The 57,671-nt window shown below is 34.7% G+C and carries 58 protein-coding genes and 1 tRNA gene (1 of these 59 running past the window's edge); 39 read left to right on the top strand and 20 right to left on the bottom strand.

Features of this window, described 5'->3' with window-relative positions; translation table 11 throughout:
- The 3 genes from E0F91_RS14790 to E0F91_RS14780 all read right to left on the bottom strand — a co-directional run.
- Positions 1-888: the 5' portion of a porin gene (locus E0F91_RS14790; RefSeq protein ID WP_132067221.1), read on the bottom strand. The gene continues 405 nt to the left of window position 1, outside the view; the window shows 888 of its 1,293 coding nt (coding positions 1-888); the start codon lies at positions 886-888; its stop codon lies beyond the left edge, outside the window.
- 623 nt (positions 889-1,511) lie between these two features.
- Positions 1,512-2,564: a sensor histidine kinase gene (locus E0F91_RS14785; RefSeq protein WP_132067220.1), complete on the bottom strand. Its 1,053-nt coding sequence runs from the start codon at positions 2,562-2,564 to the stop codon at positions 1,512-1,514.
- The gene (locus E0F91_RS14780; RefSeq protein ID WP_132067219.1) at positions 2,565-3,248 is read right to left on the bottom strand and encodes a response regulator transcription factor; all 684 of its coding nucleotides are present in this window, start codon (positions 3,246-3,248) and stop codon (positions 2,565-2,567) included.
- A 176-nt stretch (positions 3,249-3,424) separates the two neighbouring features.
- Between E0F91_RS14780 and E0F91_RS14775 the strand changes: the two genes are divergently transcribed.
- From E0F91_RS14775 to E0F91_RS14755, 5 genes are all read left to right on the top strand, one after another.
- On the top strand, positions 3,425-6,229 hold the full coding sequence (locus E0F91_RS14775) for a TonB-dependent receptor (protein WP_132067218.1): 2,805 nt from the start codon (positions 3,425-3,427) through the stop codon (positions 6,227-6,229).
- A gap of 32 nt (positions 6,230-6,261) precedes the next feature.
- Positions 6,262-7,662 (top strand): hypothetical protein, encoded by a 1,401-nt coding sequence (locus tag E0F91_RS14770; protein ID WP_132067217.1) that lies wholly within the window; start codon positions 6,262-6,264, stop codon positions 7,660-7,662.
- 80 nt (positions 7,663-7,742) lie between these two features.
- Positions 7,743-8,297 carry a hypothetical protein gene (locus E0F91_RS14765; protein WP_132067216.1) on the top strand — a complete coding sequence of 185 codons (555 nt, stop codon included), beginning with the start codon at positions 7,743-7,745 and terminating at the stop codon, positions 8,295-8,297.
- A 214-nt stretch (positions 8,298-8,511) separates the two neighbouring features.
- Positions 8,512-8,850, top strand: coding sequence for a T9SS type A sorting domain-containing protein (locus E0F91_RS14760; RefSeq protein WP_132067215.1), 339 nt, complete (start codon positions 8,512-8,514; stop codon positions 8,848-8,850).
- Positions 8,851-8,997: 147 nt separating this feature from the next.
- The gene (locus tag E0F91_RS14755; protein ID WP_132067214.1) at positions 8,998-9,999 is read left to right on the top strand and encodes a LuxE/PaaK family acyltransferase; all 1,002 of its coding nucleotides are present in this window, start codon (positions 8,998-9,000) and stop codon (positions 9,997-9,999) included.
- Here the strand turns inward: E0F91_RS14755 and tyrS are convergent.
- Positions 9,996-11,288, bottom strand: a complete 1,293-nt coding sequence (gene tyrS, locus E0F91_RS14750) for a tyrosine--tRNA ligase (protein ID WP_132067213.1) — start codon at positions 11,286-11,288, stop codon at positions 9,996-9,998. The genes E0F91_RS14755 and tyrS overlap by 4 nt on opposite strands.
- A gap of 94 nt (positions 11,289-11,382) precedes the next feature.
- On the opposite strand from tyrS, the gene E0F91_RS14745 reads away from it, so the two are divergent.
- Entirely contained in the window at positions 11,383-12,372 is a 990-nt protein-coding gene (locus tag E0F91_RS14745; protein WP_132067212.1) for an NAD-dependent epimerase/dehydratase family protein, read from the top strand.
- Positions 12,373-12,384: 12 nt separating this feature from the next.
- On the opposite strand, the gene E0F91_RS14740 is transcribed toward E0F91_RS14745, so the two are convergent.
- The 3 genes from E0F91_RS14740 to E0F91_RS14730 are packed head-to-tail and all read right to left on the bottom strand — an operon-like array spanning position 12,385 to position 14,899.
- On the bottom strand, positions 12,385-12,810 hold the full coding sequence (locus E0F91_RS14740; protein WP_132067211.1) for a DUF4296 domain-containing protein: 426 nt from the start codon (positions 12,808-12,810) through the stop codon (positions 12,385-12,387).
- Between the two features lie 10 nt (positions 12,811-12,820).
- Positions 12,821-14,161 (bottom strand): dihydroorotase, encoded by a 1,341-nt coding sequence (locus E0F91_RS14735; RefSeq protein ID WP_132067210.1) that lies wholly within the window; start codon positions 14,159-14,161, stop codon positions 12,821-12,823.
- A gap of 12 nt (positions 14,162-14,173) precedes the next feature.
- Complete coding sequence (locus tag E0F91_RS14730) at positions 14,174-14,899, bottom strand: polyprenol monophosphomannose synthase (RefSeq protein WP_132067209.1); 726 nt, start codon at positions 14,897-14,899, stop codon at positions 14,174-14,176.
- A gap of 103 nt (positions 14,900-15,002) precedes the next feature.
- Here E0F91_RS14730 and E0F91_RS14725 point away from each other — a divergent pair, with 103 nt between their 5' ends.
- From E0F91_RS14725 to E0F91_RS14715, 3 genes are all read left to right on the top strand, one after another.
- Positions 15,003-15,674: a DUF4271 domain-containing protein gene (locus E0F91_RS14725; protein ID WP_132067208.1), complete on the top strand. Its 672-nt coding sequence runs from the start codon at positions 15,003-15,005 to the stop codon at positions 15,672-15,674.
- 12 nt (positions 15,675-15,686) lie between these two features.
- Positions 15,687-16,436, top strand: coding sequence for a uroporphyrinogen-III synthase (locus E0F91_RS14720; RefSeq protein WP_132067207.1), 750 nt, complete (start codon positions 15,687-15,689; stop codon positions 16,434-16,436).
- A 274-nt stretch (positions 16,437-16,710) separates the two neighbouring features.
- The gene (locus E0F91_RS14715) at positions 16,711-17,181 is read left to right on the top strand and encodes an Lrp/AsnC ligand binding domain-containing protein (RefSeq protein WP_132067206.1); all 471 of its coding nucleotides are present in this window, start codon (positions 16,711-16,713) and stop codon (positions 17,179-17,181) included.
- An 80-nt stretch (positions 17,182-17,261) separates the two neighbouring features.
- Here the strand turns inward: E0F91_RS14715 and E0F91_RS14710 are convergent, their stop codons facing one another.
- Together E0F91_RS14710 and E0F91_RS14705 are read right to left on the bottom strand one after the other, a co-directional pair.
- Complete coding sequence (locus E0F91_RS14710; RefSeq protein WP_207919049.1) at positions 17,262-17,951, bottom strand: zinc metallopeptidase; 690 nt, start codon at positions 17,949-17,951, stop codon at positions 17,262-17,264.
- A gap of 209 nt (positions 17,952-18,160) precedes the next feature.
- The gene (locus E0F91_RS14705; protein ID WP_132067205.1) at positions 18,161-21,205 is read right to left on the bottom strand and encodes a leucine--tRNA ligase; all 3,045 of its coding nucleotides are present in this window, start codon (positions 21,203-21,205) and stop codon (positions 18,161-18,163) included.
- A gap of 214 nt (positions 21,206-21,419) precedes the next feature.
- Between E0F91_RS14705 and E0F91_RS14700 the strand changes: the two genes are divergently transcribed.
- From E0F91_RS14700 to E0F91_RS14680, 5 genes are all read left to right on the top strand, one after another.
- Positions 21,420-22,295 (top strand): cell division protein FtsX, encoded by an 876-nt coding sequence (locus tag E0F91_RS14700; RefSeq protein ID WP_132067204.1) that lies wholly within the window; start codon positions 21,420-21,422, stop codon positions 22,293-22,295.
- Between the two features lie 71 nt (positions 22,296-22,366).
- Positions 22,367-22,624: a DUF3098 domain-containing protein gene (locus E0F91_RS14695; RefSeq protein WP_132067203.1), complete on the top strand. Its 258-nt coding sequence runs from the start codon at positions 22,367-22,369 to the stop codon at positions 22,622-22,624.
- Positions 22,625-22,689: 65 nt separating this feature from the next.
- Positions 22,690-23,511, top strand: a complete 822-nt coding sequence (locus tag E0F91_RS14690; RefSeq protein WP_132067202.1) for an undecaprenyl-diphosphate phosphatase — start codon at positions 22,690-22,692, stop codon at positions 23,509-23,511.
- A gap of 6 nt (positions 23,512-23,517) precedes the next feature.
- Complete coding sequence (truB, locus tag E0F91_RS14685) at positions 23,518-24,219, top strand: tRNA pseudouridine(55) synthase TruB (RefSeq protein WP_132067201.1); 702 nt, start codon at positions 23,518-23,520, stop codon at positions 24,217-24,219.
- A 4-nt stretch (positions 24,220-24,223) separates the two neighbouring features.
- Positions 24,224-24,748 carry a hypothetical protein gene (locus E0F91_RS14680; protein ID WP_243698914.1) on the top strand — a complete coding sequence of 175 codons (525 nt, stop codon included), beginning with the start codon at positions 24,224-24,226 and terminating at the stop codon, positions 24,746-24,748.
- Positions 24,749-25,164: 416 nt separating this feature from the next.
- Here E0F91_RS14680 and E0F91_RS14675 read toward each other — a convergent pair whose 3' ends face one another.
- A complete protein-coding gene (locus tag E0F91_RS14675) occupies positions 25,165-25,782 on the bottom strand; it encodes a thioredoxin family protein (protein ID WP_132067200.1) in 618 nt (205 codons plus the stop codon).
- A 106-nt stretch (positions 25,783-25,888) separates the two neighbouring features.
- Between E0F91_RS14675 and E0F91_RS14670 the strand changes: the two genes are divergently transcribed.
- The 10 genes from E0F91_RS14670 to E0F91_RS14625 all read left to right on the top strand — a co-directional run bounded on the left by E0F91_RS14670 (position 25,889) and on the right by E0F91_RS14625 (position 32,393).
- Positions 25,889-26,668, top strand: coding sequence for a patatin-like phospholipase family protein (locus E0F91_RS14670; protein ID WP_073352592.1), 780 nt, complete (start codon positions 25,889-25,891; stop codon positions 26,666-26,668).
- A gap of 67 nt (positions 26,669-26,735) precedes the next feature.
- Positions 26,736-27,443: a UMP kinase gene (pyrH, locus tag E0F91_RS14665; RefSeq protein WP_066075277.1), complete on the top strand. Its 708-nt coding sequence runs from the start codon at positions 26,736-26,738 to the stop codon at positions 27,441-27,443.
- A 70-nt stretch (positions 27,444-27,513) separates the two neighbouring features.
- Entirely contained in the window at positions 27,514-28,077 is a 564-nt protein-coding gene (gene frr, locus E0F91_RS14660) for a ribosome recycling factor (RefSeq protein WP_066075279.1), read from the top strand.
- A gap of 282 nt (positions 28,078-28,359) precedes the next feature.
- On the top strand, positions 28,360-28,857 hold the full coding sequence (locus E0F91_RS14655) for a hypothetical protein (RefSeq protein ID WP_132067199.1): 498 nt from the start codon (positions 28,360-28,362) through the stop codon (positions 28,855-28,857).
- The gene (locus tag E0F91_RS14650; protein WP_132067198.1) at positions 28,829-29,980 is read left to right on the top strand and encodes a hypothetical protein; all 1,152 of its coding nucleotides are present in this window, start codon (positions 28,829-28,831) and stop codon (positions 29,978-29,980) included. The genes E0F91_RS14655 and E0F91_RS14650 overlap by 29 nt, the downstream gene beginning before the upstream one ends.
- Positions 29,971-30,408, top strand: a complete 438-nt coding sequence (locus E0F91_RS14645) for a hypothetical protein (RefSeq protein WP_132067197.1) — start codon at positions 29,971-29,973, stop codon at positions 30,406-30,408. The genes E0F91_RS14650 and E0F91_RS14645 overlap by 10 nt, the downstream gene beginning before the upstream one ends.
- 183 nt (positions 30,409-30,591) lie before the next feature.
- Positions 30,592-30,951: a hypothetical protein gene (locus E0F91_RS14640; RefSeq protein WP_132067196.1), complete on the top strand. Its 360-nt coding sequence runs from the start codon at positions 30,592-30,594 to the stop codon at positions 30,949-30,951.
- Positions 30,952-31,147: 196 nt separating this feature from the next.
- Positions 31,148-31,420 carry a hypothetical protein gene (locus E0F91_RS14635; RefSeq protein WP_132067195.1) on the top strand — a complete coding sequence of 91 codons (273 nt, stop codon included), beginning with the start codon at positions 31,148-31,150 and terminating at the stop codon, positions 31,418-31,420.
- Positions 31,411-31,878 carry a hypothetical protein gene (locus E0F91_RS14630; protein ID WP_132067194.1) on the top strand — a complete coding sequence of 156 codons (468 nt, stop codon included), beginning with the start codon at positions 31,411-31,413 and terminating at the stop codon, positions 31,876-31,878. Before E0F91_RS14635 ends, E0F91_RS14630 begins: the two co-directional genes overlap by 10 nt.
- Before the next feature lie 125 nt (positions 31,879-32,003).
- Positions 32,004-32,393, top strand: a complete 390-nt coding sequence (locus E0F91_RS14625; protein ID WP_132067193.1) for a hypothetical protein — start codon at positions 32,004-32,006, stop codon at positions 32,391-32,393.
- Positions 32,394-32,688: 295 nt separating this feature from the next.
- Here E0F91_RS14625 and E0F91_RS14620 read toward each other — a convergent pair whose 3' ends face one another.
- From E0F91_RS14620 to E0F91_RS14610, 3 genes are all read right to left on the bottom strand, one after another.
- Positions 32,689-32,994, bottom strand: a complete 306-nt coding sequence (locus E0F91_RS14620; RefSeq protein WP_073352602.1) for a heavy metal-binding domain-containing protein — start codon at positions 32,992-32,994, stop codon at positions 32,689-32,691.
- 167 nt (positions 32,995-33,161) lie between these two features.
- Entirely contained in the window at positions 33,162-33,491 is a 330-nt protein-coding gene (locus E0F91_RS14615) for a DMT family transporter (RefSeq protein WP_132067192.1), read from the bottom strand.
- A 1-nt stretch (position 33,492) separates the two neighbouring features.
- Entirely contained in the window at positions 33,493-35,763 is a 2,271-nt protein-coding gene (locus tag E0F91_RS14610) for a cation:proton antiporter (protein ID WP_132067191.1), read from the bottom strand.
- A 198-nt stretch (positions 35,764-35,961) separates the two neighbouring features.
- Between E0F91_RS14610 and E0F91_RS14605 the strand changes: the two genes are divergently transcribed.
- The 3 genes from E0F91_RS14605 to E0F91_RS14595 all read left to right on the top strand — a co-directional run bounded on the left by E0F91_RS14605 (position 35,962) and on the right by E0F91_RS14595 (position 42,450).
- Positions 35,962-38,358 carry an efflux RND transporter permease subunit gene (locus tag E0F91_RS14605; protein ID WP_132067190.1) on the top strand — a complete coding sequence of 799 codons (2,397 nt, stop codon included), beginning with the start codon at positions 35,962-35,964 and terminating at the stop codon, positions 38,356-38,358.
- Between the two features lie 382 nt (positions 38,359-38,740).
- Complete coding sequence (locus E0F91_RS14600; RefSeq protein WP_132067189.1) at positions 38,741-39,577, top strand: mechanosensitive ion channel family protein; 837 nt, start codon at positions 38,741-38,743, stop codon at positions 39,575-39,577.
- Between the two features lie 254 nt (positions 39,578-39,831).
- Positions 39,832-42,450: an MGH1-like glycoside hydrolase domain-containing protein gene (locus E0F91_RS14595; protein WP_132067188.1), complete on the top strand. Its 2,619-nt coding sequence runs from the start codon at positions 39,832-39,834 to the stop codon at positions 42,448-42,450.
- Positions 42,451-42,500: 50 nt separating this feature from the next.
- Here the strand turns inward: E0F91_RS14595 and E0F91_RS14590 are convergent, their stop codons facing one another.
- Entirely contained in the window at positions 42,501-42,959 is a 459-nt protein-coding gene (locus E0F91_RS14590) for an RNA methyltransferase (protein WP_132067187.1), read from the bottom strand.
- Between the two features lie 515 nt (positions 42,960-43,474).
- Here E0F91_RS14590 and asnS point away from each other — a divergent pair.
- From asnS to E0F91_RS14575, 3 genes are all read left to right on the top strand, one after another.
- Entirely contained in the window at positions 43,475-44,911 is a 1,437-nt protein-coding gene (gene asnS, locus E0F91_RS14585) for an asparagine--tRNA ligase (RefSeq protein WP_132067186.1), read from the top strand.
- Positions 44,912-45,045: 134 nt separating this feature from the next.
- Positions 45,046-46,512, top strand: a complete 1,467-nt coding sequence (gene rpoN / locus E0F91_RS14580) for an RNA polymerase factor sigma-54 (RefSeq protein ID WP_132067185.1) — start codon at positions 45,046-45,048, stop codon at positions 46,510-46,512.
- A gap of 155 nt (positions 46,513-46,667) precedes the next feature.
- Positions 46,668-47,255, top strand: coding sequence for a Uma2 family endonuclease (locus E0F91_RS14575; RefSeq protein ID WP_132067184.1), 588 nt, complete (start codon positions 46,668-46,670; stop codon positions 47,253-47,255).
- A gap of 93 nt (positions 47,256-47,348) precedes the next feature.
- Here E0F91_RS14575 and E0F91_RS14570 read toward each other — a convergent pair whose 3' ends face one another.
- Positions 47,349-47,939 (bottom strand): thymidine kinase, encoded by a 591-nt coding sequence (locus E0F91_RS14570; protein WP_073352621.1) that lies wholly within the window; start codon positions 47,937-47,939, stop codon positions 47,349-47,351.
- A 248-nt stretch (positions 47,940-48,187) separates the two neighbouring features.
- Between E0F91_RS14570 and E0F91_RS14565 the strand changes: the two genes are divergently transcribed.
- The 6 genes from E0F91_RS14565 (at position 48,188) to E0F91_RS14540 (ending at position 54,080) form a co-directional block, all read left to right on the top strand.
- The gene (locus tag E0F91_RS14565) at positions 48,188-49,267 is read left to right on the top strand and encodes a hypothetical protein (RefSeq protein WP_132067183.1); all 1,080 of its coding nucleotides are present in this window, start codon (positions 48,188-48,190) and stop codon (positions 49,265-49,267) included.
- Between the two features lie 75 nt (positions 49,268-49,342).
- Entirely contained in the window at positions 49,343-50,062 is a 720-nt protein-coding gene (gene rsmI, locus E0F91_RS14560) for a 16S rRNA (cytidine(1402)-2'-O)-methyltransferase (protein WP_132067182.1), read from the top strand.
- Entirely contained in the window at positions 50,059-51,111 is a 1,053-nt protein-coding gene (locus tag E0F91_RS14555) for a flavin monoamine oxidase family protein (protein ID WP_132067181.1), read from the top strand. The genes rsmI and E0F91_RS14555 overlap by 4 nt, the downstream gene beginning before the upstream one ends.
- A 14-nt stretch (positions 51,112-51,125) precedes the next feature.
- The gene (locus tag E0F91_RS14550) at positions 51,126-51,473 is read left to right on the top strand and encodes a HopJ type III effector protein (RefSeq protein WP_132067180.1); all 348 of its coding nucleotides are present in this window, start codon (positions 51,126-51,128) and stop codon (positions 51,471-51,473) included.
- 99 nt (positions 51,474-51,572) lie between these two features.
- Positions 51,573-53,261, top strand: a complete 1,689-nt coding sequence (gene recJ, locus E0F91_RS14545; RefSeq protein ID WP_132067179.1) for a single-stranded-DNA-specific exonuclease RecJ — start codon at positions 51,573-51,575, stop codon at positions 53,259-53,261.
- 462 nt (positions 53,262-53,723) lie between these two features.
- Positions 53,724-54,080, top strand: a complete 357-nt coding sequence (locus tag E0F91_RS14540; RefSeq protein ID WP_132067178.1) for a hypothetical protein — start codon at positions 53,724-53,726, stop codon at positions 54,078-54,080.
- A gap of 63 nt (positions 54,081-54,143) precedes the next feature.
- Here E0F91_RS14540 and E0F91_RS14535 read toward each other — a convergent pair whose 3' ends face one another.
- The 5 genes from E0F91_RS14535 to E0F91_RS14520 all read right to left on the bottom strand — a co-directional run bounded on the left by E0F91_RS14535 (position 54,144) and on the right by E0F91_RS14520 (position 56,691).
- Positions 54,144-54,350, bottom strand: coding sequence for a hypothetical protein (locus E0F91_RS14535; protein ID WP_132067177.1), 207 nt, complete (start codon positions 54,348-54,350; stop codon positions 54,144-54,146).
- Between the two features lie 137 nt (positions 54,351-54,487).
- Positions 54,488-55,240, bottom strand: a complete 753-nt coding sequence (locus E0F91_RS14530) for a UDP-2,3-diacylglucosamine diphosphatase (protein ID WP_132067176.1) — start codon at positions 55,238-55,240, stop codon at positions 54,488-54,490.
- 4 nt (positions 55,241-55,244) lie between these two features.
- Positions 55,245-55,709 (bottom strand): 6-pyruvoyl trahydropterin synthase family protein, encoded by a 465-nt coding sequence (locus E0F91_RS14525; protein WP_132067175.1) that lies wholly within the window; start codon positions 55,707-55,709, stop codon positions 55,245-55,247.
- 34 nt (positions 55,710-55,743) lie between these two features.
- The gene (locus E0F91_RS17790; protein WP_165930144.1) at positions 55,744-55,917 is read right to left on the bottom strand and encodes a hypothetical protein; all 174 of its coding nucleotides are present in this window, start codon (positions 55,915-55,917) and stop codon (positions 55,744-55,746) included.
- Between the two features lie 6 nt (positions 55,918-55,923).
- A complete protein-coding gene (locus tag E0F91_RS14520; RefSeq protein ID WP_132067174.1) occupies positions 55,924-56,691 on the bottom strand; it encodes an enoyl-CoA hydratase/isomerase family protein in 768 nt (255 codons plus the stop codon).
- A gap of 126 nt (positions 56,692-56,817) precedes the next feature.
- Between E0F91_RS14520 and E0F91_RS14515 the strand changes: the two genes are divergently transcribed.
- From E0F91_RS14515 to E0F91_RS14505, 3 genes are all read left to right on the top strand, one after another.
- A tRNA-Ala gene (locus E0F91_RS14515) sits at positions 56,818-56,891 on the top strand.
- Between the two features lie 51 nt (positions 56,892-56,942).
- Positions 56,943-57,197 carry a GIY-YIG nuclease family protein gene (locus E0F91_RS14510; protein ID WP_132067173.1) on the top strand — a complete coding sequence of 85 codons (255 nt, stop codon included), beginning with the start codon at positions 56,943-56,945 and terminating at the stop codon, positions 57,195-57,197.
- A gap of 101 nt (positions 57,198-57,298) precedes the next feature.
- Positions 57,299-57,553 (top strand): GIY-YIG nuclease family protein, encoded by a 255-nt coding sequence (locus E0F91_RS14505; RefSeq protein WP_132067172.1) that lies wholly within the window; start codon positions 57,299-57,301, stop codon positions 57,551-57,553.
- Positions 57,554-57,671: the final 118 nt, after the last annotated feature.

Genomic DNA, 57,671 nt, shown 5'->3' with positions numbered 1-57,671 from the left:
ATCTAGGGTGTTTTGCTTATTTGGAGTAGTTACTCCACTAGACAACTCGTTTCCAAAAGCCCACTTTCCAGTGTATGCCTGAATACCAGGTTCTATTATTTGAGATCCAATTACAAAAGGATAACTCACCCTTGTAACTACGTGCAGGTTTCTATTGCCTTCCGATCTATTAGCCGTTTGCCCATTGTATGCTCCAAAAGCAAATACACCATAGTCACCCGAACCCTTGAAACCCTCTGTAATAAGCATCGCAAAACGCTCTCTTATTTCTGCAGGTGCCCAATAAAAGAAAACTCCTAAATCCCTTTCATTAGCCGCAGCACTGTTCATAGCATCATTACGATCCAATGTCAAACGATTTTGACTCGATTGCATATTTTCAAAACCAAATGGAACTTTACTTTGTCCTATTCGCAGTCTGTACTCTCTTTTTTTATCAAAAGATAGGTCAAAATAAGCATCTCTTATTTGAGCAAAATTATTAACCCCAGAAGAAGGAGAGCTGGCAAAATCAGGCTGAATATAAAAATAAACGTTTGGATGAACTTGTCCTGAAAAAACAATACGAGCTCGACGTATGAAAAAACCGTTATTTGATTTTGCATCTGGATCGGTTGAGGTGGTTCCCCATGATCTATCGCATTGCTCACAAGATACTTTATCGTTAGTAGAAAGCAAACCATTGTAACGTACTTGAACATATCCCCTTATTGTGATGGCGTCATACCAGGTCTCCTTTTTAGGTTTTAATTTTTCTTCAGCTGCATTTACTTTATTTATCGAATCTAAAATACGTATAACCTCCCTTGAAATAGCATCTTTATTCCCTTCTTGTGCATTTAAAAATGAAGCACTTAGCACCAAAACCGCAATTAAAATTTTTCTCATGTTATTAAGCAATCAATATTGTGTTATGAATTTGCAAAACTAATGTTAAGCATTCAACTCAATATTAAGCAAGAGTTAACATAATGAAAAGTTATTGTATTTTACAAGTAAAAAGGCATCTTATTTAATTATCTATTAAAAAAACCAAACTGAGCAGTTCATATTTTGGATTTAAACAATTATTCTCAACCAGATCGTAAACTTAGATTCCTTAATCTGCGTCCTAAAATGCGACAACAACAGTATATTACCATTAATTCTGAAAAAATACGTCTTCTTAAGTTGAGTTGTTAGCTAGCTTTAATTCCTCTTACCAAGAGTCAACTATTTTATAACCGGAATTAAAGTTATCAAGAAAATTAGACCTAACATACTTGATATTAAATTTAAAAAAAATGAAAACATCGATTTTGGCTGTGTGTGGGAGGAGCTAATTATAAAGTAGTTTGTAAAGATACTTTTGTTAGTAGCGATAGAAATGAAAGATTCCCTAAAGGTCTAAGGAAACTTTTATGCTTAATTAAAAAGACTAAACCAGATGATCCTAAAATCAAGTTTACAAGATTAATCCTGTAAAAAAGATGATACCGTTAAAAAATGAAGTGAAATTAAAATCGTTTGACTTATTTATTCTTATTTGCTTTTTCAAGTGTAAAAGAAAATTCAGAACCTACGCCAAAGCTGCTATCAATATAAATTTTTTCATCATGCGCCTCAATAATGTGCTTCACGATGGACAAGCCTAAACCAGAACCACCCTCGGTTCTTGCACCACTTTTATCAACGCGATAAAAACGTTCAAAAAGTCTGGAAATATTTTTTTTCTCTATTCCTTCTCCATTGTCCGTGATTCGAACGATTACTTTTTCATCCGTTAAATCTTCGATGCTTACTTCAGTTGAACCTTTGAATTTTCCATATTTAATAGAGTTTACAATTAAGTTCATCACGACTTGTTGAATTTTTTCCTGATCGCCAACCACCATCACCGGCTTATTGTATTTCATATCAAACATCAGTAGGATATCTTTTTTGGAAGCTTTCATTTCGAGCAAATCAAAAACATTCTGAACGAGCTTCACAATGTCGAATTCGGCAATCTCTAAATTCAGCTCTCCAATTTCGAGTTTAGAAATCATGTCTAAATCCTGTACAATATAGATGAGTCTTTCCACCCCTTTTTCAGCGCGCTCTAGGTATTTCTTCCGAATCGTTTTATCGTTCATTGCCCCATCCAGTAAGGTTGACAAATAACCTTGAACCATAAAAAGAGGTGTTTTGAGTTCATGAGAAACGTTTCCAAGAAACTCTCTTCTATATTCTTCCCTTACTTTTAAGGTTTCTATTTCTAATTTTTTATCGGTGGCAAACTTCTTTACTTCACGAGTAAGAGTTGCCATATCCGTTGTTATCGGTTGGTTTCTAAATGTGCTTGATTCTAATAAGGAAACGTCATCGTATATTTTTTTTACCTTTTTATAAATGAAACGTTCCACCCTATATTGAATCACAATGAAGGAGAAAGCTGCAATTGATAAGGCAAAAATTAAGCTAAATTGGTAGGAAAAGCTAAAAAATAAATGCGTGAGAAAACCAACTAATCCAGTAGAAAAAAGGGTGATATAAAGCGCCGACTTTACGGCAAAGCGATATGTTTTTTTAAAATTTATTGTCATTTATACTTCAAACTTATACCCAACGCCTTTTATTGTTTTAAAAAAATCTTCTCCAATTTTTTCGCGTAATTTTCGGATGTGAACGTCAATCGTTCTTCCGCCCACAACGACTTCATTGCCCCAAACTTTATCCAGAATTTCATCGCGTTTGAATACTTTACCGGGTTTTGAAGCTAACAAATAAAACAGTTCAAATTCTTTTCTTGGCAATGCAATTTCAATATTGTCTTTTACAATCTTGTATTCTTCGCGATTGATTTCGATTCCACCTACATTTAATGTCTCGCTGTTTTGCTCTTTTTCTTTTAATCGGCGCAACAGGGCTTTTACTTTACTAACTAATAATTTAGGTTTGATGGGCTTCGTAATATAATCATCGGCACCGGCATCAAAACCAGCAACTTGGGAGTAATCTTCACTTCTGGCAGTCAAGAACGTAATTAGGACATTACTGAGTTCGGGGATTTTACGAATGTTTTCACAAGCTTCCATGCCGTCCATCTCTGGCATCATAACATCCATTATAATCAGGTCTGGAATTTCTTTTTTAGCTAGTGCAACGGCCTCTTTCCCATTGGATGCTGTAAAAATTTGATATCCTTCCTGAGAGAGGTTGTACCCTACAATTTCTAAAATATCCGGTTCGTCGTCAACTAATAGAATCTTGGTGTGTTTTTTCTTCATAAAGCGCCAAAAATTGTTTTTGAATTGTAAATGTAACAATAAATGGGGTATTGAAAAGCTGTTAACCATAATTTAATATTAGGTTCATTTTAAGACCAAAAACAAAACATAACCGTAACAAGCCAGTAACTTACGTTTTACAATTCGGGTGTTACTTTGCAAAAAAATTAAACCAAATGAAATTCAAATTACTGTTTTTAACGTTATTTATAACTGCTGTTTCTTTCTCACAGAGCAAAGGAACGATAGCTGGAATCTTGACAGATAAAAATGCTAACAATCAATCTTTGCCATTTGCAAACATACTTATTAAAGGAACAAGCATAGGAACTAATACAGATATTGATGGAAAATATGCTATAACTGCAGCGCCTGGAAACTACACCATTCAATTTAGTTTTGTGGGTTACGAATCCGTAGAGGTTCCCGTAACGGTAATCGCCAATGAAACGGTAACCATAAATCAAGCATTAGGTTCAGCTGGATTTACGCTGGAAGATGTTGTGATAAAAACGACTAGGAAAAAAAACACAGAAACAGCAGTAATGTTAGAGATCAAAGAAGCCAAACAAGTTGTTAGTGCTATTTCTGCTGAACAAATCTCGAAAGGAACTGACAGTAATGCGGCTCAAGCAATACAAAGAGTACCAGGGGTTACCATTGTAGACGGAAAATTTATAATGATTCGTGGTTTGAGCGAACGATACAATAATGTACTTATCAACAATTCAGTTGCTCCTAGTACAGAGGTTGATAAAAGAACATTTGCTTTTGATTTAATCCCATCGAATGCCATTGACAAAATGGTGATTTACAAAACCGGATCTGCTGATAAGCCTGGAGATTTCTCAGGTGGAATCATAAACATCACCACATCCGATAATATTAGCGAGTTTAACAGAGCATCTGTAGGAGTCGGATACCGTGTTGACACCTCACTAAAAGATCAATTTCAAAGTGAAGGTTCAAAAACAGACTTTTTAGGTTTTGATTATGAATTCAGAACTTTACCAAGTACTTTTCCTTCAGCAGCATTGATTAATACTTATCCTCAAGTGGGAGTGGTTGCATCCAACACTAAATTGCAAAATAATTTTAATCCAACACAAAATACTGCATTCTTGGATAATAGTATTGGATTTGCTTTTGGAAGAAATAAGAAATTTAAAAATGGCATGAGTTTACAATCCGTAAACGCTCTAAATTATTCTAATAGTTTTCAAACCTACCAAAGACAATTTACACGCTACACAACACTTAACGAAGGAGAAAGCAGACCACCGCTGTGGTTGAACTATTTAGACGACACCTACCAGAATGAATCGAGAATAACGTTTCTTTCTAACTGGATTATGAAATTGAACAATAACAATACTTTAAAATTTAAAAATTTACTAAACCAAATTGGTGAAAATGAAACAATTATCAGAAATGGTAATAATTTCCTTCAAAGAGGTGATGATTTGTTTAGAAATTATTTATTAGGCTACAAATCACGTTCTATTTACATTGGACAACTAGAGGGAATTCATAAATTGAATGATAAAAATCAAATTGACTGGGTTACAGGTTACAATTACATGTACGAATCAGAACCCGATTTAAGAAGATTTAGAACGATCAAAGATGCTTCTAATCCAGATGCTCCTTATGAAATGATAGATCCTTCGTCTACTAACTTATTTGATACCGGAAGATATTTTGGAACGCTTAGTGAATATTCCGTTAATAATGGTGCTAATTATACGCATACCATTGATAGAGTCAAAAACGATGAGGAGTTAGGTACCATTAAACTAAAAACAGGGTATTACGTAGATTATAGAAAAAGAGAATTTGATTCTAGATATGTTTCGTATTACTTACCTGATTTAGGTATTGACCGTGTTAATGAGTTGAAACAACTTCCGCTAACCACTATCTTCAATTCAGATAATGTGAATGCAAACAATGGTTGGATTATGCGAGAAGGTACGCGAACTATTGATTCCTACAGTGCTGATAATCTATTGACTGCCGGTTATGTTTATGGCGAATTACCTTTGAAAAAGTTTGATATTAGTGGTGGTGTTCGTGTTGAACACAACATTCTATCCTTACAAAGTGTTACTGATTTTGGACCAGAAAATATTAAAAATCCAGTTACATCAGTTTTACCCTCTCTTAATATAGGATACAACATTAGCGAAAGAGCTTTGCTTAGACTAGCATATAGCAAAACGGTGAATCGTCCTGAATTTAGAGAAATTGCTCCCTTCTTATTTTATGATTATGAAAATGAAGCGGCAAGAGTTGGAAATTCACAATTGAAAACAGCAAAAATTGATAATCTTGATTTACGTTATGAGTTCTATCCTACTAAAGGAGAAACAGTAAGCCTAGGTGCTTTTTACAAAAGATTCGATCAACCCATCGAAAACGTAACCCAAATTACAACGGAACAACCTCAGTTCAACTATGCAAATGCTGACAATGCATACAACTACGGATTAGAATTAGAAATTAGAAAATCATTCAAAGAAATGACAGATAATTTATACTTGGGTAGAATTTCAGCAAACGTTAATGCATCGTACATTGTATCAAAAGTAGATTTAGGAGCAAATGTTACGTCTCAAGCGCAAGTACGTGCGTTGCAAGGACAATCCCCATATATTGTAAACGTAGCTCTAGGTTATACTGATGAAACCGGTTTCTCAACTAATTTAACATTCAACCGCTTTGGTAACCGAATCTTCTCTGTAGGGGACAGAAACTTTCCAACAATCTATGAACTTTCCAGAAACAACTTAGATTTAACGATTGCAAAAACATACAAAAAAACTACTGTTAAACTTGGAATCCAAGATTTGTTAAATGCAAAATATCAATTTTTTGAAGATTCTAACAGAGACGAAAAAATCAATAAAAACATTGATAACGCAACATCTATATTCAAAAGAGGAGCGCTAATTTCTCTTAACATATCCCATAACTTCTAAACAACTATAAATTAATTATTAAAACAAACACAATGAAAAAAAACCTTATTTTAATGGCTAGTCTACTAACAGCTATTTTGACAATGAATTCATGTAGCAATGATGACAACCCAATTGTTGTAGATGTTACTCCACCTACAACTACACCAAGTGGACCAGTGGAATTGACTGGTGACCTTACAACTAGAACGCTTACAAAAGACAAAAAATACCTTATCAAAGGTCAAGTATTTGTAAGAACTGGTGCGGTTTTAACAATCGAACCAGGGACTACAATTTATGGTGATAAAGCTACAAAGGGAACCTTAGTAATTGATAGAGGTGGAAAAATAATAGCCGAAGGTACTGCTGCTGCACCTATTGTATTTACATCCGCACTTGCTGCTGGAACAAGAGACAGAGGTGATTGGGGAGGTCTTGTGATTTTAGGAAACGCTCCAGTTAATCAACCTGATCCAGCAATTGAAGGAATAACACCTGCTGTGATTTTTGGAGGAACAAATAATGCAGACAATTCAGGTATACTAAAATATGTGAGAGTAGAATTTGCAGGTATTGAATTAACACCCAATAATGAAACCAACTCTATCACTCTTGGCGGGGTAGGTAGTGGAACTCAAATGGATTACTGCCAAGTGTCTTTTGGTGGTGATGATGGTTTTGAGTGGTTTGGAGGATCTATGAATTCAAAATATCTCGTGGCATTTGCGATGTGGGATGATTGTTTTGATGTTGATTATGGATTCACAGGAAAAGTTCAATTTGGTGTATCTGTTCGTTACGGTAGCTACGCAGATCAATCTGGATCTAACATTTTTGAAACTGACAATGGACCTAATGACAACCTAACGACATTGATTACAACTGGAGTTTTCTCAAACATAACCGGTGTTGGACCTAGAATTACCAATACTCAATCTATAAATGGAAACTACCAACATGCATTAGATTTAAGACGTAGAACTGCATTAACAATTGCAAACTCTGCCTTTGTAGGTATGCCAAGGGGATTACGTATGAATCAACAATCAGTAGTTGATAACTACACTACTGGAACAGGTGCTTTACTAAACAACATCATGGTTGCTCCTACTACTACATTCTCTGTTGGTACAGGAATGGTTGCTACCGCTGCAACCGTTGAAACATTTTGGAATACAACCAATGAAACTATCGTTAACACTGATTTAGCTGCCGTATATTTAACTTTAGGATTGAATACTAATATCTTCTTTGGTACAAATACTAGTACTGGTTATGCTTCAAATCCTGATTTTAGAGTTACAACAGGAACATTGACTGCAGGAGCTTCATTCACTAACCCAAAACTGACTGATGCATTCTTTACTAAAGTTGCTTACAGAGGTGCTTTTGGTACTACGGATTGGACTGATGGTTGGGCTGAATTTAACCCTGTAACAAAAGTGTATTAAATAAACACTATTTAAAAAATACCTAAAGGGCTTAATCTTTGTTTAGATTAAGCTCTTTAATTATTCTAAACAATTTCAAAATGAAAAATTTCTTATTCTTAGGTTTGTTTTTTATTCTTTACGGATGTGTCACGGAGCAAAAAAAAACCAATCCGAACGATTTCTTAACGAAAGAGGAGCAAGCAAAGTTCAAATTTTCTATTGTTCGTTATTATGACGATTTAGCCCCAAAAGCAACGCATGAAACAAAATTCGATACTATTTTTGATTCCTACTACAAGAAAAAAAGTAACGCAAGCGATTTACTGTTTTATTATTTTGACAATGAAAAGAAAACAGCTTATTTCGCCATAACAAAAATTGCTCCAAGCCTTCAGGTGAAAAAAGTAGCCACCGTAGGATCTGTTACATACAATGATACAAAGGCAATTGAAACTTATGAAGAAAAGTTCAGAACATGGAAAATGCCGGTAGCAGAACTTCAGCAAAAAACAGCAATGTTATTTTCCAAATTTATCGAAGGAGAAGACTTGAGTGAATATTACACCATAAATTCAAAAGGAGCATTTATTATTGAATTTCCCGACGAAGTAACTCAATATGATGTAAAATCAAGAAAATGGGTTACCAAATGATGAAATCAAATTTTTATAGAATATTAATTGATTCATCTGATTATAGTACCATCTGAACGAAATAAAAGGTGACACGGTCAAATCTTCCTTGTCTCAAAGGAAAATGTAGCAAAGTACTATTTCTGATACCCATTTCATTATTATGCTGAGCAAAATTATTAGTGGTATGCTTTTTGAAATAAATTTTGTATATTTACTTTACAAAATTAAGCTAATGGCAAAAAATTACTTTTATATTATTACTGTATTGGTTCTTTTATTTTCTCTGAACGTAAGTGCTCAGGAAACTAAACCGCAACCAAGAACACAAGAAACCGCTACTATAGAAGGTTTAAGCTTGTACCCAAACCCTGTGAGTAATGGAAAAGTTTACATTTCAACGAAAAACGACTTAGATAAAGAAATAATTATCTTTGATGTTTTAGGAAAAAAAGTACTTCAAACTACGCTAAGCTCAAGAGAATTAAATGTTGCTAATCTATCTTCTGGTGTTTACATCATAAAAATTAATGAAAAAGAAGCATCAGCGACCAGAAAATTAATCATCCGATAATTTCAAAAATACATCACAAAAGTTCCAATTGCAATTGGGGCTTTTTTTGTGTCTTGTTGTAACGGAAACCAATCGAGAGTTTCCTATTAATCCAATTCCGTTATTGGTTTGCCTTTAAATTTTTGATTACTTTTGCAAAAAAAATTCTTGATCACATCTTCCGATATATTTGCTATTTCCAGTCAAAAACAGTTTGAAAAAATTGCTTTGAAAGTGTTTCGTTTTCAATACGAAAACAACTTGGTCTATCAGGAATTTTGCAATTTTTTAAAAACAGATCCTCAAAAAGTAAAATCGCTACAACAGATTCCGTTTTTACCCATTCAGTTTTTCAAAAGTCATGAGGTAGTTTCTAATACCAATCCCATTCAGGAAACTTTTACTAGCAGCGGAACAACCGGAATGATTACCAGCAAACATTTAGTTACGGATGTTACCTTATATGAGGAAAGCTACCGCAAAGGATTTTCAGAATTTTATGGAAACATTGAAGATTATGTAATTCTAGCCTTGCTTCCATCCTATCTGGAACGAGAAGGTTCCTCATTAATTTACATGGTAAAGGATTTAATTGAACTCTCCAATCATCCTGAAAGCGGTTTTTATCTCCACAATCATGACGAATTGATTGCTAAACTCAAAGCGTTAGATCAAGCCGGTCAAAATGTCATTTTGATTGGTGTTACTTTTGCACTATTAGATTTGATAGAATATTCAAATTCTATATCATTCCCCCTTTGGGGATTAGGGGGCTCTACCATTATCATGGAAACGGGCGGCATGAAAGGCAAGCGCAAAGAAATGATTCGGGAGGAATTGCACGAACAATTGTGTAAAGGATTTGGCGTTTCAGCAATACATTCTGAATATGGAATGACCGAATTGCTTTCGCAAGCGTATTCTTTAGGAAACGGCGTATTTGAATGCCCTTCTTGGATACAAATCCTAGTTCGTGACACCGAAGATGCTTTGACTTATATTCCAGACGGAAAAACGGGCGCTATCAACGTGATTGATTTGGCTAATATCAATTCTTGTTCGTTTATAGCCACACAAGATTTAGGCAAAAAAAATCCCAACAACTCTTTCGAGGTATTGGGACGTTTTGATAATTCTGATATTCGGGGTTGTAACTTGATGGTTCTTTAAACCACTCTTACCACAAAATAATTTTTCTTACCGCTTTGTAACAGTACAAACTGATTGTTGATTAAATCTTTGCTCGAAAGCACAAAATCTTCGGTAACTTTTTCTTTATTAACTGAAATAGAATTTGCCGTTAAAGCGCGTCTTGCTTCGCCATTCGATTTTAGAAAGCCTGTTTTTTCGTTTAAAACGTCAACTATATTGATTCCCGCTTCGATTTCATTTCTTGAGATTTCCGCTTGAGGAACACCATCAAAAACATCTAAGAAAGTCGCTTCATCCAATTGTTTCAAATCATCCGAAGTAGAATTCCCGAACAAAATATTCGATGCTTTTATTGCATTTTCTAAATCTTCTGCTGAATGCACCATTACCGTAGTTTCTTCGGCCAAACGTTTTTGTAACAAACGTAAATGTGGCGCTTCTCTATGTTTTTCAGTCAAAATTTCGATTTCCTCTTTAGATAAAAAAGTGAAAATTTTAATGTATTTTTCCGCATCAACATCAGATGTATTCAACCAATATTGGTAAAATTTATATGGAGAAGTTCTGGCAGAATCCAACCAGATATTTCCGCCTTCAGATTTTCCAAATTTAGTTCCATCCGCTTTTGTAATCAACGGACAAGTCAATGCATATGCTTTTCCGCTAGCAATTCTTCGGACTAATTCGGTTCCAGTAGTAATATTTCCCCATTGGTCGCTTCCGCCCATTTGCAGCGTACAATTTTTTTCTCTGTACAAATGCAAAAAGTCATATCCTTGAACCAATTGGTACGTGAACTCTGTAAATGACATTCCTTCGGCAGCTTCAGAAGACAACCGTTTCTTCACAGAATCTTTTGCCATCATATAATTCACGGTAATGTGCTTCCCTACATCACGAATGAAATCCAGAAAAGAAAAGTTCTTCATCCAGTCGTAATTATTCACGAGTTCTGCTGCATTAGCCGCATTAGAGGTAAAATCCAAGAAACGAGCCAATTGTCCTTTTATTGCTTCTTGATTGTGACGTAAGGTTGGTTCGTCCAATAAATTTCTTTCATTCGATTTTCCGGATGGATCACCAATCATTCCTGTTGCACCACCTACTAACGCTAGTGGTTTGTGTCCCGCTAGTTGAAAATGTTTCAACAGCATCACACCCACTAAATGTCCTATATGCAATGAATCGGCAGTTGGGTCAATTCCCACATACGCCACACGCATTTGTTCCATCAAATGTTCTTCTGTGCCGGGCATAACATCGTGGAGCATTCCTCTCCAAGTTACTTCTTCAATAAAATTCTTCATTTTTTTAATCAATTTGCACAAAGATAAAATTTATTGCGGATTAGGTTATTTGTTTAATAGGTTATTCGAAAAAAATTATTCGTATTTTCGTAGCATGATTTTAGTCACAGGAGGAACTGGTTTAGTAGGCGCACATTTATTGCTTCATTTAATTGATAATGGAGAAAAAGTACGCGCTATTTATCGAAATGTAAATTCAATAGAGAAAACCAAATCCCTATTTGCTATCTATAAAAAGGAATCGTTATTCGATCAAATCCAATGGATTCAAGCAGATATTACCGAAGTTCCTTCGTTAGAAATCGCCTTTCAAAATATTGACATAGTTTACCATTGTGCCGCTTTGATTTCTTTTGATCCAAAAGATGAAGATGTGTTGCGAAAAACGAACATTGAAGGCACAGCAAATATTGTGAATTTTTGCATCGATTATCAAATCCAAAAACTTTGTTTTGTTAGTTCTATTGCCACATTAGGTGATTTACTACCGCATGAAAAACTCATCACTGAGGAAACCGAGTGGAATCCGGAAAAGTACCATAATGATTATGCCATTTCTAAATATGGTGCCGAAATGGAAATCTGGCGCGGACAACAAGAAGGTTTGGATGTAATCATTTTAAATCCAGGAGTTATCCTCGGGCCTAGTTTTAAAGAGCAAGGCAGTGGGCAACTTTTTACGAAAGTAAAAAACGGATTGAAATTTTATACGCTAGGTTCAACGGGATTTGTTGCCGTTAGTGATGTAGTGAGAATCGCTTATCAATTAATGCAAGCCGAAATCAAGAACGAACGCTTTACCTTGATTGCCGAAAATAGTGTTTTTCGTGATATTTTGAATACGATGGCCGATGCATTGGGTGTGCAAAGACCTACAACTGAAGCGAAGCCTTTTTTTATGGAAATAATTTGGAGATTGGATTGGTTTGTTTCGAATATTTTGCAACAAAAAAGAAAATTATCTCGAGCTACCGCAGCAGCCTCCTACGCGGATAACACCTATTCCAACCATAAGATAAAGAATACTTTAAAAATAGAATTCACAGATATTCACCAGTACATAAAAGAGATTTCAATGCTTTAACAGCACAATTCCTTAATCTAATTTCGTGGTATCTCTAGTAGGTAAGGTTGACTTTTTCTTTTTTGATAGAATAGGGTTCTTTTTCTTTTTTTCCAAATTCACTAACGAATCAGCGCTTTTTTTCTTGGCATCCAACCGCTTTACAATTTGTTCAAACATCAACTTATAATCCTCATAATCTGATGCATAATACACATTACTTTTTGCAAACTGAAGGCTGTCAATTTTATATTTTTTATAAATAAAGTCTCTTGGATTTATTTTAAAGGTATCTAAAGAAGCTGGATTTTGATATTTTATGGCTTCTAAAATAGATAAATCAACCATAACATTGACCATAACATCCTTCTCTACAAGCCGATCCGGCTTTTGGACTAGTTCCTCCTTACAACTTATGAAAAGAGTCAGTATCAATATAAATGTTATTGTTTTTCCCATCTAAAAAAATTTATCTTTCAAATAATAATCGTTTCCCTACACGAATGTCTTTCACTTTAAAAGCAGTGTAAACCAATTGTCCATTGACAAAAGTATGGGTAATTCTGGATTTAAACGTGAATCCTTCAAAGGGAGACCAACCACATTTAGCCAAAATATTTTCTTTTTTTACGCTCCAAGGCAAACCTGAATTAACGATAACCAAATCCGCATAGTAGCCTTCTTTGATAAAACCACGTTTTTCTATTTTGAAAATTTTAGCTGGATTGTGACACATCTTCTCCACAATTTTCTCAATACTTATTTTTCCTTGATGATGCGCTTCAAACATGGCTACAACAGCATGTTGAACTAGTGGCCCACCAGAAGGCGCATTCAAATAGGACTGTTTTTTTTCTTCTAAAGTGTGTGGTGCATGATCCGTAGCTATCACATCGATTCGGTCATCCAACAAGGCTTCCCAAAGTACTTTTCTATCATTAGCGGTTTTTACAGCCGGATTCCATTTAATCAAATTGCCTTTAGTGGCATAATCATCATTGGTAAACCAAAGGTGATGCACACAAACTTCGGCAGTGATCTTCTTGTCTTCCAAAGGAATTTTATTGGTAAACAAATCCATTTCTTTGGCCGTTGAAAGATGAAAAATATGCAAGCGGGCTCCCGTTTTTTTGGCCAATGCAACCGCTTTGGAAGATGAAATATAACACGCTTCCTCGCTTCGAATAAGGTGATGCACCGTAACAGGAACATCCTCTCCAAACTCTGCTTTGTATTTCTCTAAATTATTTTTAATGGTAGTTTCATCTTCACAATGCACCGCAATAAGCATGGGTGTACTGGAAAATATTTTCTCTAAAGTAGCTTCATTATCCACCAACATGTTTCCGGTTGAAGATCCTAAGAATATTTTGATTCCGGCAACATTTTTCGGGTTTGTCTTTAAAACTTCCTCTAAATTATCATTGGTTGCACCCATCATAAACGAATAATTCGCATACGATTTTTGGGCAGCCAATTCATATTTTTGCTCTAATATCTCTTGGGTAACCGCATTTGGAACCGTATTAGGCTGCTCGATATACGAAGTGATTCCGCCTGCAACTGCCGCTCTGGATTCGGATTCAATGTCTCCTTTGTGCGTGAGTCCTGGTTCTCTAAAATGCACTTGATCATCAATAGCTCCTGGAATCAAATAATTTCCTTCGGCATCAATAATTTTACATTGAGAGGATTTTGCACTAATACTATGTGAAATTTCAACAATTAAGTCATTTTCAATTAATACATCGCCCTCAAAAATTACTCCTTCATTTACTATTTTGGCATTCTTAATTAAAACCCTGTTCATCGTATCTTTTTCTTATAATGTGTTGACTAATCTTTTTAATCTAAGTGCAATAACTCCAAAAACGGCTTCAACAATTATTGAATTACTCATTTTGGATTGTCCTTTTGTTCTATCAGTAAAAATGATAGGAACCTCAACGATTTGAAATTTTTTACAATACGTTCTGTATTTCATTTCAATTTGAAAAGCGTAACCCACAAATTTTATTTTATCTAAATTGATGTCTTCTAGGACGTTTCTTTTATAACAAACGAAACCTGCTGTAGCATCATGAATCTTCATTCCGGTAATCAATCGGACATATACTGATGCAAAATAAGACATCAATACACGGCTCAATGGCCAGTTTACAACATTTACACCGGTCACATAACGAGAACCAATGGCTAAGTCGGCATCGCCAAAATGACAAGCACTGTACAATTTTTCTAAATCATTGGGATTATGGGAAAAATCAGCATCCATTTCAAAAACATATTCATACTTGTTTTTCAATGCCCATCTGAATCCATGAACATAAGCGGTTCCTAAACCTGACTTTTTGTTTCTTTTTTCCAAAAACAATCTACCCTCAAATTCTGATTGAAGTAAAACAACCTTATCAGCAGTGTGATCCGGCGAATTATCATCAATTATTAGAACATGAAAAGATTTTTTTTGCGAAAGCACCGATCGAATAATGCTTTCAATATTTTCAATTTCGTTATAGGTTGGAATTATAACAATACAATCATTCATATTTCGACTAATTTCACGGCAAAAGTAAACTTTTTATGCCATTTGAACCTTAATAAAATTATAATAAAAAGAATGATAGAAAAATTACTAATTTTGTTGCGTTATGATCGAAAATATACTACTTCCAAGAATAACTGAGAATAAAGACTGGGCAACCGTGCTTTTTGTTCTGTCATTTGCTATAATCGCTATCACAAAATCTGTTTTCGAAAATCGATTTAGTGATTTTGCCAACCTGATTTTTTCTAACAAATATACCAAAGTATACAAAGACAGCGCACATCTAAAGAGTAGCTTTACGCTCGGTTTGTTTTTCGTCCAAATCATTTCCCTAGCGTTTTTTATTCAAATATCGCTTAGTTATTTTGGTCACGCTTCAAAGACTGACTGGATCCTGTACATTCAAATATTTACGTTTTTAGTATTCTTTATTTTATCTAAATATTTGATTGAGAAAATAATAGCCACGTCCTTCAATATCGAAGAATTTATGGAGCAGTTTAACCTTCAAAAGGTGACCTACAGAACCTATATTGGACTATTCATACTGCCATTGAATATTATTTTGTTTTATTACGACTCCTTTTCGAGAAATATCCCAATAGTTATTATAGCTATCATAATACTAATCAATGCTTTAACTTATTTGATTTCAATAAAAAATTATCAAAATTTAATATTTGGTAAGTTGTTTTATTTTATTTTATATCTTTGCGCTCTCGAAATAGCTCCCTATTATTTTATGTATTATTGGTTTACAAAAGGGAGTGCTTAGAAAACGTCATATATGAAAGTGAAAACAATTTTGGTGTCACAACCTGAGCCTAAGGTGGAAAATTCACCTTACTTTGAACTTCAACAAAAGCATAAAGTAAAAATTGATTTCAGACCTTTTATTCATGTAGAAGGAGTTAATGCCAAAGAGATCCGACTTCAAAAAATTGATCTTAACCATTATACAGCGATTATTTTAACAAGTAAAAATGCTGTTGATCATTTTTTTAGAGTAGCAGATGAAATGCGCTTTAAAGTTCCTGAAGGTTTAAAATATTTCTGTCAATCAGAAGCTATCGCTTTTTACCTGCAAAAATATGTGGTGTATAGAAAACGTAAAATTTATGTTGGACCAAAAGATTTTGCTGATTTATCGCCGCTAATTAAAAAATACAAAGACGAAAAATTCCTATTGCCCGCCTCAGATCAACTGAATGCCGATGCACCAATCACGCTAAACGCATTAAAAGTAGATTGGACTCCAGCTGTTTTTTACAGAACCGTAATGAGTGATTTGTCTGATTTAGCCGATGTATATTATGATGTTTTGGCTTTCTTTAGCCCAACCGGAATAAAATCATTGTTTATGAACTTTCCAGATTTCGAACAAAACAATACTCGAATTGCTGTTTTTGGAAGTACGACACAAAAAGAAGCATTGGATCACGGTTTAAGAGTAGACATTCTTGCCCCAACTCCAGCAACACCTTCTATGACAATGGCTTTAGAAAAGTATATCATTGAAGCTAATAAAGGAAAATAGAAAATACTTTACAGATATAATAAAAGCCATTCGCAATTCGGATGGTTTTTTTTTGGCGCTAAATGCAAACTTAAATTATGGTTCTTTATCGTGTAGTAATGATAACGATAACCTAGACCTACTGTCAGTTCGAGCGCAGTCAAGAATCATTGTAGCATCTCGACTACGCTCGATGTGACAAAAAACGTAACAAATACTAAATTTAATCGTTTTTTACTTAAATTTGATTTCCAATTCAAACTAAATTTGATATTTTAGTTCAAAATAATAACTCATGAAAATCAATTCCCTAATCGTAGAAATTGACGGTATCGATAAAGAAATTTTACGCGACTTGATGGAAGATGCCCGAAAACCAATTCTTCAAATTGCTAATAAAATAGGGATTTCAGGAGCGGCAATTCACCAACGGTTGCGAAAACTGGAGCAATCCGGCGTTATTTCGGGATCAAAATTCACGGTGAACAATAAAATTCTGGGGTATAACACAATGGCTTTTGTTGGGGTTTATTTGGACAAAGCCGCCCGAAATCCAGAGGCGGTTCGAGATTTAAAGAAAATCCCTGAAGTATTGGAATGCCATTACACCACAGGAAACTGGTCGATTCTAATCAAAATTATTTGTCGGGATAATGAACATTTAATGCAATTGCTCAATACTAAAATCCAAGCGATAGAAGGCGTTTCCAGAACAGAAACCTTTATTTCCTTAGACCAACAAATCGACAGACAGATTCAACTTTAGATTGTTCGATTTATATGAACACAAAAAAGCCGTTTGTAGTACAAACGGCTTTTACTATACTTCTCTAAGATCTAAAAAATTTAATCTCTTCTGCTTCCTCCCATATAAATGGAAACGTAATACAATAGCGTAGCAATAGATCCCAAAGCAGCTACAACATACGTTCTGGCAGCCCATTTCAGGGAATCTTTAGCTCCTGCTTGTTCTTGGGGCGTTAGCATTCTTTTATTTTCTAACCAAGCCAAGGCACGATTACTCGCATCGTATTCCACCGGCAAAGTCACAATTGAAAACAAAGTAGTTGCCGCAAAAATGATAATTCCTACCAATAATAATTGTGGGAAAGTTTTCATCATCAAGATTCCTCCAAGCAAAATCCACTGCATATACGTTGACGCCACATTCACTACTGGTACTAATTTAGATCGCATCGTCAGCCATTGATACCCTACAGCGTGTTGTACGGCGTGACCACATTCGTGCGCCGCAACAGCAGCCGCAGCGGCATTGCGCTGGTTGTACACCGCCTCACTTAGATTCACAGTTTTATCTGCTGGATTGTAATGATCCGTCAAACGTCCCGGTGTCGAGATCACTCTTACATCGCGTATTCCGTTATCGGCAAGCATCTTTTCGGCGATTTCAGCACCAGACATTCCGTTTTGTAATTGTAATTTAGAATAATGTTCAAATTTGCTTTTTAGTCTCGAACTAACTAACCAGCTGAAAAGCATAATGGCTCCAGCAAGAATCAAATAACCCATTCCCATATTTTTGTTTTTTAATTGTAATGTTTAAAGTTATGAAAGAAATAGCAAAATCTGAACCAATTTTTTATTGTGTCAATTTGGCATTGGTGAAATGGAACACGGATAACGCAGATGAAACGGATTTACGCAGATTTTTATTTATTAGAATCAAAAAATCCAAATTCTAAAAATAGAATTTGGATTAATATGATTATTGCAATATTGGATATTTACCCCACTAAATTGATAATTTTACCTGGAACAATAATTACCTTATTAGGCGTTCTTCCTTCTAATTGTTTGATGGTTCTTTCGTCCTTCATAACAATTTCTTCGATTTGCTCCTTGGTTAAATCCAAAGGTAAAACCAGTGTAAAACGCATTTTTCCATTGAAAGAAACTGGATATTCCTTTTCGCTTTCCACTAAATACTTAGCTTCAAAAACAGGGAATGGAACAGTTGCAATCGAACCTGTATTTCCTAACATCGACCATAATTCTTCGGCGATGTGTGGCGCATACGGCGAAATCACAATAGCCAAAGGTTCCAAGATAGCACGAGAATGACAGTTTTGAGCGGATAATTCATTTACACAAATCATAAATTGAGAAACCGATGTATTAAAAGAAAACCCTTCAATATCTTCGGCTACTTTTTTGATTGTTTTGTGTAATGATTTCAAGTTGTCTTTGGTTGGTTGCTCGTCTGTAACAATCAAACCGTTATCATCAAAATACAAACGACACAGTTTTTTCAAGAAACCAAAAACTCCCGAAATTCCGGCTGTGTTCCAAGGTTTTGCTTGTTCCAATGGTCCTAAAAACATTTCGTACAAACGCAACGTATCTGCTCCGTATTCATTACAAATATCATCCGGAGTTACGACATTGTATTTAGATTTCGACATTTTTTCGACTTCTCTTTTAACAATATAATCTTCATCTTCCTCAAGAAAAGGAATTCCTCTATATTGTGGCATCCAATTTCTAAGTTTTTCTTTATCAATAATATTAGAATTTCCAATTAATAGAGAAATATCAACACTTGTTTTAATTACTCCTTCACCAGAATAATGAATTTGAATATTATTTAATCCCGAAGTATTATTTTTGATCCATTCATCAACTAAATCATTACGATTATCAATTTTTATATCATTATATATTTCTTCACTTATTATAAGAGATTTCGGTGCTGTAGATGCTTTTAATAAATTTTCTAAATCATCACTATCCGAATCATTATCACTTAAAAATGAATTACTTAAAGTTGTTTTTGAGCGTAATAAAACAATATAAACAAATGCACTTTCCCCCAAAATCATCCCTTGATTGATCAATTTCTTGAACGGTTCTTCGGTTGGTGCAAAACCTTTATCTTTTAAGAATTTATTCCAAAAACGAGAATACAATAAGTGGCCTGTTGCGTGTTCACTTCCACCAATATATAAATCCACGCTTTCCCAATACGCCAAAGCGTCTTTGCTTGCAAATTCACTCTCATTGTGCGCATCCATATAACGCATCCAATACCAAGAACTTCCCGCCCAACCCGGCATAGTGTTCAATTCTAAAGGAAAAACGGTATTATTATCTACTAAATCTGTATTGATAACTTCATTGTTTTCGGTGTCCCAAGCCCAAATTGTTGCATTTCCTAAAGGTGGCAAACCGTCTTCAGTTGGCAAGTATTTCTCTACTTCTGGCAGAATGATTGGCAAGTATTGAGTATCAATCATTTGTGGCAAGCCATTCACATAATATACCGGAAATGGTTCTCCCCAATATCTTTGGCGAGAGAAAACGGCATCACGCAAACGGTAATTCGTCTTTCCTTTTCCTTGGTTTAATTTTTCTAATTCGGTAATAACTTTTTGAGTTCCTTTTTTGTAATCTAATCCATTTAGAAAATCAGAATCTACTAATTGAAATCCTTCTTTGGCTCCAAAAGCAGCTTCGGATATATCTTTATCAAAAATATTCTTGATTTCAGACATACCTTGTTGCCCTTTAAAGAAATTAGCAAAAGCATAATCTCTTTCATCACCGCAAGGAACTGCCATAACTGCGCCTGTTCCATAACCTGCTAGAACATAATCGCCAATCCAAACCGGAATTGGTTCTTTCGTAAACGGATGTTCCGCATACGCTCCCGTAAATACACCCGAAATGGTTTTTACATCGGCCATACGTTCTCTTTCGGAACGTTTTGATGTTTTTTCTATATAGGCATTCACTTCTGCTTTTTGTTCTGCAGTCGTAATTTGTGAAACTAATTCATGTTCTGGAGCCAATGTCATGAACGTAACTCCGAAAATAGTATCAGGTCTTGTTGTAAAAACCGCAATTTTAGCTTCCGAATTTTGAACGTTAAATTCTACGGTAGCACCTACGGATTTTCCAATCCAGTTTCTTTGACTTTCCTTGATGCTTTCGCTCCAGTCGATATCATTCAAACCTTGCAACAAACGTTCTGCATAAGCCGAAATTCGCATGCTCCATTGGGTCATTTTCTTGCGCACCACTGTAAAACCGCCACGTTCCGAAACGCCATTTACGATTTCGTCATTAGCCAAAACTGTTCCTAAACCCGGACACCAGTTCACCTCAGTCTCTGCTAAGTACGTCAATCTATATTGCAACAAAATTTTCTCTTGAGTCTCTTTTGCGAAAGCGTTCCAGTCATTTGCTGAAAAAACTTCGATATTTTCATCGCAAACTGCGTTTACATTTGCATTTCCTCCTGTTGAAAAAATGGAAACTAAAGTCGAAATATCTTCGGCTTTATCGCTGTTTTTATTGTACCAAGAATTGAATAATTGGATAAAAATCCATTGTGTATGCTTGTAATAATCGGGATTTGAAGTGCGGACTTCTCTACTCCAATCGAAAGAGAATCCAATTTTGTCCAATTGTTTTCTGTATCCAGCAATTTTATTTCCTTCTTTATCCGTTCCTCCGTCAATATTTACCGAAGTTGTATCTTCCGGACGCTGACCTGTTTGTATCGCATATTGTTCCGCAGGCAACCCAAAACTGTCATAGCCCATTGGGTGCAACACATTAAAACCTTGGTGTCTTTTGTATCTTGAATACACATCAGAGGCAATATATCCCAGCGGATGCCCTACGTGCAAACCCGCTCCAGATGGATAAGGAAACATATCAAGTACGTAATACTTAGGTTTTGTTGAGTTGTTTTCGGCTTTGAAGGTTTCGTTTTCTAACCAATATTTCTGCCATTTGGCTTCTATTTCGTTCGGATTGTATTTCATTCTACTTTATTTCTTTATGGAGTCATGCTGTTGCCTACTCAAGTCTTAATTTAGGATTCAGAGCAACAGAATTACTTGTTGCATCATTTTTTCTGAAAATGATTATTTTCAGGTGCCAAATTTACGTTTATTGTACGAAAGTTGAAACTTTGAACGTTATTAACTTCAATTAAAGAAATTCTTTATTATTTTTACCCAATAATTTCAATAAACTATGAGTTCTTCCTTTGATAATTTTCAAAAACGCCGGTTAATTTCCTCTTATTTTTCAGTAGTGCTAAGTGTATTCTTAGTTTTATTTCTATTGGGAATATTGGGACTTTTCATTATAAATTCTAAAAAATTAGCCAACGATTTTAAAGAAAATATTGCCATGACGGTTTTTTTCAAGAACGAAGCCAATGACAGTATTGTGAAAGCTTTTGGTACCCAAATAAAAGTAAGTCCTTTTGTAAAATCATACAAGTACGTTACCAAAGAAGCTGCTGCTAAAGAACATACCGATATTATTGGTGAGGATTTCATGGAGTTTCTCGGTGAAAACCCATTGCAAAACTCTTATGACATTCATTTAAAAGGTGATTACGTAGTGAAAGACAGCATCACAAAAATTGAAGCTGGCTTGCGCAAAAACGCTATGATTTCGGATATTGTTTATGACAAACAATTAGTGAATTTAGTGAACGACAACATCAAAAAAGTGAGTATGTGGATTTTAATAATCAGCGGATTCCTTGCTGTGATTGCCGTATTACTAATCAATAGTTCGCTGCGTTTATCGATACATTCGAACCGATTTATCATCAAAACCATGCAAATGGTAGGAGCTACCAAAGCCTTTATCAGAAAACCTTTTGTAATGCGAAGCATCAAATTAGGAATGATTGGAGCGTTTATGGCTGTTTTAGCATTAATTGGTGTTTTGATTTATGTTGAAACCAGCTTTCCAAATCTTGGTATTTTAGAAGATAAAGCTATGATTGGCTTGGTGCTATTGGGTGTTTTAGGAATTGGCGTTGTCATAACTTGGTTAAGCACGTACTTTGCAACACAGCGTTTCTTGAATTTAAGAACAGACGATCTTTACTAGTATTTATTAGTTGATTAATATAAACTCATTATCATTCGGCATTTTTAGATGCTGAACTAAATTCAGCATAAATGAAAAACAACGAACAGCAACCAGAATTTCTTTTTGATAAAATAAATTACAAAATCTTATTAATTGGGATCGGAGTCATTGCCTTGGGATTTATTCTAATGTCAGGCGGAGGAAGTGACGATCCTAATGTATTTAGTGAAGACATCTTCAATTTTAGAAGAATTCGATTGGCGCCAACAACCGTTTTAATCGGTTTTGGAATAACTATATATGCCATTCTCAAGAATCCTAAAAAAATAGCAAACAGTGATGAGTAATAAGTTGCACTACAAAGCAAACTATATCAACTGAATACTAAAAACAGAATACTGATCACTATATAATGAATACATTACAAGCTTTTTTAATTGCTATTATTGAAGGATTAACCGAATATCTTCCCGTTTCCTCGACCGCTCACATGATTTTCATGAGTTCTTATTTTGGAATTCAAGAAGATGATTTCGTAAAGCTTTTTCAGGTTTCTATTCAATTTGGAGCCATTTTGGCGGTTGTCGTTTTGTATTGGAAGAAATTTTTCGACTTCTCTTCCAAAAGTGTTGCCTTCAGTTTTTATCTTAAATTAGTTTATGCCGTAATTCCAGCATTGGTTTTAGGAAAATTATTCGATGATAAAATTGAAGCCGTTCTTGGAGATCCAATCCCCATTGCGATAGTATTAATTTTAGGTGGCGTTATTTTACTTTTTATCGACAGTCGGTTTCAAAACCCAACAGTTATCAAAGAAGAAGACATCACTGTAAAGAAAGCAGTAATTATTGGTTTTTGGCAATGTTTAGCAATGATGCCGGGAACAAGTCGTTCCGCTGCCTCAATCATTGGGGGAATGCAACAAGGATTAACGCGTCATGCAGCAGCCGAATTCTCTTTCTTTTTGGCCGTGCCAACAATGATGGCAGTAACGTGTTACTCGGTATTCTTAAAAACCTACGAAACGTCACAAATGAAAGGCTACGAATTGATTTTAAAATCAAACGAGAACATACAATTGTTCTTGATAGGAAACGTTGTTGCTTTTATCGTTGCCATTATCGCGATTAAATTCTTCATTGAAATCATCAAAAAATACGGTTTCAAACCTTGGGGTTGGTACCGAATAATAGTAGGAATCTTTTTATTGATCTACTTTTCATACTTTAAATAAATCCTTTTGAAGACAGCCGAAGATTACCAAAACGGACAAATTTTACTCATTGACAAACCCTTAAATTGGACTTCATTTCAGGCGGTGAATAAATTGAAATGGGCATTAATTACCAAACTGAATCTGCCTAAAAAATTCAAGATTGGTCACGCTGGAACTTTGGATCCTTTGGCAACTGGATTGTTATTGGTTTGTACTGGGAAATTTACCAAAAGAATCACCGAACTTCAGGGTCAAGCCAAAGAATACACCGGAACATTTTATATTGGAGCCACAACGCCATCGTATGACTTAGAAACGGAGATAGACCAAACTTTTCCAACAGATCATATTGATGAAGCTTTAATTCATGAAACTGTCAAGCAATTTCTGGGCGAAATCGATCAAAAACCACCTATTTATTCGGCTATAAAAAAAGATGGCGTTCGCTTGTATGAACATGCCAGAGCAGGAGAAACTATTGAAATTGCGACCCGAAAAACAACCATTCACGAATTTGAAATCACTCGAATCGCGCTTCCTGAAATTGATTTCAGAGTCGTTTGCAGCAAAGGAACCTACATTCGTTCCCTTGCTTTTGATTTTGGAAAAGCGATGCATTCCGGTTCACACTTAACTGTTTTACGCCGAACCAAAATTGGAGATTACGACGTAAATGAAGCTATAGCTGCTGAAACATTCGAGGAGAATTTAGTGACCAATGATTAATGTTTTGAGACTTTTAATCCTATTAGCATTCTTATTTACTTTTTCTGCTTTTTCTCAAAATAAAAAATTTACCTACATTCAATTTGATGTAGCCCTCCCTATTAAAGGAAATCCGGAACGTGGGGAAACAAATCCAAATGAAAACAAAAACAACTCTTGGTTCCTACCCGATGGACTGAACACTAAAATAGGCTATGGATTGCATTACAACAAATGGATTGCTTTGGGAATCAATTCTGGAATAGACTGGAAATGGGCTGATAAATTAGTTATTGTTCCCGTTTTCGCAAATCTAAAATTAAGTCCAAAAATTAGTGAGGACACTCGAATTGCATTACAACTAGGTTTAGGAAAAGCAATGGCGCTAGGCCGAGGGGATTTAATGGGAGATTATAAAAAAATAAGTTTGGGTGTTCAAACACCTGACGATCTGATTATATTTATTGAACTAAGCCATTACGCGATTCCTATTAATAATCAAAAAGATACCGGAAGCATCAGTTTCGGACTTTCTTTAATTACTTTTTGAGCTAAAATAGTCTTCAAAAAGCAAAAACACATGACAACTCCTGTGATTGAACTTGCGATGTGTTTTTTCTAAAAAAATTAAAGTAGTTTTAAACCATACTTTTTTGTCTAATGGGCTATTGTATTTTTTTTGCTAATAATTAGCTACATCCTTACCTCCAAATAGCAAGTACGATAAATAGTCATAAACCCTTTCAAATAAATTTTTCATAATGATGTTTTTTAATTGTTAAACAATCGTCAACCACCTAAAAAAAGAAAATAAATAATATACTTGTCTAGCAAATAGCAATTTACGAAATTTTTTATATATAAAAAATTAAATTCAAGAAAACCTGTAATGGATTTGGATTTGAAGCATCAAATTAATTCTCGTTCCAGACAAAAATTATGTTTTTTTAAACTTAAGAAATAAATTTAGCTTTCATTTTGTGCATCTAATTCTAGCATTGCACCCAACAATTCTTTTTGCGTAGTTAAACCTTTATCATGCAAATACCAAAGTTGCAAATTGGTTTTTAGTGTTTCATCAATAACTCCAAATTCTTTTTTATAATCCGCGACCAATTCTACTGCAGCTTGCGGTCTTGGACCCCACTTTCCTAAAGCACTTCCTGTTTCTTTGTCTAAAAATACTAGTATTGGAATTGCTTTTTTGTTATTAGTTAAAAATAAATTCATCAACTCTTCGTTTTCGTCCCGCAGTACAATTCTCAATTCTATTTTACCAGATTCCACTGCCATCATATTCATGATAGGCAGCAATTGTGCAGCGTCACCGCACCAACCTTCAGAAATTATCAACCAAATGTATTCTCCGTTTAACGCCTTTAGTTTAGATGCGGTTTCGTCTGTTATTTTAATCGTTTTGTCTAAACGGTTCATTCGGGTTTCATTCAACTCACTATAATGGGTTAAATCCTCTGATTGTTCGTTTCCGGTTGATTTTTTTTCAAGCAATAAATCGGCAATTAATTTTCTATATTCTAAATAGGAATGACTATTAAACAATGCTTTAGCTATTGGAATTTTCATAATGAATATTTTGTTTTTAACAAAGTTACCATAAATTTGAATTTTAAACCTAACAAACATCACATTCAATTGGTCAAAAAGAGTAATTTTATAACAAATAGTTACAATGGATTTAAAAACAAAGTCGATAGGATTGGTACTTTCTGGCGGGGGCTCTAAAGGTTTAGCACACGCTGGAGTTATAAAATTTTTAGAAGAACAAAATATTAAGCCTTCGCAAATAGCAGGCACGAGTGCGGGATCCATTGTTGGTGCATTATATGCTTGGGGACAAAGTCCGGAAGAAATTTTAGAATTTTTCAAATCCATTTATCTTTTTCATTGGAAGCATTTAACGTTCAAAAAAGCAGGATTAATTGATTCTGAATCCTTTCGAAGTTATTTTCACAGTATTTTCAAGGATGCCGTTTTAGGCGATTTAAAAATCCCTATTCAAATAACAGCTACGGATATGATTCGGGGGAAACTAAAAATATTTAGTCCAAGCACAAAAATTGTTGATGCAATTTTAGCCTCATCAGCCTTTCCTGGAATTTTATCCCCGTATGAAATAGAGGGCAATATTTACAGTGATGGTGGCATCCTAAATCATTTTCCTACTGATATTTTACAAGGACAATGTGAAACGGTAATAGGGGTTTATGTGAGTCCAATTCAAAAAATTGAAGCCAAAGATCTCAATTCTATCAAGGCAGTTACTACTCGAGCTTTTGATATTCTTTCGGCAAATTCAAATAGGCATAAATTTAACATTTGTGATTGGGTTATAGAGCCTAAGGATTTGTGTTTATACAGCACCTTTGAAACTAGCAAAGTAAAAATGAATGCCGTTTTCAACATTGGCTATGAAGCCGCAAAAAAATCACACGAAAAACTTACTTTATAAAATTTAAGCAACATTATATTAGAAAAAAAGAATATTCTATATTTGCACCAATCAACTCAACACACACATGAAATACAAAAGAATTCTTCTGAAACTAAGTGGCGAAGCTTTAATGGGCGACTTGCAATACGGAATTGACCCAAAAAGATTGGCTGAATATGCTGACGAAATCAAGCAAATTCATGATAAAGGAGTAGAAATTGCCATTGTTATAGGTGGTGGAAATATTTTTAGAGGAGTTGCCGGAGCCAGTGCAGGAATGGATCGTGTGCAAGGCGATTACATGGGAATGCTGGCCACTGTTATCAATGGAATGGCATTACAAGGAGCATTGGAAGAAAAAGGGATGAAAACCCGTTTGCAAACCGCATTAAAAATGGAGTCCATCGCAGAGCCTTATATCAAAAGAAGAGCAGATCGTCATCTTGAAAAAGGAAGAATTGTGATTTTTGGCGCAGGTACAGGAAATCCCTATTTTACAACGGATACCGCTGCTGTTTTACGAGGCATAGAAATCAATGCTAATGTAATCCTAAAAGGAACTCGTGTGGATGGAGTGTATGATTGTGATCCGGAAAAAAATGCAGCTGCAATTAAATTTGATACGATCACCTTTGATGATGTGCTTAAAAAAGGATTGAATGTAATGGATACCACTGCATTTACCTTGAGCCAGGAAAACAAATTACCAATCGTAGTTTTTGACATGAACAAAGTTGGAAATCTATTGAAAATTTGTGCAGGAGAAAACATAGGAACTGTAGTAAACGTATAAATAAACTTTTCAGTGTTCACAATACAGTAAAACTGAACACTGAATACCGAACACTGAATATTAAGAAATTATGACCGAAGAAATTGAATTTATATTAGACAGTACTAAAGAATCTATGACGGGTTCTATTGCGCATTTAGAAAAAGAATTTTTGAATATTCGTGCCGGAAAAGCATCTCCAGCCATGCTTGGAAGTGTTTTTGTAGATTATTACGGATCTGCAACACCGCTTTCTCAAGTTTCAAAAATTAGTGTTCCAGATGCTAGAACCATTACTTTACAGCCTTTTGAAAAAAACATGCTGCAAGTCATTGAAAAAGCAATTATGATTGCAAACATTGGTTTTAATCCAATGAACAATGGTGATGTAATTATCATTAGCGTTCCCGCATTGACAGAGGAAAGAAGACGCGATCTAGCAAAACAAGCCAAAGTTGAAGCTGAAGACGCTAAAGTAGGTATTCGAAATGCTCGTAAAGATGCTAATACCGAAATCAAAAAATTAGAGAAAGACGGTACTTCAGAGGACATTTGCAAATCTGCCGAAGATGAAGTGCAAAATCTAACCAATACATTTATCCGTAAAATAGATGAACTCTTGGTAGTAAAAGAAGCCGAAATCATGAAGGTGTAAAATCATCTTAACTTATATTTGAAACCCGTCCCGTTATTGTAATAGGACGGGTTTTTTGTTTTTTTGTAAATATCACTAAAAGTGGGTATTGTAACTTATAAAATAAATCCTATTTTTATTAAATATTAATTAACCAAAAAATGAAAACAAACAAACAAACAACTGGAAAACTATTCATGTAGGTCAGTTCTTCTTGGCTTAGTTTTAATTTTACTTAGTTGTAGTGAAGATTTATATGAGGAAAATAGTAATTTTTCAAATGGTAAAGCAACGATTACTGAAATGAAATTTGAAGAACTTTTGGTAAAAGATTCTAAATTTAAAAACTTAGTTGAAAAAGTAGGTGGAAATTTGATTACAAAAAAAAATGCATTCAAAAAACAAAACGATTTTATCATTACTAACGACAATGTAAAAAAAATAAAATTAAATAATATTATTTCTTATACAATGGCAATAAAAAGAAATAATGCTACTGATAATTTAAGTTTTGAAAATTTAGTTATACAAGAAGAAATTAATACTAATCCAAAAGCATACATTTTAAAATATACACCTAATAATATTATATTATCAGAAGATCAATTATTAAATTTTGAAGGTGAAATTCAAATGAATCGTTTAGAAAAAGCGGCTAAATTTAATAATAACAAACCACAGAACCGAACCACAGAATCAGAATGTTTCGTATATGTTGATCAATTATGGTGTTCAGCGCCCTATCAAGGTAGTACACAACATCATTTACCTGGTGCGTCGTGTCAAGTTTCAACCCTCTAGACCAGTTAAAGTATTAACACCTGATGCATGTGGTAGTACTGGTGGTGGTGGAACAAGTGGTTCAACAGGAAGTAATGGAACAAGTGGTTCAACAGGAAGTGATGGTGGTTTTGGCGATCCCTACGGTACAGGAGGTGGTGGTGGCTACGACAATAGTGATTATCCAACAGACGATACCAATACTGAAAATTACCAACAATATATTACAATCCCTATATTGAGTGCCGAAAATAGTTTTGATATAAAAAATACTGGCATTTTTTATAATAGTCTTTCTTTGCAGCAGCAACAATGGGCTATTGACAACCCTAATTCATACAATCAAATTATCCAATATCAAATAGACAATGTGTGGAGCGATGAAAGTAAAGCGTTTGCTATTGAAGCAATTAACTCAATAAAAGAAGGTAGTGATGTTGATTTAACATACAAAGTAATTGTTGATAAATCATTTAAAGACAACCCTTGTTTAAATGAAGTTTATGAAAAATTAGGTAAGGCACCTACTTTTAATAATTATTTAAAAGAATATGATTCGGATTTTTCCGTAGTTGACTTAAAGTTAAGTGTAGGAGTAGATACACAATATTCTCTTGCAGGCGCCGTAACCTACAAGCCAATAAATTCATTAATTGAAATTAAATTTAATCCCAATAAGTTAAATACACCCCCATTAAACATAGCAATAACTTTTATTCATGAAATGATTCATGCTGAAACTTATAGAAAATTGTTAATACTCTCGGGAAAAGGAGAAATCCCGTGGTCATCTGATTTTATTGAAAGTATTAAGAATAATGAAGAAAAAATTGCTCATTATTATATGATGTATAGATATGAAATACCACTTGGAGAGTCTCCTTCAGAGCCACAGCATGAATATATGGCACAACTTTCGCGTAACATAATAACAGACGTTATGAAACAATTCGACAGTTCACAAAGTGAGGATGTTTACAACGCTTTGGCTTGGATAGGGCTTATGGGTGAGGGTGAGCCAAATCCACTTACAGGCTTACCACCGCAACCTACAGCAGCTTGGGCGGCTATTCCTCAAGTGGAAAGAGTGAAAATTTTAAAAATTTATTTTGATTTTATAGAAAACAACACACCATGTCAGTAAAAACAGCCCTTCTATTATTAAGCTTCTGCTGCATTTCTTTTGCACAAAAATCAAATCAACAGAAAATAACGATTTTTTTAGATATTAATGATAAAGCCTTAAAAGAATATTATATTGATAAAGACACCACTACTGCCTTTTTTAATATACATATAATAGAATATCAAACAAAGAAATCCAGAGATAAAGCTATGAATGAACATTATAAAAATCTCATTGAGGAAAACAGTGCTGGTTTGCCACGTTTTTCGATTGGTTTTTATGTTTTTGATATAAAACCAGAGAAATTAAAATCCTTAGATTGTATTGACTACATTACGGTTAAACAATTTAGAGAAAATAACTACAAAACAACTTCTCCAACATATATAATTCATAAATTAAAGGATGGTAAATATTTAAAATGGGAAACGAATACATTAAACTAAAAATACACAGCAGCATGGGTAGCTACTCCTCAAGCAGAAAGAGTGAGAATTTTAGAAATTTATAAAAACTTTATAAAAAACAATCCGAAATGTCAATAGCACTAAAAAAAATAAAAAGTATATTACTATTATTATTTACTGTTTCATGTTCATCACAAAACGGGGTAGAAAAAAAGGAAATTAATGTTTTTTTTTGATTTAAAAGATAAAGCAATAAACAAAATATACGTTAATAGGGATTCAACAGAGGCCCGCTTCAGTATTTATGTCGAAAAATACCAAACAAAAGTAGCAAGAGATAAAGCAACGAATGATTATTATAATGACCCACGAGAACGTAATAGTGCGGGAATACCCAGTTTTACTGGAAGCTTTATTAGTCTTAATAAACCAATGAAAATAAATTCATTAGAAGGTATTGATATTTTGACCTTGAAACAATTTCGAGATAAATTATTTCCTCAAGGCTATCCTATGTATTTTATATACAAGTCCGAGGAAGGATGCTATTTAAAATGGGAAGTAATTCATATAACCTATTAATTTTACTTGAACGTTATTAACCCCTGCTGACGCGAGCGTCCCGCTCGTGATAATTCTTAATGAATAATATTATTGAGGTTTGTTCTAGTGTATTTAGCTTTCTTTTGAAGTATATTTTACTAAAATAGTCAAGAGAGACGAATACACTACATACCTCCTATTATTGAATAGTTATACTACAAAAAACCCTTATTTTATGTTTTATGTGATTACACAAAATGCAACTACTGAAAAAGTAGGCTATTTAAAATACATTCCTGATACTCCCATTGATCACTTAAATATTAATACTTTTTCAGAAAAAGTCGGGAGAATTTTAGTAAGTTCACTTAGCAAGAATGGTTTAAATAAATACGAAATCATGATACTCGGTAGAGCGGAGGGCTTGGAAAAATTTATCTCAAACTCAGCGCAGAAAATTATCGACCTAATTATTAATTTTCAAAATTCAAATCCGCAATGCCAATAATCAAAAAATTAATTATCCTTATTTGTTTTGGATGTTTTTGTATGTCATTTTCCCAAGAGGCCGAGAATCAATTAAACACTACAGTATTTATCAATTTAAATGATAAGTCTGTAGCAAATTTTTGCATAAATAAATCAATGACAAAAGCTCAGTTTAACTTTTACTTAAAGGGCTATAAAACTAAGTATGAAAGAGAAGAAGGGATTAGAAAGTCTAAAAATGGTCTTGCGACCAGTCTTGGCATCCCTACATTTATATTCTCTCTTTACAGCTCTACCGTTTTCTCTCCTAAAGGAATAAAACCAGAGAAGCTTAAGACTTTAAAGGGATTAAATTATATAACACTAAAAGAATTCCAAAATAACAGCTATCAATCCACTAATAGCGTATATATAATTCATAAACTAAATGATGGAACGTATTTAAAATGGAAAACGTACTACTTACTCGAAGAATAAATTAATAGATTTACTATTCCCAGACTCTCCCGCCAGCGGGGGCTGCTGAAATATATTTTTGGGAGTTAAAGCAATAAACCAAAATAATTAAATACTATGAAAAACATATTTTTTTTAATTATTGTATGCTTTTTTTTAGTTGCACTTCCTATGAAAAAATTGGTAATTTCAAATATAAAGTAAAAACTGAGAGGGTTAATACAGGAGACTATGAGGGGATGGTTGAGACTATAAAAAGTTTTCATGACCGTAATGATGGAGAATTTTTAGTTGGATATGTCATAAAATCCCAAAAACTTCATTTTGAAACAAAAAAAGATACTCAATATTCAAATGGAAAATTAAAATATGACCGACTAAATAGACTAATAATTTGTACGGAAATTTTTAAGAATGGATATGAATTATTTCAAAAAACAGATTCAATCCAAAGAATATTTAAACAAGAAAACAATGGAAAAATAGTATTAATAGAGTATTCAAGATTTAAAAATGGTGCTAAACTTATTGAGTAATATTAAATTTTTAGCAATAATTTTTGTTTCTTTAGGATATTGCAAATACTAATTACAATTTATTAGTTACGAAATTATGAAGGTGTAATTCCAGTTCAACTCATATTAAAACCCGTTCTGTTATTGTAATAGGACGGGTTTTTACGATTTCATTAGATTTTGAATGGAACTATTTCTGTGATTGAGCAATACACTAAAGCCAACTATGACTAACCGATTAATTATATATACCATCTGATGTTAAGAAACTCCTTGTACTTAGTAAACAAACAGTAAGCTGTATCTTTTATACTACTTATCGTTTCACTATGCTTACTGCGGTTCCAGTAATGATAACCGCAATTAACCCTTCACCGCTTTTAAGTTCTACATCTACTTGAATTCCTACCACAGCATTAGCATTCATTTTCTCGGCATTTACTTTTAAATTAGCAAATGCTTGATCTTTTACATCAGCTATACTTTCGCTAATTTCTGCATAGTATTTTTGCATATTAAAAGTCAATCCCATTTTTTGCATGTTTACAGCAGTTCCAGAAACTATTCCGTTATACTCAAGTATTTTATAATCGTCTACAGAATTGGTTGTTGTTAAAATCATTTTTATAAAGTTTGAATTATTTATTGGCAATAAGACCGAATTTTACCCATATTGTTACATAGTTTTGTGTAGTTAAGCTGTGATAAAATACTGGTAAGTAAAATGACTATAGTTCAAAAAGCAGGGATAAAAAACAAATGACTTCCTAGTATAGTTACCAAAACCTATTAATGACTCGAGACAAATTTCAAACCAATAATAGAACTGATTAGCGTGGTGATGAAAAATATTCTCCAAAAATCAGCTGGCTCTTTGAACACAAAAATTCCAACTAATACCGTTCCCACAGCTCCAATCCCTGTCCAAACCGCATACGCAGTTCCTATGGGCAAAGTGAGTGTGGCTTTATAAAGTAAGCCCATGCTAATGGCAAGACAAATTAAAAATCCGCCTAACCATAATGTTGCTGTCATTCCGGTGCTTTCTTTGGCTTTGCCCAAACAAGTGGCAAAACCAACTTCAAAAAGGCCGCCAATAATCAATAAAATCCAATTCATATTACTGTTTTAAAATTAATACGGAAGGAACGTCGCTGAGCCAGATACTTCTGGAATCAACTAACTGTTTCCAACTTTCAAGACTAATTAACATTAAATCCTGTTGGTCTAAAAATTCCTTTTTAATAGTTTTATCCGTTATCAAACCAATGTTATTTGGATATTTTTGTTCCAATGAATCAATCGCACTCTTGATTACAAAATTAGTAGTGACATACCCATTAACATCCAAAATAACAATTTTAGTATTATTGTTGTAAATTAATTTTTGGATATAATCAATCACAAACGAATCCTCTGGACTAAAAATTGGAATAAAAACATGTTTGACTTGTTGTAAATCTTTATCAATCAAAATCCCGATTGGCATTTTGGTTTTGGAAATAATTTGTCTGGTTCTTTCATCAAAAGGAGAATTTTCAAACAAGCCTTCCTTTCCGGTGAACTTATCAATTAAACGATCTGGATTGATTATTCTAGTTGTAAAACCAATTACTTTACCCAGAATGGTACCTTCAAAAATAGATTTTCCCAAACCTATCAATAACAAATCATAATCGCCTTGATTGGCGACGTCAGCAATTTCGGTTTCAATATCCATCGTTGCCTTGAAGATGGTCGTGATATCCTGTTTCAGCAGTTGCGATTCTTCCACAATTGGGTAAAAACTATTTTTCTCTTTATCATCCATATTAAAAGTGTGCATCTCATCACTCAAAGACAAATGCATTACCGTAATACTGGAGGTGTTTTTTTGCTTTTTAATTAGACTGTTGGCCAAGCGCAACAACGATTTTCCTTTTTCGTTGTTTCCAAATGAAATTAAAACGCGGTATTTATTATGGTTTGTTGGCTCCAGAATTTCAACACCATCTTTTGTTTTAAAAATGTAATTGATTAAATCTAAAGCTGGTCCAGTCATAAAAGTGGTAACCAAAGCCATAATGACCATCATGGTGAACACTTCGGGCGTTAAAACTTTCAGTTCTAAACCGATGTTCAAGACAATCAATTCCATTAAACCTCTGGTGTTCATCAAGGCTCCAATGGTTAAACTGTCTCGCCACGTCTGACCTACAAATTTAGCTGCCAAAGCGCTACCTAAAAACTTCCCTACTACAGCTACCAAAATAATAAAACCGGTAACTTTCCATAGGTACGGATCGTTGATCAGACCAATTTCAGTTTTTAAACCCGTGAATACAAAAAACAACGGCAGTAAAAGTATCAAGGCTACGTCCTCTACTTTTTCTATGAAAATAGTTCTAAATTTTGGAACATCTGGCATAATAGCTCCGGCCATAAATGCTCCAAATAAGGCATGAATCCCAATCACTTCAGTGGCATAAGACGAAATGATTAGAACGAGAAAAAAGATAGCTACAACTGGTTTGATAATGGTGTCTTTTGAACCATACAAGTCCCCAATTCTTTTTAAAAATGGCTTTACAATGTAAATCATAGCTAGCACATAAATAACCGCAAGCAGGATAATGTATAAGGAGCTGACGAAAGTTCCCGCTTTTACAATGGCGATTACCACGGCCAAAATACACCAAGCCGTAATATCATCTGCCGCTGCGCAGGTAATGACGATTGCTCCTAATTTAGTTTTATGAATCCCACGTTCCTGCACAATTCTGGCCAAAACCGGAAAAGCAGTAATACTCAAGGCAATTCCCATAAACAAACTAAAAGCAAGGAATTTTACACCTTCGGGAGCAAATCGATTGTACACAAAATAAGCAAGACCAATTCCGAGTGCAAAAGGAATAACAATACTGGCATGGCTGATTACCACCGCTTCATTGGCTTTGTTCTTCAGCACTTTTAAATCGAGTTCCATTCCTATGACAAACATAAAAAGTATCAATCCTATCTGACTCAAAAACTTTAAATTACCCAGAGATTCAACGGGAAATAAGGCTGCAGAAAATTCTGGAAAATACATCCCTAATAACGAGGGTCCAAGAACAATTCCGGCAATTATTTCCCCAATTACGGAGGGCTGGCCAATTTTTTTGAATATCCAACCAAAGACACGAGCAACAAGAATAATAGTTATAATTTGGGCTAATAAAATAGCCAAAGGATCCTGAAAATTGTGTTGCATCGAACTCAAAAAATCGCCCCAAGAACCATTTCCGCTAGCCGGTGTCTCTATTGTTTTAGCCACTTCTAAATGTTTGCCTTTAGTTATAATCCAATACATTAAAGCTGTGAAGCCACCTGTTACAACCAAATAAAAAATAGTGTTTTTATAATTCTTCATAGTCCTTTTTATGTACTCACCCTTCACTCTAAAAAAACAAAGATGCGGAGTTCAAATGTATAATTTATATCGCACAAAATTATTTAATTGTAAAATAAAAAATGCTTAAGATCCGTCTCATAAAAGCACGAAAAGTTTCCGTTAAAACCAGTGATTTATAGTCGTTTTAACTACCTTTGCAGCCGTTAAATAGGAATTATGAACAAGTGGTTTAGTTTGGGATTTTGGGAATTAATAGCTCGAATTGTCCTTAGATATAGAATTTTAATGTTATCCATTATTGTCGTGATAACAGTGCTTTTAGCCTTACAGTGGAAAAATATTCAGTTTTCATTCACCGAGGCTAATTTATTACCCGATGACAATATTGTTAATACTGAGTACAACAGCTTTCTAGAGAAATTTGGTGAAGAGGGAAACTTAATTGTTGTTGGAATAAAAGATGACGCTTTTTTCACACCAAAAGCCTTTGCCGCTTGGAACAAATTAATGACCGAAATAAAAGCACAAAAGGAAGTAGATTTAGTCGTTTCTATCAATGATTTAAAGCAGCTCAAAAAAAATGACTCCTTACAAACTTTTGAACTTGTTCCTTTTGTAAACACAAATAAGACCAACAGTGAGGAATATTTGAATGGCATCAAAAAAGACCTGTTTCAAAACATGCCTTTTTATGAAGGCTTACTTTTCAATAAGAAAAGCGGAAGTATTCGTTCCGCCATTTACCTTGACAAACAAATTGTCAACACCGCAAAACGTAAGGACTACATTGTAAATGACTTTATCCCAAAGATAAATGCATTCGAAAAAGAAACTGGAATCGACTTGCGCGTTTCTGGAATGCCATACATTAGAACGCTTAATGCCATGAGTATTGTGAGCGAAATAAGTTTGTTTATTGGCGCATCCTTGATATTGACCTCTCTAATATTTTTCTTCTTTTTCCGTTCGTTTAGAGCCACATTAATTGCCATTTTAATAGTAATTATTGGTGTGATGTGGACTTTTGGTTTATTAGGATTATTCAATTATCAAATTACCGTACTCACCGCATTAGTACCTACGTTAGTTATTGTCATAGGGATTCCAAATTGTATTTTCCTAACCAATAAATACCAACAAGAATTCAGTGCACATGGCAATAAAGCCAGAGCCTTGCAACGTGTCATTACCAAAGTAGGAACAGCTACTTTAATGACTAATTTAACCACAGCTGCTGGATTTGCTACTTTTATCATTACCAGCAGCCAACTGCTGAAAGAGTTTGGAATTATATCTTCTTTGAGCATTGTTTCGCTATTCTTTTTATGCTTGACCGTAATCCCTATTTATTACAGTTATCAACCCGTTCCGCAGCAAAAGCACTTGGAACATTTAAACCGCAACTATACTCGCGTGTTTATCAATTGGATTGAAAAAACAGTGAAATACAACAGGCGTTATGTTTACCTTGTGGCTCTTCTTTTGTTTGCCATTAGCCTTTTTGGAGCCTTACAAATAAAAACATCAGGAAGTTTAATTGAGGACATGCCTAAAAATACAAGTTTTTTTAAAGACATTTTGTTTTTTGAAAAAGAATTTGATGGAATTATGCCTCTTGAAATTACGGTGGACACCAAAAGAAAAAAAGGGGTTATGAAGTTGTCTACTTTAAACAAAATGGACGAACTTCAAAAAACTATCGAAGAAATTCCAGAACTTTCAAAACCTATTTCAATCCTAAATTTAGTTAAATATTCTAAGCAAGCCTACTACAACGGAAATCCTGAATATTATGATTTGCCCAGTTCGCAAGAACAAAGTTTCATTTTGAGTTACGCCAAGAACGCGACCAAAAATACTAAGGACAACTTGATGAAAAGTTATGTAGACAGCACGGGACAAGTGGCTAGAATCACTACTTTCATGCGGGATATTGGTACCGGAAATATGGCTAAAATCGAAGATAAGCTTTTGGCGAAAGCCAATACTGTTTTCCCAAAAGACCGCTACAATGTTGTGCTGACTGGTAAAGCGTTAGTTTTTGAAAAAGGAACACAGTATTTATTAGACAATCTTGTAAGCTCGCTATTATTTGCAGTGCTACTGATTTCGTTGCTAATGGTTTTCATGTTCCGCTCTTTCAAAATGGTGGTAGTTTCTTTGATTCCAAATTTATTACCTCTAGTAATTACTGCTGGATTAATGGGGTATTTTGGTATTCCATTAAAACCTTCTACTATTTTAGTATTCAGTATCGCATTTGGACTATCTGTAGATGACACTATTCACTTTTTGGCACAATACAGACAAGAGTTAAAACACAACAACTGGAAGATTAAAAAATCAGTTTTCGCTACCATCAAAGAATCGGGTATCAGTATGTTCTATACTTCGGTGGTATTATTTGTTGGTTTCTCCGTTTTTATGTTATCTGATTTTGGAGGAACAGTCGCTTTAGGAGGATTGATTGCCATTACACTCGCTTTTGGTATGTTATCTAACTTGATGTTGTTGCCTTGCTTAGTCCTTACCTTAAACAAATCATTAACCAACAAGCAAGAATTCATCGAACCAAAAATCGATATTTTGAACAACCCAAATGAACAAGAGTAGTATTAGATTAAACAAAATAGTTGTCTTTCAAATCAAAAATCCCGTCTCTTAAACGGGATTTTTGATTTGAAAGCGACAAGTTTTTGGCAATAAATTTTAAAATTGGTACATTTGAAATAACACCAATAGAGTAAACAATTCCTTTTATGTAAATATTTGTATAGTATTTATAAATAGACTACCCCAAGGCAAAAACCCTGAGGTAGTAATGAATCAATAGCCCCTAATTCACATTTTTTTTTAATTTTTGAATTTAAGGGAAAAAGCAAAGTAAAGCTACTAGGAATTATACCTAAATAGATTAAACCATAAAATCCTGTTATCCCTTTAAAAAAAGGGGCGGATTAGAAAAGCCAAATAAGTAGAAATTAAAATTATATAAATGGATCAGCAAGTTATAGTAGTAAAAGAGTATTTAGATAAAATTGTAAAATTCGCAATAGAATATACACCCAAATTAATAGGAGGAATTATTGTCCTCTTAATTGGCCTCTGGGTCACTAAAATGATCTCAAAAGCAATTGGAAAATCATTAGCAAAATCCTCCATAGACCAATCTCTAATACCTTTTTTAACAAGTCTAACAAATATTGTTTTAAAAGCTTTAGTTATAATTACCGTCATGGGAATGATTGGTATTGAAATGACCTCTTTTGTTGCTATTATTGGTGCCGCTGGTTTAGCGGTTGGACTAGCTTTATCAGGAACATTACAAAACTTTGCGGGTGGTGTTATTATTCTCATCATCAAACCTTTTAAAATAGGTGACTTTATTGAAGCGCAAGGATTTACAGGTACTGTAAAAGAAATCAACATTTTTTCGACGCTACTAAACACGCCCGATAAAAAGTTAGTAATTATCCCCAATGGTCCTCTTTCTACCGGAGCTTTAATCAACTATTCAGCAGAGCCGTTGCGAAGAGTCGATTGGAAGTTTGGAATTGCCTACGGCGATAATGTTGAAAATTTCAAAAAAGCATTAAACCAATTCATTGCTGATGACGAACGTATTTTAAAAGAGCCTATTAGTTTTATAGGTCTGTCAGAACTAGGAGATAGTTCTGTAAATTTTACAGTGCGAGTTTGGGTGGACACTGCTGATTATTGGAATGTGTTTTTCGATATGAATGAAAAAGTATATACTAAATTTCCAGAATACGACCTTAATATTCCTTTTCCACAAATGGACATTCACATTCAAAAACATAAAAATTTGTAAAATTAACAGCAAAATAAAAATTTGTTTTTTACTATTTTCATATCAACCCAAAAGCTTCTTATTTTCAAAATGAGAAGCTTTTTCTGGAATAATAATATGGGCTCTTTTTGCTTTAGTACAAATAAAAAATAAATCTTATTTTTACCAAAATACAGATATAAAAAAATGATTGTAGAATAAAAACTATTTTGCTATTTGCGCAAAAGCAACAGTTTTGTTTTTCAAGTTCAAAAATAACAATTAGACTGCAAAATATGACGCACCAAATTTCTGAGGAACAAAAATTAGCCGTTTCTGATAATTACAGGAATTGGAAAAAATGGGGGCCTTATTTAGCCGAAAGACAATGGGGAACTGTTCGTGAAGATTACAGCCAGAACGGAGATGCATGGGAATTTATAAACCACGATAGAGCTAGAAGTAACGCCTATCGATGGGGAGAAGAAGGAATTGGAGGTTTTTGTGATTCGCGAGAGATTTTGTGCTTGGCTCCTGCTTTTTGGAACGGAAAAGATCCTATTCTCAAAGAACGTTTATTTGGTTTGACCAATAATCAAGGCAATCATGGAGAGGACGTTAAAGAGTTGTACTTTCATCAAGTTTCAACACCATCTCATTCCTATAACAAATACCTTTATAAATATCCTCAAAACGAGTTCCCATATAGTGAACTAGTCCATAAAAATAATCGCAGTCGGGAAGAAACAGAATTTGAATTATTAGATACGGATAGCTTTACTGATAATGCCTATTTTGATTGTTTTATCGAATATGCAAAAGCCGATATCGATGACATCTTGATGCAAGTTACCGTCATCAATAGGGGAGCGACAACCGCTACAATTCATGTACTTCCTCATATATGGTTTCGTAATTTCTGGAAACACAACGATAGACATGCCCGACCAAATATGGAGTCTGTAGCACCTAACACCATCCTTTCTACGAGTAGCCGAAACGGATCCTATTACTTTTATCACCATGAAGGAAAGCAACTCTTTTGTGAAAACGAAACCAACAACAAGCGCATATATAATGCTCCAAATGAGTATGATTTTGTAAAAGATGGAATCAACAATCATGTAGTGAGTGACGAACCTACTGTAAACCCAGAAAAATTTGGAACCAAAGCTGCCATTTGGTATCAGTTTGATTTAAAACCTGGAGAAGAAAAAAGCGTAAAAATACGGTTGAGTAATGTTCCGCTAGAAAACCCTTTTACTGATTTTGATACCGTTATTGAAGCTAGAAAAAAAGAGTGCGAAACATTTTATAGTGAAATTATCAGTAAAGATATCCCAAAAGAGCAGCAAGAAATTGCTAAAAGTGCCTTTTCAGGATTATTGTGGACCAAACAATTTTATTATTACGATGTATTCAAATGGCTTTTTGGAGGACCAGGAGAGACATCTCCAAATCGCTCTGACAAACGAAATACGAGCTGGCAACATTTAACAAACCGTCATGTAATTTCTATGCCTGATAAATGGGAATATCCATGGTATGCCGCCTGGGATCTTGCTTTTCACATGGCTTCATTTGTTGAAATTGATCCTTATTTTGCTAAGCAGCAGCTTCTATTGGTTTTGCAAGAAAGCTACATGCATCCTAATGGCCAAATTCCAGCGTATGAATGGAATTTTAGCGATGTGAATCCGCCAGTTCATTCTTGGGCTGTGTGGACCGTATATGAAAAAGACTTAAAACGCACTGGTAAAACTGATACTGAATTTTTAGAAACCGCTTTCCAAAAACTCCTCGTGAATTTTACGTGGTGGGTGAATCAAAAAGATACCAGTGGAACAGATTTGTTTGAAGGTGGCTTTTTAGGACTAGACAACATTGGTGTTTTTGATCGCAACCACATGCCAGAAGGCATCAAAAAAATGCAACAAGCAGATGCTACGAGTTGGATGGCCATGTTCTCGTTAAACATGTTGCGCATGTCACTTGAATTAGCCAAAACGAATAAAATTTATGAAGAAATATCCGCTAAATTTTTCAGGCATTTCTTGAATATTGCATGGGCAATGCACCACATTGGAAAAAAAGATCTTTCGTTGTGGGATGACGAAGACAATTTCTATTACGATGTTGTTGAAATGTCGAACGGAACCACTAAGCGTCTAAAAGTTCGTTCCCTAGTAGGCGTAATCCCTATGTTTGCAGTTGAAATTATGCATAAAGATTTATTTGAAGAATTAAAAGATTTTCAAAAAAGAGCCAACGAAATTATTAGAACTCGTCCAGATCTCGCCTCATTAATATCCAACTTAGAAACGGCTAATAAAGATGGAAATTTTCTATTTTCGATTATGCGTGGGTTTAGACTTGAGCATCTTCTAATACGTTTATTGGACGAAAATGAATTCCTGTCAGAATATGGGATTCGATCCCTTTCTAAATACCATAAAGACCATCCTTTTGTCTTCAATGGTTCACACCAAATTCAATACGAGCCAGGCGAAAGTCGCTCTAATATGTTTGGAGGAAACTCTAATTGGAGAGGCCCAATATGGATGCCATTAAACTATATGATTATACAATCATTACGAAAATATTATACTTTTTATGGCCCTAGATATCAATATGAATTCCCAACTGGTTCTGGCAAAAAACTGAACTTAAACGAAATTGCAAACGAACTGACTAAAAGATTAATAAAGCTTTTTGAAAGAAATGAGGAAGGTAAGTTTCAATATCATTCTGATGATCCAAACCATGTTTTCTCAAAAGAAGAGCATTTTAAGGACCAGCACTTTTTCTATGAGTTTTTTGATGGTGACACTGGCAAAGGCCTAGGTGCTTCACACCAAACAGGATGGACCGCTCTTATTGCTAATTTGATTTTAGAAATGGAGAATAATCAATAAATCCCCAGAATCAACTACTAAAATTCCTGCTTTTCAGAGCGGGAATTTTTTTATGATCTGGGTTTGTTTAGGCCTCTATCATACAGCACAATACTTCCTGCAACGGATACGTTTAAGCTTTTTTCAGATTTGAATTTTACTAAATAATGGCATTTTTCAATCGCTTTTTTGGTAAGACCATTATCCTCCGCACCTAATAAATAAACGCAACGTCTTGGATGTTCGAATGTTTCTAAATCAGTAGCATTTTCATCCAGTTCCACACCTACTAAGCGAGCGCCTTTGGGTAAGTTGTTATAGAAATCCTCAAAATTTTCATAATGAAAATAAGGTATTGAATCTACTGCATTGTGCGTGTCACATGCTTGCTTAGCATAGCGATTTCCAATCGTAAAAATAAAACTGGCACCTAAGTTTTGTGCTGTGCGCCATAATACCCCTAAGTTCTCAGGAGTTTTACCATTTTGAATTCCGATTCCAAAATATTCTTTTACAAAATTATCGTTCATGGCACAAAAATACAAAGTGTTGTGCAGTTTTTTAAGTTTTAAATTTCAAAGTGGTCACACATAGAATTGCAACAGTAATTTTCAATCATAATTTGTCATTCTTACAATGGAAGAATCCTCGCAAATTATGTAACAAACAGCCATTCTTCGTTCCTCAGAATGACAAAATAAATAGAGAAAAAAGACTAAAATAGGGCTTAAATTAAATAAACCGCTCCGCAAAGTTTCCAACTTTGAGGATGTGATTGTCAGTTTTTAACTGACTAGTTGCACAAAATGACAAAATAAACACAAAATTTTCTTGTACCCACTACTCCCTAGCCCCGATAGAAATGGAAATCCTTATTGTTTTTGTTTTCAAAAAACAATAAGATTGCAATGGATAGCGGGAAATAGCTCCAAAAAACAAAAACAGCTTTGGAATGCTTCGTTTCTCACCGTGACAATTACAAACAAATCATTTATATTTGCAGTTCGGTTATAAGACAATTTTTAATATCAACTATATACATAAAATGAGACATACAAAAGTTAAAGACTTACTAAACAGTACCACGACGCTTCATGAAGTAAATGCAAAAGGATGGGTGAGAACTTTTAGAAACAATCAATTTATTGCCTTAAACGATGGTTCGACCATTGATAATATTCAATGTGTGGTGGATTTTGAGAATACGCCAGACGAAACCTTGAAAAGAATTACGACTGGAGCTGCTATATCCGTTACCGGAACGTTGGTAGAAAGCAAAGGTGCCGGACAGAAATTTGAAATTCAAGTGGCTAAACTAGAAATCCTTGGAGACTCTGATGCAGAGAAATTCCCGATACAACCAAAGAACAAACCGAGCTTGGATTTCTTGCGTGAAAATGCGCATTTAAGAGTTCGTACGAATATGTTTGGAGCGATTATGAGAGTACGCTCCGTATTATCGTATGCGGTTCACAGCTATTTTCAAGAGAAAGGTTTTGTGTATGTGAATACGCCAATCATCACCGGATCGGATGCGGAAGGTGCGGGTGAAATGTTCAAAGTTACCGCTTTGCCATTTGACGGAACGCCAAGAACTGAAGACGGAAAAGTGAATTATAAAGAAGATTTCTTTGGGAAAGAAACGAACCTTACCGTTTCGGGACAACTAGAAGGAGAGACTTTTGCGATGGCTTTAGGCCAAATTTATACTTTTGGACCAACATTTAGAGCGGAAAACTCAAATACGTCGCGTCACCTTGCAGAATTTTGGATGATTGAGCCGGAAGTGGCTTTCAATGATTTGAATGACAATATGGATTTGGCTGAAGACTTTATTCAGTACGTGATTAAATACACCTTGGACAAATGTCCTGAGGATTTAAAATTCTTGGAAACACGTTTGTTAGACGAAGAAAAATCTAAACCGGTTGCTGAAAGAAGCGAAATGGCTTTGCTTGACAAATTAAACTTTGTTTTGGAAAACAATTTCAAACGTGTATCCTACACCGAAGCAATTGACATTTTGCGAGATTGTACACCAAATAAAAAGAAAAAATTCAATTACATCATTAACGAATGGGGCGCTGATTTACAAAGTGAACACGAACGTTACTTGGTGGAAAAACACTTTAAATGTCCGGTAATCTTGTTTGATTATCCAGCAAATATCAAAGCATTTTACATGCGTTTGAACGAAGACGGAAAAACGGTTCGCGCCATGGACATCTTGTTCCCTGGAATTGGAGAAATTGTGGGAGGTTCTCAAAGAGAGGAACGTTTTGATGTTTTAGTTGAAAAAATGAAAGCCTTAGGAATTGATGAAGAAGAATTATGGTGGTATTTGGATACTAGAAGATTCGGTTCAGCAGTTCACTCTGGTTTTGGACTTGGATTCGAAAGATTGGTTTTATTTGTAACGGGAATGACAAACATTCGCGACGTAATTCCTTTCCCAAGAACGCCAATGAATGCAGAATTTTAATTAAAAGTATCTAAGGTTCTAAGTCACAAAGGTTCAAAGTTTTAAAACAGAAACAGAAACACAAAAAATAATTATAATTCGTTAACATATGTTACTTTGTAACTTTGTTACTCAGTAACTCAGTCCCTTTTTTTATGCTAAAGCAATTCTTAAATTTAAAATTATCCCAGAAATTATCTCCACAACAAATTCAGTTGATGAAGTTAATTCAATTGCCTACGCAAGCTTTTGAGCAACGATTACTCGAAGAAATGAATGAAAATCCAGCGCTTGAAACTGGAAAAGAAGAAGATGAATACGAGAAAGACGAGTTCGAAAACGAAGATTATGACGATTATGATGACGCCGAATCAGAGCGCATTGAAGCCGAAGACATCAACATTGATGAGTATCTAAGCAACGACGAAACTCCAGATTATAAAACACAGGCCAACAATTACAGTGACGATGATGACGATCGCGAAACGCCATTTGCAGCGCCAGTGAGTTTTCACCAAGATTTAATCAATCAGTTGAACACCTTTATCCTGAATGATGAAGAGCGAGATATTGCTGAATTTTTGGTGGGAAGTATTGATGACATGGGTTATATTCGTCGCAGCGTGGCTGATATGGTCGATGACATGGCGTTTACCCAAGGCATTTACACCGATGAAAAGATGGTGCAAAAAATGCTACAAGTAATTCATGAACTGGAACCTTCCGGCGTAGGTGCGCAAGATTTACAGGAATGTTTGTTGTTGCAATTAAAACACAAAACACCAACAGAATCTGTAGAACTAGCGACTGATATTATCGAAAATCAGTTTGATGCGTTTACCAAAAAACATTACGATAAGTTAATTCAGAAATACAGTGTTTCGAATGAGCAACTGAAAAAAGCCATTCATGAAATAGAAAAATTGAACCCAAAACCAGGCGGATCTTTTACCGGAAACAATAAAGTGACGGAAAATGTAGTACCTGATTTTGCGATCCGCATTGTAGATGGTGAACTGGAATTAACTTTAAACGGGCGAAATGCTCCTTCCCTGCACGTTTCTAAAGATTATCAGGAAATGATGCAAACGTACAAGGATTCTCGTGATAAATCGGCGCAACAAAAAGATGCAGTTCAGTTTATCAAGCAAAAATTGGATTCGGCTAAATGGTTCATTGATGCGATTCGCCAACGTCAAGAAACACTTTTTGTAACCATGAATGCGATTATGCATTATCAAGAAGAATTTTTCCTAGATGGTGATGAAACCAAATTGAAACCAATGATCTTGAAAGATATTGCTGATATGGTAGGTCTTGATATTTCGACAATTTCTCGTGTGGCCAATAGTAAATATGTAGAAACGCCTTATGGCACTAAATTAATCAAGGAGTTCTTCTCAGAATCTATGAAAAACGATCAAGGGGAAGATGTTTCAACACTAGAAATCAAAAAAATTCTTCAAAATACCATTGAGGAAGAAGACAAGAAAAAGCCACTTCCGGACGATCAACTAGCTGAAATCCTGAAAGAAAAAGGCTATCCAATTGCCAGAAGAACTATAGCAAAATATAGAGAACAACTTGATATTCCGGTAGCGAGAATGAGGAAGAAGATGTAAGATTGTTGATTTTAGATTGAGGATTATGAAATGTTCAAGCAATGAAATACTCCGAATCCAATGTCAAATTTGAACCTTATAAATAAAAATACACTGTTGTTGAGCACATTAAAAACGAAGTATTTTTTTTAGTAACTTTGTGAAAAAGAAGTTTTATGATAACGGACATCAATCAATTAGATTTAAATAAAACCTATTCCTATGCGGATTACTTGACTTGGCAGTTTCAGGAAAAACTAGAATTGCTAAGAGGGAAGATCTTTAAGATGAGTCCCGCACCAAGTACTATACATCAAAGAATTTCCATGGAGTTGGCAGGTGTTTTATATAATTTTTTCAAACCACATCCTTGTAATCTTTTTGCAGCTCCTTTCGATGTTCGCTTATTAGCCAAAAAGAAAGCTACATTGCATCAAGAAATTTATACCGTGATACAACCTGATTTATGTGTTATCTGTGACGATTCTAAAATTGATGAGCGAGGCGCTATTGGCGCACCCGATTTAGTGATTGAAATCTTGTCCCCAGGGAATTCTAATAAAGAAATGAAGTATAAATTTGATTTATATGAAGAAGCAGGAGTTCTTGAATATTGGATTGTAAACCCAGCCGATAAAACGGTTTTTATATATGTTTTAAAAGACAACGAGTTCATAGGAATGCATCCGTTAATTGAGGAAGATAGCATCCAAAGTAAATTATTTCCAGACTTAGATTTTAAATTAGAATCTATCTTTAATTAAAAAGAAACCCTTTCAGAATTTTGAACTCTGAAAGGGTTTTATATTTCAATCCAGTTCCGGCTCCTTCTCCTTTGGAGAGGGTTGGGGAGAGAATTACTTCTCCTGATCTTTGCGCATCGCATGATAATACGCGGCACGACTCAAAGGCTCGTATTCTTCGGTTTCGCCCAACATAACCAGTTTATCATTATCGGTTTTACGGAAACTATAATTAGCGAGATTTCCGGTGCGGGTACAAACGGCGTGAACCTTGGTCACATATTCGGCAGTTGCCATTAATGCAGGCATTGGACCAAAAGGATTTCCCTTAAAATCCATATCCAATCCGGCAACAATTACTCGGATCCCTTGATTGGCCAAATCATTACAAATTTTCACAATTTCATCATCGAAAAACTGTGCTTCGTCAATGCCTACTACATCACAACCTTGTGCTAAAATAGCAATATTTGCGGCAGCAGGAACAGGAGTGGAACGGATTTCATTAGCGTCATGTGATACGACCATTTCGTCATCATAGCGCGTATCGATTGCCGGTTTAAAAATTTCTACTTTTTGCTTGGCAAACTGCGCTCTTTTCAAACGACGAATCAATTCTTCGGTTTTACCCGAAAACATGGAGCCACAAATGACTTCGATCCAACCAAATTGTTCTTTATGATTTACTGTATTTTCGAGAAACATTTTGTATTTTTCTGACTTAAAAAATGAATAGTTTTTATTACTTTGTAATAGACAAACCGACTTAAAAATTTTATACTTTTACGTCGTTTCAAAAGTATAAAATTTATATCAAATCGAGGATTTGACAGCACTTATTTAAAAAAATAAAAATCTTTTACTCAAATGATCTCATTTTAGATCATGATATAAAACAGAATACAAAAACACATCAAACAAGACCCGCCTAACACACTATAATTTCAAAAGTTATGAAAAAAAAATTGGAAGCCGATTTAATCAGCATTGCACACAGAATATTACAGTTAAAAAATAAATCTGACATCAATCAATTATATTTGGAAACACAGAAATTATACGAAAAACTTTCTGTCTTACGATTTGTGGACGAACATTTTAGCGAAGCAAAACCAACTATTGGTATAACGGAAATCAGCAAAGCAATAGAATCTATTTATGATACAGCTGAGTCGGTTCAACCGCAAGCAGAAGTTGTAATTGAAGAAACTGCTGTAGAAGAAACTACTGAAACGACTTTGGAACAAACCGAAGAAAAAACTCCTTCTGCGGAACAAGAAGCTGTTACAACAGAAGAAGAAAGCGCTGTTGAGGGAGAGGAAACGGTAACTGAGGAAATTGATGAGGAAGAAATAATGACGGAGAAAACTGTTGCTGAAGATGCAGATGAAATGCCTTTGGAACAAACAGAAGAAGTGATTGAAGCGGCCGAGCAAGAAGAAGAAACTGTGGCAAAACCAGAAATAGTTACGGCCACGGAAATGGAAATAGAAGAAGAAACAATGGAAACTGAAGCGCCTTTTGAACCTGCTTTTGAATTGTCACAGGAAAAAGAAGTACAGACCGAGTTGGAAATACCAAAGAAAACAGAAGCCGTCCAAATCTCTTTTGAGGATTTACTAGGTGGCAATTACCACGATACGCTTTTTGTAAAGAAACAGCAAGTCGACAATATTCCCACAGCAATAGTTATTGAAACTCCAAAAGAAGTACTGCCGGCTGAAGAGCCACAATTAGAAAATGGTTTAACAGAATCTACAGAAAAAGCGGAACCAAAAACAGTTTCTTTGAACGATAAATTAGCCAAAGGAATCAACATCGATTTGAATGACCGTTTGGCGTTTATAAAACATCTTTTTGGAAACAGCAGCGAGGATTACAACCGTGTATTAAGCCAACTGATCACGTTCAATACTTTCTATGAAACTCGCGATTTCATTCAGGAAATGGTAAAACCAGATTACAATAACTGGGAAGGAAAACAAGATTACGAAGAACGATTTATGGATATTATAGAGAAAAAATTCTTATAAATATCGTTTAATTTTTCTGAATATACATTTGAACAAATACCCATTTTCAATACTATTTGAAGGTAATTTATAGCTATGTCAAAATTATACATCGTTCCTACGCCTATTGGCAATCTCGAAGACATGACTTTTCGGGCGATTCGGATTCTTAAGGAAGTCGATTTGATTCTCGCCGAAGATACCCGTACGAGCGGAAAATTATTAAAGCATTTCGAAATTGGCACACACATGTACAGCCATCACATGCACAACGAACACAAAACCATCGAGAATTTAATTTCGAGATTGAAAGCCGGAGAAAATATTGCTTTGATATCTGATGCAGGAACTCCTGCCATATCTGATCCCGGTTTTTTATTGACAAGAGCCTGCGTTGAAAATGGAGTTGAGGTAGAATGTTTACCTGGAGCAACGGCATTTGTTCCCGCATTAGTCAATAGCGGTTTACCCAATGACAAATTTGTTTTCGAAGGGTTTTTACCTGATAAAAAAGGAAAACAAACTCGTTATTTGGCTTTAGCCGAAGAAACCCGCACCATGATTTTATATGTCTCTCCACATAAATTAGTAAAGACTTTAGCGGAATTCATCACTTATTTTGGAGAAGATAGACCGATTTGTGTGTGCAGAGAATTATCCAAACTGCACGAAGAAAATGTTCGAGGAACCGTACGAGAAGTTTTAACTCATTTTGAAAAAATAGCGCCGAGAGGAGAAATTGTTGTAGTTGTGGGTGGAAAACCAATAATAAAAGAACCTAAAAAAAGAAAATTTTCGGAGGAAGAAAAATCATGAAAAAGGAAAAAGTTGTTGTAATCGGTGCGGGACTTTGTGGGCTCTACACTGCTTTTTTACTTCAAAAAAAAGGAATTGAAGTACTGATATTGGAAGGCAATACCCGAATTGGAGGCCGCATAAAAACCATAACAGGCACAACAGCAGTGACGATGGAAATGGGTGCAACTTGGTTTGGAAACCAACACCAACATCTTTTAGAAGTACTTCACACTTTAGAACTCCCCTATTTTAGACAACATACAAAAGGTATTTCATTATTTGAAACCATGTCTTTTGTTCCTCCACAAAAATTTGAAATATCCGATTCCGAAGAACCTTCTTTTCGTATCGAAGGTGGAACTGCTGCACTAATTGACAAATTAAGTATTGAAATTGGCATTCAAAACATTAAAACAAGTACTAAAATTACGGCTATCAAAGAGGAAAACAATCAATTAATCCTAGTGGATTCAAATGGGAATAGCTATTCAGCCGATAAAGTGATTAGCACTATTCCACCTAATTTATTAGTAAACTCAGTAGTTTTCGAGCCTAATTTAACTGAAAATTTTACACAACTAGCCAAGAAAACACATACTTGGATGGGCGAATCTATCAAATTCGCTGTGGAATATAAAACACCTTTTTGGAAACAAAATAACTATTCCGGTACCTTATTCAGCCAAGCCAGTATTGTTCAGGAAATGTACGACCACAGTACAGCTGATAATTCCGGTTTTGCGTTGAAAGGATTTCTAAACGGTGGAACCGCAGTACTTTCCTTAGAGGAACGTAAAGAGAAAGTAATTGCACAATTAACGACTTTTTTTGGGTCAGAAGCCACCAATTATGTGGGCTATTATGAAAACGTTTGGAGGCAAGAGCCACTTACATTTCAGCCGTATGAGCAACTCGTATTAGCACACCAAAACAATGGACATTCTATATTTAAAACCCCATTCTTAAATGAAAAACTGTATGTTTCTGGAGCAGAAACGGCCACCCAAAATCCAGGTTATATGGATGGTGCAATTTTTGCCGCAAAAACAATTGCTTCACAATTCTAACAAATTAAATCAATATGACTATAGCTGCTTTTTTAGAAAAATTAAATACAACTCCTGAAGCCATCACATTTGCAGAAACCATTACGGTAATTGAAGCCAACTATGATTTTATGCCTACTGCTTTCGAAAATGGAACGCAACACAATGCAGCGGGAGAGAACTCCGGTTCTTGTAAATTATTAGCTTTCGCCGAAATCCAAAACTTATCAGAACAAGCTACATTATCTTGTTTTGGAGCGTATTATTACGAAGATGTTTTAAGCAATCCAAATGGAACCGATCACCAGAATATCCGCAACTTCATGAAAACCGGTTGGGACGGAATTGCATTTTACGGAAGTGCCTTAGTGTTGAAAAAATAGAGTTAAAACGTTAATTCGTAAATTAAATCGACAGACATAATTAGCGAATTAGCGGTAGTTACTCTTTTGAATTCCTAAATTTTATAATCCAAAAATCATATGCGTTGGACACTCAAACCAAAACCTTCCGAAGAAACTGTACAACATTTGGCGAAAGCGTTGAATGTAGAAGATTTTGTGGCCACTTTGTTAGTGCAACGCGGGATTGAAACTTTTGAAGATGCCAGACGATTTTTCCGTCCGAGCTTAGAAGATTTGCATGATCCCTATTTGATGAAAGATATGGAAAAAGCGGTCGAACGCATCGAAAAAGCAATTAAAAACGAGGAAAACATTCTTGTTTTTGGTGATTATGATGTCGATGGAACCACGGCAGTTTCTCTTGTTTCTTCGTATCTAAAAACCTATTATCCAAACGTGGCGACTTACATTCCAGATCGTTATGACGAAGGGTATGGCATTTCTTTCAAAGGAATTGACTTTGCTGATGACAATGGATTTTCGCTGATTATCGCTTTGGATTGCGGAATAAAATCGATCGATCATGTGGCCTACGCCAAAGCACGAAATATCGATTTCATTATTTGTGACCATCATAGACCCGGCCAATTTTTACCGGAAGCCATTGCCATTCTTGATCCTAAACGTGACGATTGTACCTATCCGTATGATGAATTGTGCGGTTGCGGAATAGGTTTCAAATTGATTCAAGCTTTAGGCCAAAACCGAAATGAAACTATCGATGATTTGATTCCGTATCTGGATTTAGTTTCGGCTGCTATTGCTGCTGATATCGTGCCGATGACTGGAGAAAATCGAGTGCTGGCGTATTTTGGATTGCAAGTCATCAACACTGATCCAAGACCGGGAATCAAAGCCATCATTCATCAAATAAAAAAACAAACCTTAGATATTACCGATGTTGTCTTCATCATCGCACCCAGAATAAATGCTGCAGGTCGCATCAAACACGGCAATCATGCAGTGGAATTACTAACCGAATTCAACTTTGAGCAAGCGCAACAATTTGCTTCTGAAATTGAAGCGTATAATTCGGAGCGAAAAGATTTAGACAAATTAATCACCAAAGAAGCGTTACAACAAATTGAGCAAAACAATGAAAAAGAACGCTTTACTTCCGTCGTTTTTCAAGAAGATTGGCACAAAGGTGTGATTGGAATTGTTGCTTCCCGATTGATAGAAACTTATTATCGTCCGACGTTGGTTTTTACCAAAAGTGGCGATAAATATGCCGCTTCGGCACGATCTGTAAAAGGATTTGATGTCTATAATGCGTTAGAAGCATGTTCGGAACATTTGGAACAATTTGGCGGTCACATGTATGCTGCGGGAATGACGTTGAAAGAAGAAAATTATCAAAACTTCAAAGAGGCTTTCGAAAAAGAGGTAGAAAGAACCATTCATCCCGATATGCTGATACCAGAAATTGCAGTTGATGCCGAAATTGACTTTGCTGATATTACTCCAAAATTAATCCGAATTCTGAAACAATTTGAACCATACGGACCACAAAATATGACCCCAATTTTCCTGACTAAAAATATTAAAGATACGGGTTACGGAAAACCAATGGGAAAAGAAGAGGAACATCTAAAACTTTTTGTTAAGCAAAATAACTCTGAAGGTCTTGCTGCTATTGGTTTTAATTTGGGAACCAAAATCGAGTTGACTACGTATCAAAAACCTTTTGAAGCCGTGTATTGTATTGATGAAAATGAATGGAACGGTAAGTTAAATATGCAATTACGCTTGCGAGATATTAAATAGAAGGCACTAAGGTTCTGATTTTCTATGGCACTAAGATTTGTCTTAAAACTAAACAGCACTTAGTTAGATATCGATTCTGGTTAGTCCCTTTTTTAAACATTTTAGGGCCTTAGTAACGTTGCACCAATGAAAAAGCGTTACAGGAAAGCACTTGATCCCTACGCAGCGTTACGTCATAAAGAATTTAAATATTTTTTGTTGTTCCGTTTTGCCATAGTTATAGGCTAATATATGCAGTTCCTCGCTACTGAATAGGAAGTATACCAATTGCCTAAAGCTACAAAAAGAGATGGAAGAACATGAAAAGACTGAGTAACAAATAGAATTTTTAGAAAAAACACTTCGCATAACGAATTGATAAAATAATTACCAAATTAGAACTCCATTTTTTATGCCTTTTTTATGTTTTATTATTTAGAATAAATATAAATAATACTTATATTTGTTTCAAACTGATGACACATGCAAGAAATAAAACAAATATATCATAACCATTTAGGCACTGCATTTTACTGGAGAAAAGACAATAGTGTTGTGCTGGACAAAGTACAACTGGTTTTTAGAGAAATGGGTTTTTATTTTACCCAACAGGAACTGCAACTATTTAAGCGCTGTATTGAAGACAGCTATATACAAAACAAATGTTGCGACGATTGTGAACTAAAAAACAAATGCCACAAATTTTTACTAAAAACGCCTTGTTCTCAAATTGACTTGGCTGTTTCCATGGAGGAATTAGACGCCGTAAAAGATTTGGTGGAAGGGACTTTGTTTAAAATAACTTTGGATGATTATTTGTATGGAGAGGGAATGAATTAAAGCCAGAATTTTATTATAATTCCAAAATATACAATCGGCATTCAATTATAAAATTATCAATTTTTAATTTTTAATTTGATTGGTATGTTTCTCGTTTTGTATTCTGTAAAACGAAATCATGAACAATACAACTGCAACGATAATTTTGAAGTATGATTTTTTGTTATAATCAAAAGAAAAATCATCCAAATCGATAGATAAAAAACCAACAGTCAACAATATAATCCCTAAATAAATAAAAAATTTGGTTACTTTATTTTCGGTTTTCATAATTTTATTTTTTGCTTAATAATTTTCAACTATTAACTATATCAAGTATATACAAAAAGAAGACGCTAATGGATAACCATCAACATATTTATAAGTTATTTACATAATAAAAAGGTCGAAAAAAAAATAAGAAATTATTAATACTTTTTAATCTCAAAATTCTCGCCATCAAAAACACCATAAGTAAAATATGTAATCCAGTCGCCTAGATTCACATACTCGGCATTTTCTCCTACGGTTACTTTCATAGGCAAATGACGGTGGCCAAAAATAAGGTAATTGTAGTGTTTTGTTTCCAGTTTCCTTTTGGAATAGAGAATCAGCCATTCGTTGTCTTCGCCAAGAAAGGTCACATCTTCATCACCAGAAATAAGTTTGTTTTTTACGGAAAGGTATTGGGCTAACTTGACGCCAAGATCTGGATGGAGCCATCGAAACAACCATTTAAAAAATGGGTTAGTAAATACTTTTTTCATCCGTTTGTATCCTAAATCGCCTGGACCTTTTCCGTCTCCGTGCCCAATAAGGAATGTTTTATTTCCAAAAGTGTATTCTTGATTGTCATGAAAAACAGGAATGTTCAGTTCTTTCTGGAAATAATCTTCCATCCATAAATCGTGATTCCCAACAAAGAAATAAATAGGGATTCCGCTGTCTCGGATTTCTGCGAGTTTGCCTAAAACACGAATAAACCCTTTTGGAACTACCGTTTTATACTCGAACCAAAAATCAAATAAATCGCCCAACAGAAAAATAGCTTCTGCATCACCTTTTACTTCGTCGAGCCAAGCCACAAATTTTTGTTCTCTAGGGAAACTCAATTCAGGTGTTGGCGCACCAAAATGCTGATCGGAGGCGAAATATATTTTTTTATTATTGGGTAATTGCATGAAGTTACAGTATGGATTTCATATTATCACTAGCAAACCATTCTGCAAAAGAGGATTCCGTTTCCTGTAATTTTAAAGAAAAAAGAGTGATTCCCTGTGGTAATCTATTGATGATCCTTTGAGAAAAATCAACCACCATGTTTTCACTTGTTGGTTGGTAATCTACTAGAATAACATGGTGTCCGCGATTTATTAATTCATTTGCTAACTCAATATGGGGCGTGGTACCATTGAATACAGTCGCATGGTCAAATTGATCTACAATTTCTTCTTTTACAATCTTCTTTAAATCCGTGAAGTCAATCACCATTCCATATTTTACATTGGAACGATCTGTTATTGGTGATCCAATTACAGTTACTGATAATTTATAACTATGTCCGTGAACATTTTTACATTTACCGTCATAACCATATAAGGCGTGTCCAGTTTCGAAACTAAATTGTTTTGTAATTCTGATATTGCTCATTATAGTTTAATTTTGATGCAAATTTAGTAAATAATTAAAGTTCTTTGTCTCTTTTTTTTGCACTAGTATACATCCAATAGGCTAGACCAATTAAAACAACAAAAGGAATAAAAGATCCAATAATAATACCAATTTGGTAATTATTGTCTGTAGCATTTTTTAATTTTTCTTCAATATTTACTTGTTGCACAAGCGTTAGAATTGTCATGATAAATTATTTTTTGAATTGTGATAATGCTTTTTTAGTAAAATCAGACAACACCAGTCTTCCAGAAATTGCAGCGCGTTCAACCAAAAGTGCTTCCCAGTCTTGTGTTCCATCCCACAATACGTTCTTCATTTCGATTAAAGCATCTGGGTTATAACCTGATAACTTTGTACTGAAATTAGTGATTGCAATGTCAAGAGCCTCAATAGATTCAAAAGTACTAGCATATAATCCTTTGGCGACGGCCCAATCTGCTGATTTCCATTCTTCTGCTGCCAAAGTCATTTCGGACATCGCTGTCTTTCCAATTTTTCTTGAAACTACAGGTTCTATGACAAAGGGACCAATACCAATTGCTAATTCAGACAGTTTTATTGAAGCATTTTTTGTAGCCAAAGTATAATCGCAAGCACAAGCAATTCCTACACCGCCTCCCACTGCCTTTCCTTGAATACGGCCAACAATAAGTTTAGAACAAGATCGCATAGCATTGATTAAATGGGCGAATCCAGAAAAAAACAGCGTTCCCTCTCCTTCGTTAGAAACCGCCAAAAGCTCGTCAAATGAGGCTCCAGCACAAAAAGCTCCTGTACCTTCACTTTGAATAACAATAACTGTAATACTAGGATTACTACTTAAATTATGAAACTCGGCCGTGAGTCTGTCCAGTAATTCTCTCGGAAAAGAATTACTTGCTGGATGACCAAATGTTACCGTTGCAATTTTATTATCGAATGTTGTGAAGAGCGAGCCTATTGGGTTTTCTGATACCATGCTGGGGATTTTGATGTAAAGTTAGAAAAAGTAACGGAGCAATTGACTTTTTTTCAAACAGAATAGATTTGTATTTTTGAAATTTGCATTTTGAGAAATTTATATGCTATATTTGCGGTCAAGTTCGGGGGATTAGCTCATTTGGCTAGAGTGCTTGCCTGGCAGGCAAGAGGTGACCGGTTCGAATCCGGTATTCTCCACAAAACAAAAACTCAAGTTAAACAGCTTGAGTTTTTTTTTATTTTAGAACTATGTTTCACACTTATATTATTTTCTCTAAAACTTTAGATAAGTACTATACAGGCTCCTGCCAAGATATAGAAAATAGACTTAATGACCATTTAAATAGCAGAAGTAAATATACTAAAACCGCCAAAGATTGGGCTCTTGTTTATTTTGAAATTTTTGATTCAAGGTCATTAGCAGTACAAAGGGAAATGGAAATCAAAAAGAAAAAAAGCAGAAAGTATATCGAATATTTAATTTCAAAAAAATCATCTAGCTAGAGTGTCCCGAAAGCTTTCGGGAAGGTGACCGGTTCGAATCCGGTATTCTCCACAAAACAAAAACTCAAGTTAAATAGCTTGAGTTTTTTTATTTTAGAACTATGTTTCACACTTATATTATTTTCTCTAAAACTTTAGATAAGTACTATACAGACTCCTGCCAAGATATAGAAAATAGACTTAATGACCATTTAAATAGTAGAAGTAAATATACTAAAACCGCCAAAGATTGGGCTCTTGTTTATTTTGAAATTTTTGATTCAAGGTCATTAGCAGTACAAAGGGAAATGGAAATCAAAAAGAAAAAAAGCAGAAAGTATATCGAATATTTAATTTCAAAAAAATCATCTAGCTAGAGTGTCCCGAAAGCTTTCGGGAAGGTGACCGGTTCGAATCCGGTATTCTCCACAAAACAAAAACTCAAGTTAAATAGCTTGAGTTTTTTTATTTTAGAACTATGTTTCACACTTATAT

The organism is Flavobacterium sandaracinum, from assembly GCF_004349135.1.
Taxonomy (GTDB): domain Bacteria; phylum Bacteroidota; class Bacteroidia; order Flavobacteriales; family Flavobacteriaceae; genus Flavobacterium; species Flavobacterium sandaracinum.
This window is presented reverse-complemented; position numbering and strand designations above follow the sequence as displayed.

Excerpts from the sequence above, each read along its gene's own strand:
- E0F91_RS14785 (WP_132067220.1), bottom strand. The coding sequence starts at position 2,564 with ATGACAATAAATTTTAAAAAAACATATCGCTTTGCCGTAAAGTCGGCG.
- E0F91_RS14780 (WP_132067219.1), bottom strand. The coding sequence starts at position 3,248 with ATGAAGAAAAAACACACCAAGATTCTATTAGTTGACGACGAACCGGAT.
- E0F91_RS14775 (WP_132067218.1), top strand. The coding sequence starts at position 3,425 with ATGAAATTCAAATTACTGTTTTTAACGTTATTTATAACTGCTGTTTCT.
- E0F91_RS14770 (WP_132067217.1), top strand. The coding sequence starts at position 6,262 with ATGAAAAAAAACCTTATTTTAATGGCTAGTCTACTAACAGCTATTTTG.
- E0F91_RS14765 (WP_132067216.1), top strand. The coding sequence starts at position 7,743 with ATGAAAAATTTCTTATTCTTAGGTTTGTTTTTTATTCTTTACGGATGT.
- E0F91_RS14760 (WP_132067215.1), top strand. The coding sequence starts at position 8,512 with ATGGCAAAAAATTACTTTTATATTATTACTGTATTGGTTCTTTTATTT.
- tyrS (WP_132067213.1), bottom strand. The coding sequence starts at position 11,288 with ATGAAGAATTTTATTGAAGAAGTAACTTGGAGAGGAATGCTCCACGAT.
- E0F91_RS14745 (WP_132067212.1), top strand. The coding sequence starts at position 11,383 with ATGATTTTAGTCACAGGAGGAACTGGTTTAGTAGGCGCACATTTATTG.
- E0F91_RS14740 (WP_132067211.1), bottom strand. The coding sequence starts at position 12,810 with ATGGGAAAAACAATAACATTTATATTGATACTGACTCTTTTCATAAGT.
- E0F91_RS14735 (WP_132067210.1), bottom strand. The coding sequence starts at position 14,161 with ATGAACAGGGTTTTAATTAAGAATGCCAAAATAGTAAATGAAGGAGTA.
- E0F91_RS14730 (WP_132067209.1), bottom strand. The coding sequence starts at position 14,899 with ATGAATGATTGTATTGTTATAATTCCAACCTATAACGAAATTGAAAAT.
- E0F91_RS14725 (WP_132067208.1), top strand. The coding sequence starts at position 15,003 with ATGATCGAAAATATACTACTTCCAAGAATAACTGAGAATAAAGACTGG.
- E0F91_RS14720 (WP_132067207.1), top strand. The coding sequence starts at position 15,687 with ATGAAAGTGAAAACAATTTTGGTGTCACAACCTGAGCCTAAGGTGGAA.
- E0F91_RS14715 (WP_132067206.1), top strand. The coding sequence starts at position 16,711 with ATGAAAATCAATTCCCTAATCGTAGAAATTGACGGTATCGATAAAGAA.
- E0F91_RS14710 (WP_207919049.1), bottom strand. The coding sequence starts at position 17,951 with ATGGGAATGGGTTATTTGATTCTTGCTGGAGCCATTATGCTTTTCAGC.
- E0F91_RS14705 (WP_132067205.1), bottom strand. The coding sequence starts at position 21,205 with ATGAAATACAATCCGAACGAAATAGAAGCCAAATGGCAGAAATATTGG.
- E0F91_RS14700 (WP_132067204.1), top strand. The coding sequence starts at position 21,420 with ATGAGTTCTTCCTTTGATAATTTTCAAAAACGCCGGTTAATTTCCTCT.
- E0F91_RS14695 (WP_132067203.1), top strand. The coding sequence starts at position 22,367 with ATGAAAAACAACGAACAGCAACCAGAATTTCTTTTTGATAAAATAAAT.
- E0F91_RS14690 (WP_132067202.1), top strand. The coding sequence starts at position 22,690 with ATGAATACATTACAAGCTTTTTTAATTGCTATTATTGAAGGATTAACC.
- E0F91_RS14675 (WP_132067200.1), bottom strand. The coding sequence starts at position 25,782 with ATGAAAATTCCAATAGCTAAAGCATTGTTTAATAGTCATTCCTATTTA.
- E0F91_RS14670 (WP_073352592.1), top strand. The coding sequence starts at position 25,889 with ATGGATTTAAAAACAAAGTCGATAGGATTGGTACTTTCTGGCGGGGGC.
- pyrH (WP_066075277.1), top strand. The coding sequence starts at position 26,736 with ATGAAATACAAAAGAATTCTTCTGAAACTAAGTGGCGAAGCTTTAATG.
- frr (WP_066075279.1), top strand. The coding sequence starts at position 27,514 with ATGACCGAAGAAATTGAATTTATATTAGACAGTACTAAAGAATCTATG.
- E0F91_RS14655 (WP_132067199.1), top strand. The coding sequence starts at position 28,360 with ATGAAATTTGAAGAACTTTTGGTAAAAGATTCTAAATTTAAAAACTTA.
- E0F91_RS14645 (WP_132067197.1), top strand. The coding sequence starts at position 29,971 with ATGTCAGTAAAAACAGCCCTTCTATTATTAAGCTTCTGCTGCATTTCT.
- E0F91_RS14640 (WP_132067196.1), top strand. The coding sequence starts at position 30,592 with ATGTTTTTTTTTGATTTAAAAGATAAAGCAATAAACAAAATATACGTT.
- E0F91_RS14635 (WP_132067195.1), top strand. The coding sequence starts at position 31,148 with ATGTTTTATGTGATTACACAAAATGCAACTACTGAAAAAGTAGGCTAT.
- E0F91_RS14630 (WP_132067194.1), top strand. The coding sequence starts at position 31,411 with ATGCCAATAATCAAAAAATTAATTATCCTTATTTGTTTTGGATGTTTT.
- E0F91_RS14625 (WP_132067193.1), top strand. The coding sequence starts at position 32,004 with ATGCTTTTTTTTAGTTGCACTTCCTATGAAAAAATTGGTAATTTCAAA.
- E0F91_RS14620 (WP_073352602.1), bottom strand. The coding sequence starts at position 32,994 with ATGATTTTAACAACAACCAATTCTGTAGACGATTATAAAATACTTGAG.
- E0F91_RS14615 (WP_132067192.1), bottom strand. The coding sequence starts at position 33,491 with ATGAATTGGATTTTATTGATTATTGGCGGCCTTTTTGAAGTTGGTTTT.
- E0F91_RS14610 (WP_132067191.1), bottom strand. The coding sequence starts at position 35,763 with ATGAAGAATTATAAAAACACTATTTTTTATTTGGTTGTAACAGGTGGC.
- E0F91_RS14605 (WP_132067190.1), top strand. The coding sequence starts at position 35,962 with ATGAACAAGTGGTTTAGTTTGGGATTTTGGGAATTAATAGCTCGAATT.
- E0F91_RS14600 (WP_132067189.1), top strand. The coding sequence starts at position 38,741 with ATGGATCAGCAAGTTATAGTAGTAAAAGAGTATTTAGATAAAATTGTA.
- E0F91_RS14595 (WP_132067188.1), top strand. The coding sequence starts at position 39,832 with ATGACGCACCAAATTTCTGAGGAACAAAAATTAGCCGTTTCTGATAAT.
- E0F91_RS14590 (WP_132067187.1), bottom strand. The coding sequence starts at position 42,959 with ATGAACGATAATTTTGTAAAAGAATATTTTGGAATCGGAATTCAAAAT.
- asnS (WP_132067186.1), top strand. The coding sequence starts at position 43,475 with ATGAGACATACAAAAGTTAAAGACTTACTAAACAGTACCACGACGCTT.
- rpoN (WP_132067185.1), top strand. The coding sequence starts at position 45,046 with ATGCTAAAGCAATTCTTAAATTTAAAATTATCCCAGAAATTATCTCCA.
- E0F91_RS14575 (WP_132067184.1), top strand. The coding sequence starts at position 46,668 with ATGATAACGGACATCAATCAATTAGATTTAAATAAAACCTATTCCTAT.
- E0F91_RS14570 (WP_073352621.1), bottom strand. The coding sequence starts at position 47,939 with ATGTTTCTCGAAAATACAGTAAATCATAAAGAACAATTTGGTTGGATC.
- E0F91_RS14565 (WP_132067183.1), top strand. The coding sequence starts at position 48,188 with ATGAAAAAAAAATTGGAAGCCGATTTAATCAGCATTGCACACAGAATA.
- rsmI (WP_132067182.1), top strand. The coding sequence starts at position 49,343 with ATGTCAAAATTATACATCGTTCCTACGCCTATTGGCAATCTCGAAGAC.
- E0F91_RS14555 (WP_132067181.1), top strand. The coding sequence starts at position 50,059 with ATGAAAAAGGAAAAAGTTGTTGTAATCGGTGCGGGACTTTGTGGGCTC.
- E0F91_RS14550 (WP_132067180.1), top strand. The coding sequence starts at position 51,126 with ATGACTATAGCTGCTTTTTTAGAAAAATTAAATACAACTCCTGAAGCC.
- recJ (WP_132067179.1), top strand. The coding sequence starts at position 51,573 with ATGCGTTGGACACTCAAACCAAAACCTTCCGAAGAAACTGTACAACAT.
- E0F91_RS14540 (WP_132067178.1), top strand. The coding sequence starts at position 53,724 with ATGCAAGAAATAAAACAAATATATCATAACCATTTAGGCACTGCATTT.
- E0F91_RS14535 (WP_132067177.1), bottom strand. The coding sequence starts at position 54,350 with ATGAAAACCGAAAATAAAGTAACCAAATTTTTTATTTATTTAGGGATT.
- E0F91_RS14530 (WP_132067176.1), bottom strand. The coding sequence starts at position 55,240 with ATGCAATTACCCAATAATAAAAAAATATATTTCGCCTCCGATCAGCAT.
- E0F91_RS14525 (WP_132067175.1), bottom strand. The coding sequence starts at position 55,709 with ATGAGCAATATCAGAATTACAAAACAATTTAGTTTCGAAACTGGACAC.
- E0F91_RS17790 (WP_165930144.1), bottom strand. The coding sequence starts at position 55,917 with ATGACAATTCTAACGCTTGTGCAACAAGTAAATATTGAAGAAAAATTA.
- E0F91_RS14520 (WP_132067174.1), bottom strand. The coding sequence starts at position 56,691 with ATGGTATCAGAAAACCCAATAGGCTCGCTCTTCACAACATTCGATAAT.
- E0F91_RS14510 (WP_132067173.1), top strand. The coding sequence starts at position 56,943 with ATGTTTCACACTTATATTATTTTCTCTAAAACTTTAGATAAGTACTAT.
- E0F91_RS14505 (WP_132067172.1), top strand. The coding sequence starts at position 57,299 with ATGTTTCACACTTATATTATTTTCTCTAAAACTTTAGATAAGTACTAT.